Below are 41,067 nucleotides of genomic sequence, written 5' to 3'. Positions count from 1 at the left end.
CCGGATCCGCTACCAAGCGGGCACTCGTGACTATGTCGCCCGTCGCACCACCGAGGGCAAGACCACCCGAGACATCAAACGCTGCCTCAAGCGCTACGTCGCCCGAGACCTCTACCGACTCCTCGAGCACAGGCCCGCCCAGGCAACGCTTGACAGACCATAGGAGCGTCCTGCCCGTTCTCATCGGCGGTGAGGTCGACCATGCCGGTCAGCTCCTTGGGTCCGCGGCCGCCCTCCTCGGGCGCCTTGGTGGACACGTGGTGCCACACGTGCTCGTCCACCCCCAGGGTGGACACCCCGGCGAAGCGGGTCTCGTCTTCGGCCGCGGCGGCCAGGATCGGCTTGATCGCCGACCACACGGTGCGCCACCGCACGCCGAGCTGGCGGGCGGTGCCCTGCACCGAGGCGTGCTCGCGCCGGATCTGCGTGATGGCCCACCGCGCGGCCCTGGTGGTGAGCAGTCCACGAGGGCGGACCAGGTCCGGTTCCTGCTCGGTGAACGTGACCATCGCGCAGGCGTCCTCGCGGCACCGGTAGCGGCGCTTGCGCCACAGCAGCACGACCGGGGTGGTGAAGCACGGGGCGTCGACCAGGCGGACCGTCCGACGGCCCAGCGACTCGGCCACCACCCCGCAGGCCGGGCACCCGACCGGCCCCGGTGTCGACTCCACCGTGACGGTCAGCAGGTCCTCGCCGCGATCCACCGCGGTCACGTGCAGGCCCTCAAGGCCCAGAAGGAGGTCACAGCTGTGGCAGTACGCGCCGGCGGTGCCCAGGGCACGGCAGCACGACGTAGGCTCAGGCACGTCGAGGTCCTTGGCGATCGGGAGAGGTAGAAGTCCCCTGATCATCGGGGACCTCGACCCGTTCCGGCCTCACCCAGCCCGTCGGCGTGCCGCCCTCACCCCACCCTCAAAGACGAAGAGCCAGTTAACGGCGGAACACGCTTCCCAGATAGCCCAGTCAGTCTAGCTTGCGAACAAACTCGAGAATGCTAGCGCTACTCGATCCCCAGTTGAACCGGCCGCTGACATCCGGAGGCGCCGGCAATGCAGTCGTGCCAGAAACTACGGCCGCCAAAGCATCAGTGATCGAAACGCGGTCCAGAGGATCGAAGTAGACGGCCGAGTCTCCAGCTATCCACCGAAAAACGGAAATATCAGAGACTATGAGCGGGGTACCCACTGCGGCAGCCTCTACGAGCGGCAGTCCGAAGCCTTCATCAATACTTGGCATCACGAGTGCCACGGCCCGGCGGTACAGCGACCAGAGGTGCTCGTCCGTTACGTAATCGAGCAGCACGACACCGTTTCCACTTCTGATCGAACTCGCTCCGGCAAAGACACTAGAGTCGGCTCCACCCACGAGGACGAGTGAATAACTTTCGCGGATGTCCTTGGGCAGGGCCTCATAGGCTCGGATAAGCCTCGCAGTGTTCTTTCTTGGGTCTCTCGAGCCCACCCCCAGGAAGAACGGGTGACCCAGGTGTACCGGCGGCTCCGAGGACTCCACTAGTGGCGGGTTCACACCGTTGGGAGCAACCACAGAGGGCAGCCGATCCCCGAATAAGCTGTGATGTCGTTTTCGGGTACTGTCACTGACAAAAATGAGGCCCCTAGCACCAGATATCTGAGCCCTCAAGAGGGGTGCGTGTGTCGCTACATACCTGGGTGAGTACCATTCAGGGTTCGTCAAGACAAAATGATCGTGAATAGTCACGACATGCCTTGGATGCCACAATGGCCCTCGAGACGTCAGGGTGACGAGGCACTCACCCCAGGCCCGGGGGACCGCGAGTCCCTGGGCTGACATCCAGGCTCGTACACGCGAGGAGGGTACCGCGGAGGGGCGGGCGACGACTCCGGGAGCCGCGAGGAGGCGTCTAGATGTTTCTTGGGCGTACCGCTGCTGACCAGTGATGCGCTGCCCCTGCCAGCTCTGGTTGACGACGATGGTCATTCGCTGATCCGGTCCAGGATCTGCTCGAACGCGGCAACCCGCTCTTGCCAGTCCGGCACGTCGGAGGGCGTCACCGATGGAAGGTCGGCTGTAACGAGGTCCAAGACTCGTCCGGCGAAAGCTTGCCCTGAGGCCAAGTGCACGAGGCCAGAGGTATCGTCCCGGAACCCAGGAACCCGGGTAGCTACCACAGGCCGCCCAGAAGCCTTGTACTCATAGGCCTTAATGGGGTCGAGGCTCTCAGTGAAGGGGCTGATGACATGCGGGAGGATAAGCACGTCTGCATGTTGAAGGAACGCAGGGACACTGGCGCTGTGCACAGCCCCGAGGAGGTGAACACCTGCATTCCGAAGAAACTGTCTGTCATGTTCCTCCAGTGCCACCGGTCCAAGGAGAACGACCGATGCCGTTCCCATCAGATGTGCGGCCGTCTGGACGGTCAGGTCCAGATCCAGCCGGTCACGGTGCAAGGTTCCGACGTACAGGGCCACTCGCCCACTCGGTAACTCGCCTGGTCTCGGCCACGACGTCCTGTAGGCCCCGACGTCGACCGCGTTGGGAACGAGGTGCGCCGGGTTGGACGGCAGTCCCTTTGCCAGCAGCCTCGGCGAACAGACCACGATCGCATCACAGCGCTCCAGAAGGTGGCTCTCCTGAGCGCGGATGCGTTCCTGCTCCCGCTCGGGGCGGTCGGCGACAAGCCAGTCATCCGTGATGTCGTACAAGCTGCGCCATCCGGTCTCACGGAGGACAACGTCCCCTCCTGGGTCGTTGATCCACAGGACAGGCTCTCGGAATCCGATCCTGAAGGCTACCTTCGCGATGGCCGAGGCGCGCCTGCGGTCCCCTTCGGGGTCCCAGCGACGAGGTAGCACCTTCAGTTGCCGCAGAGCTTGGAGCCGGCCACTCCGGACCCCCTCCAACGAAACTCTCCGTAACCCTGATTTCCGCAGCTGAGGGCGATGACCCTTGGTGATCTCGTGCAGATGGTCTACGGGAGGTTCTACGAAGAGGACGCGATCGACTGACTTGCGGCGGAGTAGTCCCGCGACCAGGTGCTGATTCCGTCTCCACACGTCGTCCCAAGGCTCAAGGGAGACGACCACGAGGTCAGTCATCGAAGGACTTCCTGGTAGACCCGATCGGTCTGAGCCACCTGGCTGTCGATCGAGAAGGTGGACCGTTGAATTGTCTGCAGCTCAGCACCGTAGGATACGCGCTTCTCCTCATCCAGGCACAACTGCGACAACAAGTCACCGGCCTGCCGCCAATCCCCTGGGGCAAACAGGGAAGAACGTGAACTGAGGCCGACCGTCTCGGGATGCGCGCCGGAGTCACTGGCGACCACGGGCAGCCCGTGCGACATCGCCTCCAGCACCGCCATCCCGAGTCCTTCCACTCTGCAGGGAGACAGAAAGACACCTGCGCGTCTCATGAGGTCGTTCACGTCTGCTCGTTGTCCGAGGAAATCGACGGAGTCCGCAACTCCGAGGTCTATAGCCAAAGTTCGGAGTCTTTCGGCTTCGCCTCCCTCACCCGCGATCTGCAGCCGCCACCCCGGCGGCAAGGAGTGGGCAAAGGCCCTCAACGCAACCTCAGTCTCCTTCTCGGGCTGGAGTCGTTGCGCGACCAAAATGGTGCTATTCCGGGCTTCGCTGCTTCTTGGCTGGTCCGGCACGCCTGAATGCACCACAGTTGATCGTTCGCCCACGGCGCCGGCGACATAGTGGCTGATGGCGATCTGCGCCGCGATGCGACGGCTGATGAACCTCCCCGCCAGCCGACCTGGCGCGGTAGAGCCACGCGGTCGCGCAAAGTGCCTTGTGACTACCATCGGTGTACCCAGAGATGCGATGGAGGCTGCGAACTCGGCGGCCGTCATATGGGCATGAACGACCTCCGCTCCCCGGGCGTAACGACGTACGCGCCCCACCGTCTCGGGCAACGTAGCAGCGGATTCGAGCCGCACTGTGGTCTGAGCCAGTGCTCCCCGCATCCGTCGTGGGTCGCCACCTACGACAGCAACATCGTGCCCAAAGGCAGCCTGGCCACCGGCCAGTGTGGCGACGTGACGCTCAACACCGGCGAACCCGTCCGAACGGATTACGTGAAGGACTCTCATCGCGAGAGGTCATCCTTAGAATCCATCTGATCAAAGAGTTCAAGGTACTTCGCTGCTACGATGTCCCAGCTCATTGTCTCGGCGATCGACCTCGCCCGACGCCGCACCTCCTCTGGCGCCACATCTGCTGCCGCGAGCGCAGCCAACCCGCCGCAGACACCCTCCGACGTTCTCTCCACGATCTTCGAGACCTCGTCATTAGCCAGAAGCTCGGGCACGGAGCCCACCGGGGTCGCCACCACCTGGAGTCCAGCGGCGAGCGCTTCGAGAACGACCAGGGGGTTAGCTTCGTAGGCGCTTGGGAGAACCAGCACGTCGGAGGCTGACAAAGCCTGTCGAGGGTCGGGTAGCGTCCCAGCCAGTGCACACGGGACGCGAGGTGTGGTGCCAGCCCCTTGCGCCCACGTCGCACCTGCTCAGCTGTGCCGCCCACCACGACAGCGTGGTGATCGGGCAGGCCAGGAAGCGCCCCGAGCAGGAACTGCAGGCCCTTGCGGTCGTACTCGTGGCCCACAAAGACGGCCACCCACACACCCTCAGGTATGCCTAGCGCACGCCTGGCCTCCGCCCGCTCGGCAGGCGACGTTGGTGAGTAGCGGTCCAGATGCACACCGTTGGGGATAACGACCACCTCCTGGGGCGACAGTCCGTACTGGTGGATCAAGGATTGGCGGTCTGCCTCGCTCAAGTTGACGACGACGCGGTGGACACCTGCCCGGTATCGATACGCGTCCCTGACCGAAGTGAACAGATGCAAGGGGTTGCGCACCATACGCCAGAAGAAGCGCCCACGCGCCCTCATCGCTGTGGCCAACAAGCCGTGATTGATGTAGACATCGCCCGCGAGCGCGTCGTTATGGCACACCGTGACGGCCCCCGGTGGAAGGTCCCGAATCACGCGCCGTGCGCGGATTGTCCCCACGCTGCTGAACCACACCACACGGCTGGCGAGCCTGATGCGCCCACGTAGACCGGGGCCAAGAGATGACAAGGGGCCACACCCCGCCTCCTCGGGCCCGAACCTGCGGACGTCGTGCCCGAGCGCGAGCCATCTGTCTTCCAGGGCTTCCGCGACGCCACCGACGCCAGTGCCTGTGCCGAACTCAGGTGAAATTTGAAGGATGATCATCCCGACACCAACGCTCCGGACTCGTGGCCCGCCCGGCTCTGTCGCCTCTCAGCAGCCTCACTGGCTACCCCGAGACACACTCCTATGAGCAGGAAGGGCGCGGACACCCCGATACTCACCCAGAAGAGATCGAACTGAGCTTGTCCTAATCGAGACAAGGCCAGCGCGAGCGCGAGCGTGCCGTAGTCAGCGTTCATCCGAAGGAGAACGACGATGAGTCCCACCCACAGGGTTAGAAAGGCCGCTAGGCCCACAACGCCCGTCGAGGCCATGACCTCGAGGAAGGCGTTCGGCGGCTGGAACGCCGCCGGGGCTTCAGCTTGGGTCCAGTAGCGCAGACCGTGGCCCACCAAGGGTGCTTCACGCCAGATCCGGATCGAGTCGGCATACCAATCCAGTCGCTGAAACCAGGAGTTGTGGATGTTGCCTGAGGCGATCTGGTCGCGGGCCATGGTCAGGACGATGTAGACCATGGGGATCGCCGTGGCTAGGGCGAAAGTGGCCCGACGACGCTCGCCGTGTCTCCGCAACGAAACCACAAGAATGCCTACGGCGAGGCCGACGATCGCCTGACGGGCCTGAGACACGGCGAGTGCGCTGAGGAGCACCAGCAGCAACGGCAGGGCCCATCTCCGCGACAGTCCGGCCCACCGGGGTCTGGCGTAGACCAAGACGGCCGCGATGGCCATAAGATTACCGATGAAATTCTTGTGCATCGGCCACGGCCATTGAGGGTAGACCGCACCGAAGTCCCCTCGGGCGTACTGGAGGATCGCTTGGCCGATGGTCGGAAGCGCTAGAGCTAAGCAGGCTGCGAGGAACAAGCGCACTCCAAGACGGGCATGTCCGGAGGCGCCTACGTGCCACCCGACCAGGAGGGCACCAGACACCAGCAACCACGCATGCCCCCACTCCACCGTGTTAGCGAAATACGGGTTAGCAACGAGCGTGAACAGGGTTGCAGACTGGTAGATGGCGTTCAGCCAGAGGAGTTTCCGCATGGGGTCGCTGAGCGGACGCGGCGCGAAGAGCAGTGCTGGCCAGAAGGCCAGCCCCAGCATCCAGTCGGAAATGGTCATATCTACCGGGCCAGCACCAAAGCGGGCCACGACCACGATCAGAGGCATGGCCAGGAGGGGGAGCAGCACCGGCTGAGCGAGCGCGAAGGTGGCGACACACATCAGGACGACGCCGCCAACGACAAGTAACGGCTGCTGCGGTAGTGCGTAGCCCACCAGCAGGGCGAGCGCGACTGCGCTGACCGTAAGGGCAATGAGGGCCGGAAGCCTGAGGCGTTCATGCCATGGAGTCATGCGTGCACCCCTCGCGGGCCGGTCTGCCGAACTGTTCTCGCTCAATTCGCTTGGGCCCTCTACATAGGAGGGTCGCACGCATCCGGGCGTGCTCGGCGCGTCCACCGGGGAGAAGTGCGGAACGTAACGCTGCGCCCATGACCTGCGCCGACCGCGCGCTCTGCCAGCCAGCACCACCGAAATGCTTCCGGAAGTATCGCTCCTGCCCGGCGTGGAAGTGGACCTCCCGGCGCTGCGGGTCAGTCGAGGTGGCAGCCCCGAAGTGCACAGCAGTCACCTCGGGCACCAGCCGGTGGTGCCAGCCCATGAGCGAGGCCCGCTTGGCCCAGTCGGTCTCCTCTGCGTAGAGGAAGAAGTCGTCGTCGAAGCCACCGACCTGCTCCAGCGCCTCCGCACGAAGCAGCAGCACCGACCCGATGACGTAGTCCTCATGCCGGTCGTTGAGCCGGCCCAGGCCTTTGGCCTCGATCCAGGACCGCACGGGGGTGGGGAAGGGCCAGGCGACCCGTGCCGGCCGACCGTCTGCGTCAACCTGGGCCGGTGCGACGCTGGCCAGATCGGGGTCCGCACGCAGGGCTCGGTGGAGCTGGCGCACGCCGTCGACGTCGACGATCGCGTCAGGGTTGAGCAGGAGCACGTCGGAGCCGGGGGTCTGACGGTGGGCCAGAGCGTGGTTCACGCCGGCGGCGAAGCCGCCGTTCCATCCCGGGTCGAGGTAACGGACGCCCAGCTCGGCGCACAGGTCCCGGATCTCCGGCAAAGAGGAGTTGTCGACGACGGTGACCGTCAGCTCACGGACGGGCTCCAGTGCGGAGCGCAGCAGCTCGGGCGAGCCGTAGGCCACGACCACCGCCTCCGGGTCGGTCGTGTCCGCGACCTCGCTGCGGGTCGAGTGCGTCATCCGGCGGTAGACCTCGTCGTAACGCTGGGCCACCCGCTCCCAGGAGCATTCCTGGGCGCGCTCTAGACCAGCCTGATGCAACCGCTCCCAGAGTCCCGGCTCACGGCCTACGCGCAGCAGCGCCTCTCCCAGGGCGGCCGGGTCGCCTTCCGGCACCAGCAGTCCCGCCTCCCCGACGACATCCGGCAGCGCCCCGCTGTCGCTCGCCACGACCGGGACACCCGCCGCCATCGCCTCGACGACGACCCGGCCGAACTGCTCAACCCACCCCGGCGTGGTCAGCGACGGCACCGCCAGCACGTCCATCCCCTGCAGCAGCCCGGGGAGCTCCTCCTGGGTCGCGGCGCCGGCGAAGCGCACCCGCTCGCTCAGCCCGGGCTCGTCGGGGCGTTGCCGCAGCTCCTCCTCCTGGGGCCCGGCACCGACGACGGTCAGCTCCAGCTCGGGGTGGGCGGCCACGGCGTCCAGCAGCACGTCGACCCCCTTGTGGGGGGCGAGGCGACCGACATACCCGACCTGCACCGGGGCATCAGCCACCGGGGGGCGACGGTCGGCCGGGGAGAACCGCTCGACGTCGACCCCGAGCGGGATGACGTCGGGCACGCCGGGGAAGCCCTTGCGCCGGCAGATCTCACCCGCCTCGTTGTTGCAGACGATAAGGGCCCGCGCGTGCCGCAGCGTCCACCGCTCCCACCAGCGGAAGGGCACGGGGTAGCGCTTGTCGATGTTCTGCGCGGAGTAGAGGGCGTAGGGCGCCCGGTTGCGGCGGATCGTGCGCATCCCGAGGGACATGAACGTGCTGACGGCGAACGGCTCCTCGTGCAGGTCGAGCACGTCCCACCGCTCCCCCAGGGCCCGCCAGATCGGCCGCGGGTCGTACGCGAACAGGGCCGGATGATGTCCAACGGTGGCGACCGGCACCACGTCCCCGTCCTTCTCCCCGGGGTCGGGTCGGAGGGTGACGACGGCGCCCCCCTCGTCCCACCGACGGGCGGAGAGCAGACGGACGTCGTGCCCCAGCCGACGCAGCTCGCGCTCCCTGGCTCTCCAGGCTGTCATCACCCCGCTGTGGAAAAGGCGGAGGACGCGCATACGGGTAGGATACGGGTGATTTCGTCGACGGGAGGAGGGCCCCGTGACCGTCCGTGACTTCCTCACCACGCTGCGCCAGCGGTGGAGGTTGGTGCTGGCGACGATGCTGGTGGTGGTCGCGGCCACGGCCCTGGCGACCCTGCAGACCCGTCCCGTCTACGAGTCCTCCACGCGCGTCTACCTGCTGGCCAACAACCAGAGCGACTCGGCCAACGTCTACAACATGCCGGCGGCCGAGCTGGCCACGGTCATCCAGGTCGCCACCTCGCCGATCGTGCTGGACCCGGTCCGCGAGCAGCTCGGCGTCGCCCCCGGCACCATGCTGAACGTCTCGGCCGAGCGCTCCGGCGACACCCCCCTGCTGGACGTACGGGTCCGCGCGCACGACGCGCAGGTCGCCGCCGACGCGGCGACGGCGGTGCCGCAGCAGCTCGCGGCGGTCGCGCGCAACTTCTCGCCCATGCTCGCCACGAGCGGTCAGTCGGTTAGCGCCGAGACGATCGTCCCGGCGTCGGTGCCGAACCGTCCGATCGAGCCCGACCCGCTGCGCAACCTCGCCCTCGGCGCGCTCGCCGGCCTCCTCCTCGGGGTCGCCTTCGCCGTGGCCCGCCAGGCCCTTGACCAGCGGGTCCGGGAGGTGCGCGACATCGACGCGCTGTCCGACCGCCCGGTCCTCAGCAGCGTGCCCTTCCGCAAGGACGACGACCCCCACGCGCTCTACCTCGACATCGACCCGTTCGGTCCGCAGGCCGAGGCCGTCCGTCGCCTGCGGACCAACATGATGTTCGTCGACGTCACGACGGGCAAGCACTCCTTCGTCGTCAGCTCGACGCTGCCCGGGGAGGGGAAGACGACGACGGCGATCAACCTGGCCCTGGCGATGTCCGACGCCGGGACCAAGGTGCTGCTCATCGACGCCGACCTGCGCCACCCCTCGGTCGCCACCAACATGGGCCTGGAGGGGGCCGTCGGCCTGACCACCGTGCTCCTCGGCGACGCCGAGCTGGAGGACGTCGTCCAGCGGTGGGGCGGCACGAACCTGCACGTGCTGGCCTCCGGCGAGACCCCGCCCAACCCCAGCGAGCTGCTCGGGTCGACCAAGATGCAGGACCTCTTCGACCGGCTCAGCGAGGACTACGACTTCATCCTCGTCGACACCCCGCCCGTCCTGCCGGTGACCGACGCGATGGTCATCGAGAAGCTCACCGGCGGCATGCTGCTGGTCGTCGCCTCGGGCGAGACCCGCAAGCGGCACCTGTCCGAGGCGCTGCGCACCCTCGAGACGACCGAGACCCACATCGCCGGGTTCGTGCTGACCAAGTCGCCGCCGCAGCCGAGCGCCTACTACAACTACTACAACGGGGACGACGCCCCCACCCGCCCGGAGGGTGCCCGGAACCGGCGCCGTCGACCCAGCCGCCGCGACCGCCGGATGCAGGCGTCCCGTCCGCACGCCGAGGCGGCGGCCCGGGCCCGGGCCGACCGGGCACGGCTCACGGAGAGCAGCGAGGGGCTGGAGTTCCGTGCCCGCAGCCGGCGGCGGATCGACGAGCGGGCCGACCAGAGCTAGGCCGGCCGTCCGACGACGGCGCCCAGACGCTGGAGGTCGTCGAGCACCTCGACCAGGACCTCGTCGTCGACCTCCTGCGTGGTGACCTGCAGGGCGTCGGCCGTCCGGTCGCGGAGCTCGGGCAGATCGGTGCTCACCAGCGACGTCCGGGCGACCACCGCTGCCGCCCCGGTCACGACGTGGATCTCACCCGTGCGCACGGGAGCGAGGTAGAGCGTCCCCCCGTGCTCTCCGTCTTCGGGGCGGTCGACCATCCCCCATCCGTCAGCCAGGACCCACCGGGCCTGCCCGGGGCTCACCGTGCCCCGCCCGGTCGGGCGCGCCACAGCTCCAGACCGGCCCGCCGGCCACGGTCGAGGAACTCCACGGCGACCTCCCAGGCGGTGGGCTCGTGCCCACGGGTGTTCGCCAGGTGCTCGGTGTTGACCATCGGTGCCCGGACGACGAGGCCGACCTTGCCCAGGACCGTGGGCTGGGCCTTGACCCGGGCCCGCCACTCGGCCACCCGACTCCCGTCCCGCGCGACCGCGTGCCACAGGTCGTGCTCTCGGTGGCCCCGGACCCGGTCCAGCTCGTCCAGGGCGGCGGCCCAGCCCACCTCTGCACCCACCTGCGGGACGAGCGCCACGACCTCGCCGCCCAGCCGAGGGTCGTCGACCAGCTCGGCGAGCCTGGGCTGGGTGCGAACCGTGGCCCCGTTGCGGGCCTCGTTGAGCGCGAAGATCAAGGCCTGCCCGGCCTCGTCCGGCACGGGGCACGCGACCGCCGCCAGCTCCCGCCTCTGGCGCCGGGCCCAGAGGACGTCGAACGCGGTCTCGTCCGGCCTGGTGCCGGGGAAGAACCGGTGCACGTCGGCATACCCCAGGTGGTCGTGCCAGTAGGTCTGGGCGTGCCCGAAGGGCGACCCGGTGCGGAACCTCGAACGACGACGCCACCCGGTCGCCTCGACGGCGGAGACGAACCGCTCCACCTGGCTGGGCCGGACCAGCACGTCCGCGTCGCTGCCGCCCGACGCCCGCGAACGCCATCTGGGCTCGAACGCGATCCCCTTGATGTGCACCAGGTCGACCCCCTCCTGGTCGGCCAGGTGCTGCAGCGCGGCGTGGGCGAACTCGATGCGCACCTCCATCGGCACCTCGGCGGTCGGGACGTCCTGCACGCGCCCCATCGTGCCACCCCGGTGGTGCTCGATCTCGACAGGCGAGGACGACGCCGGCCGCATACCCTGGCGTGCATGCCCGCCCAGACCGAAGTCGTCGTCGTCGGGGCCGGTCTCGCCGGTCTCACCTGCGCCCTCACCCTCCAGGAGCACGGGATCTCCGTGCGCGTCCTCGAAGCCTCCGACGGTGTCGGCGGCCGGGTGCGCACCGACGTCGTCGACGGGTTCCGGCTGGACCGGGGCTTCCAGGTGCTCAACCCGGCCTACCCGATGGTCAGGGAGCTGGTCGACCTCAAGGCGCTGGACCTGCGGAAGATGACCGCCGGCGTCGCGATCCGCTCCGCCCGCACCGAGGAGCTGCTCGTCGTCGCCGACCCGCGCCGCGAGCCCCAGCTCCTCGCGCAGACCCTGCGCTCGGGCAAGCTGCACCCCGCCAGCGTGGCCTCGCTCGCCCGCTGGGCGGCACCGGCCCTGAGCACGAGCAACCTGCTGGCCAACGTCGAGGACGACGTGCCCCGCCGCCGGTCGATGGACGACGCCGGGTTCGTCGGTCCGCTGCGCAAGATCGTCGACGGCTTCCTCGCCGGCGTGCTGCTCGAGGACGACGGCAGCACCTCGACCGTCTTCACCCAGCTGCTCGTCCGCACCTTCGCCCTCGGCACCCCCGGACTGCCGGCGCAGGGCATGCAGGCGCTGCCCGAGCAGCTGGCCGCCCGGCTGACCACCCCGGTCGAGCTCGGCAAGGAGGTCGCCGAGGTCAGCTCCGGACGGGTCCGGACCGTCGACGGCGAGGACATCACCGCCGACCTGGTGGTCGTCGCCACCGACCCGACCACGGCCGGCCACCTGACCGGGCGGCCGGCCAAGCCCGGCAAGGGCTACACGACCCACTGGTATGCCGTCACCCACCCGCCCACCGACCTCAAGGCCGTCGTCATCGACCAGCGGGAGAACCCGGGGCCGGTGGTCGTCTCATCCGTCGTGACCAACGTGGCCCCCGGCTACGCCCCCGACGGGCGCGCCCTCGTCCAGGCGAGCAGCCTCTGGCGGGGCGGGCAGGACCCCGTTGTCGACGAGGACGTGCTGCGGCACGTGGGCGGGCTCTACGGCGTGGACACCACCGACTGGCAGCTGCTGCGCCGCGACGACATCCCCTACGCCCTGCCGGCCGAGCCGGCGCCGTTCCAGGAGCGGGCGGCGATGGAGGTCGCCGAGGGCCTCATCGTCGCCGGCGACCACATGGACATGGCCTCGATCGACGGGGCGATGACCAGCGGGCAGCGGGCGGCCGAGGGCTACCTGCACCGGCGGGGCCTGCTCGACCAGGCCGGTTGACGGCGGTCAGCCCACCAGCGGCTCGGGCATCTCCTCCGGTGCCGGCTCGTCGACCCGGCCGCCGCTGAGCTTGTCGACCACCATGGCGATCGCACCGTCACCGGTGACGTTCGTCGCGGTGCCGAAGCTGTCGATGGCGATGTAGGTCGCGATCATCAGGCCGACCTGCGGCTCGGTGAAGCCCAGCATCGAGGACAGCAGCCCCGACGCGGCGAAGATCGCGCCGCCCGGCACGCCCGGAGCGGCCACCATCGTGATGCCGAGCATGAGGATGAAGCCGATGAAGATCGGCGCGTTGATCTCGATGCCGGCCAGCACCATCACGGCCAGGGAGAACGACGCGATCTTCAGCGTCGACCCGGCCAGGTGGATGGTCGCGCACAGCGGCACGGTGAACGACGCCACCTGCGGCCGCACGCCGATCTCGATCGCCTGACGCAGCGTCACCGGGATCGTGGCCGCCGAGGACGAGGTGCCCAGCGCGGTCAGGTAGGCCGGCGACATCGTCTTCAGCGCCTTGAGCGGGTTGCGGCCGGTCATCGACCCGGCGATGACGTACTGCAGGAGCAGCAGCACGGCGGTCATCGCGAAGACGAGCACGATGACGCCGAGGAAGGTCGCGATCACCTCCGCGACCTGGCCGGCGACCGTCATGTTGAGGAAGATGCCGAAGATGTAGACCGGCAGCAGCGGGATGATGACCTTGGCGATGACCGTCTCGATGATCGTCCGCAGCTCGTTGAACCCGCGCTGCAGCCCGTCGGTCGGCAGCACCGTCAGCCCCAGGCCGACGACGAACGACAGCACGAGCGCGGTCATCACGCCGAACACCGGGGCCATCTCGACGGTGAAGTAGGGGCCGAGCAGCGCCTCCTCGGGGTTGGTCAGCTCGGTGAAGTCGCCTGCCTGCAGCATCCGCGGCAGCAGCGCCCAGCTGATGAGGAAGGCCATCAGCCCGGCGAACACCGTCGACCCGTAGGCGATCCCGGCGGTCACCCCCAGCCACTTCCCGGCCCCGCGCCCCAGCTCGCCGATCGCCGGGGTGATGAGCCCCACGATGATCAGCGGGATGATGAACCCCAGAAAGCTGGAGAACAGCCCGTTGAAGGTGACGAAGACCCGCACCACCGCCTCCGGCAGGAACAGGCCGAAGCCAATGCCCAGCACGATGGCGATCCCGATCCGGGGCAGCAGCCCGAGCTTCCTCATACCGTGATGGTCCCACCGCCACCGATCGGGGCAAGTATGGTGCGCCTACCGGCGGGTCACCTCACCGGTGCGGAAGACTGGGCGCATGACGGACACCAGCCGCACCCCGGCCAGCCCGCCCACGCTCGCGGTCATCGGCGCGGGATCGGTCGGCGCCACCATCGCCTACGCGGCGCTCGTCCGCGGCACCGCCCGCCACGTCGTCCTGCACGACGTCAACGCCGCCAAGGTCGAGGCCGAGGTCCTCGACCTCAACCACGGGCTGGCGTTCACCCCCATGGGGCAGGTCGAGGGCAGCGACGACATCGAGGTATGCCGTGGGGCCCGGGTCGTCGTCGTGACCGCCGGCGCCAAGCAGCAGCCCGGGCAGAGCCGGATGGAGCTGGCCGAGTCGACCCTCAACCTGACCCGCAAGCTCATGCCCCGCCTCGTCGAGGTCGCCCCGGACGCGACCTACGTCATGGTGACCAACCCGGTCGACGTCGTCACCACCGCCGCGCTGAGGGTCACCGGTCTGCCGGCCAACCAGCTCTTCGGCTCGGGCACCGTCCTCGACTCCTCCCGCCTGCGGCACGCGATCGCCACCCGGCTCGGGGTCGCCGTGACGAGCGTGCACGCCAACGTGGTCGGCGAGCACGGGGACACCGAGTTCCCGCTGTGGAGCTCGGCCAGCGTCGGGGGCGTCCCGCTGCTCGAGTGGGACGCCCTGCACGGCGGCCTGGACGAAGCCACCCGCGAGGAGATCGCCGAGGACGTCATGCGCTCGGCCTACCGGATCATCGCGGGCAAGGGCGCCACCAACTACGCCGTTGGCCTGGCGGTGTGCCGGATCGTCGAGTCCGTCCTGCGGGCCGAGCACGCCGTCCTGCCGGTCTCGACCTGGCTGGACGACTACCGCAGCCTCAGCGACGTGAGTCTCTCGGTGCCGACGGTCGTCGACCACCGCGGCGCCGGCGAGCGTCTCCTCGTGCCGATGACCGACGAGGAGGTCGCGCTGCTGCGACGCAGCGCGGACTCGATCAGGGCGACGGCGCAGCGGTTCGGGTTCTGACCTTCTCCGCCCGCGGCATACCCCTCAGGTGGTGACCGCGGAGGTGCCCTCCCGCGCCTGCTCGCGCTCCACCTTCGCCTTCGGCCCGTAGTAGAAGATGCCGGCGCCGAGGGCGACGAGGAAGGTGATGAGCATCGCGATGAACAGCGGCCAGATGCCGGTGAGGTAGATGATCGGCACCGCCAGGGCGGTCACCATGCCGCCGCCGAAGAACGGCTCGAAGATGAGCTGCTTGTAGCCGAACGCCTCGAACGCCGGGCTCTTGGCGTCGGGGTCGGTGATCCGCATGAGGATCAGACCGGTCGCCGTCACGCCCATCGACTGGCCGAAGTCGCCGATGCCGCGCTCGAACCAGTAGCGGCCGATGATGCGCGGCGCCAGCCACAGGAAGAGGGCGACGTTGACGCCGATCCCGGCCAGGGCCAGCAGGGTGAACGCCCCGATGTTGGCGCCGATCGCCATGAGGGACAGGGTGCCGATGGCCGCGACGATCAGGAAGTCCAACGCCCAGCCCTGGATGCGCAGCATCATCTGGTGGTCGATGAGGTGGTCCACGTTCAGCGCGGCGGCGATCGCCTGCAGGATGACCCCGCCGATGAGGGCGAGCGGGAACAGCGGGACGTAGGCGAAGACCTCCAGCGGGGTGGAGTCGTTGAGCATGACCGAGGAGTAGGTCTGTGCCTCGATCCAGCGCAGCGCCTCGAGGATCCCCCAGCCGATGAGGATGGCCACGGCGACGAGGGCCATGTGCAGCGACAGCGGCTCGACCGAGGCGGGGCGGGAGGTCATCGTGGCGGCGGGGTAGTACTCGTCCTTGCTGAACAGGCCCTTCTGCTCGTCGACGGACGCCTTGACGTCGCCCTTGAGCAGCTCGGTGCGGCCGGTGCGCACGCCCCAGTTGATGAGGGCGATCCCGATGACCACACCGCCGACGATGCCGACGGTCGCCAGGCCGACGGCCAGGTCGGCGCCCTCGGTGAAGCCGAGCTCCTCCATCACCCCGCGCATGCCGGCGGCGGTGCCGTGGCCGCCCTCGAAGCCGATCTCGATGAGCGCTCCGGTCATCGGGCTGGCGCTGAAGACGGGCACGAGGATCAGGGCGGCGATGAGGAGGCCGACGACGTACTGGCTCGAGCCCAGCGCGACGCCGAGCGAGAGCTGGGGCCCGACCAGGTTGGCGGCCCGCTTGGGGCTGGGCAGGTCCTGGCCGAGGAACATCGTGGCGAAGACGACGCTGATGAGCAGGCCGGGCAGGGCAACCCAGACGGTGCGCATCTCCTCGGTGAACACCCCGGCCTCGGAGAGCGCGGGGACGAGCTGGCCCAGGACCTGCGGGCCCAGCAGCAGGATGAGGAAGCCGCCGATGATCGAGCTGGGCAGGAAGAGCCGCTGCACCCAGCCGACCTTGACGCGGATGACCTTGCCCAGGAGCAGGAACAGTCCGAGGATCAGGAGTGCGAAACCGATCTGGTTGGGAGACATGCCGATCACCTTCGTCCGGGGTCAGTCCCGGCGAGTGTGGCACAGGGCGGGTCGGCGCGCTCGTCAGCCGGGAGAGACGACCAGGGCCGCGCCGGCCGCGCCCTCCCCGCACCCGTCCGGCAGCCCCTCGAACCGGTCCAGCGGGACGGCCACGGCGTCCAGCTGCAACGGCCCGCCCACCTCGATCGTCACGTCCCCCCACGTCACCGACGGCCGGTTGCCGGCGGACAGCTCGGTCCCCTCGGGGAGCACGAGCAGCGCGGGCGGGCCCTGACGGTCCAGGGCCAGGCAGCCGCCCGGGCCGGTGACGAGCTGGCCGGTGATGGGTGAGGACTCGCCGGACAGCACCACGCTCGTGGTGACCAGGACGATGCCGCGGTCGGACACCGTCTCGACCGGCAGCGGCCCGGTGTCGGCGGAGGTGGCCTCGGCCTCGTCGTCCGGGACGGCGTCCACGACCGGAGGCGGGTCCGGCTCCTCGACCTCCTGCTGGGCGCAGCCGGAGAGGGCCAGCGCCACGGCCGCGGCGGCCAGGGTGGCCCGCGCCGCCCGGGCGCGCGGCCGTGCGCCGGGGGTCACGAGGTCCGCAGCTCGCGCTTGAGGATCTTGCCGGTGGCGCCCTTGGGCAGCTCCTCGATGAGGTGGACGGTCCGCGGGTACTTGTACGGCGCCACCTGCGAGCGCACGTGCTCGACCAGTTCCCCCTCGGTCGCCTGCGCACCCGGCGCGAGCACGACATACGCGCTGACCTCCTCCCCCAGCTCAGGGTGGGGCACGCCGACGACAGCCGCCTCCGCGACCGCCGGGTGCTCGTAGAGCAGCTCCTCGATCTCGCGCGGGTAGACGTTGAGCCCGCCGCGGTTGATCATGTCCTTCTTGCGGTCGACGATGAAGTAGTAGCCGTCCTCGTCGAAGCGGGCCAGGTCGCCGGAGTGGAACCACCCGTCGGCGTCGATGGCCTCGGCGGTGGCCTCGGGCTTGCCCCAGTAGCCCTTCATGATGTTCTCGCCGCGGATGCAGATCTCCCCGATCCCGCCCTCGGGCTCCTCCCCCTCGCCCACGGTGCCGGCGAGCTTCATCTCCACCCCGCGGACGGGTATGCCGATCGAGCCCGCCTTGCGCTCCCGGTCGGGGTGGTTGAAGGAGGCGACCGGGCTGGTCTCGGACAGGCCGTAGCCCTCGAGGATCTGGCAGCCGAAGGTGTCCTCGAACCGGCGCATCAGCTCCACCGGCAGGCTGGCCCCGCCGGAGACGGCCGTCCGCAGCGTGGACAGGTCGGGGACCTGGCCGGCGACGCCGGTGGCGTGGGCCAGCATGGCGCCATACATCGTGGGGACGCCCTCGAAGACGGTGACCCGGTCGCGCTCCATGACCTCCAGGGCCTTGCCCGGCTCGAACCGCGGGATCATCGTCAGCGCCGCGCCGGCGGCCACCGCGGTGTTGAGCGCGCAGGTCATCCCGAAGACGTGGAACAGCGGCAGGCAGCCCATGACCACGTCCTCGGGGCCGAGGTGCAGCAGCGTCTCGGTCGTGGTGGCCTGGTTGGTCTGCAGGTTGTCGTGGGTCAGCTCGGCGCCCTTGGGCCGGCCGGTGGTGCCCGAGGTGTAGAGGATGACGGCGGTGTCGTCGCCGGCGCGCTCGACGACCTCCTCGACCGGGTCGGTGGCCTCCTCGCCGTGGACGTAGGAGCTCAGGCCCTCCGGGCCGACCGCGAGAACGGGGACGCCGGCGGCCTCGGCGGCGGCGCTGACCTCGTCGCCAGGCATGGCGACGAGGAGGCTGGCGCCGGAGTCCTCGAGGTAGTACTGGATCTCGCGCCGCTTGAACAGCGGGTTCATCGGCACGACGATCCCGCCCAGCCGCAGCGTGGCGTAGTAGATCACCGGGAAGGCCGGGACGTTGGGGAGCATGAGCGCGACCCGGTCGCCGACGCCGATGCCCCGGCTGCGCAGCCACCCGGCGAGCTGGCGGGCGGAGAGCTCCAGCTCGGCGTAGCTGAGCCGGACGTCGTCCAGGACGATCGCGGGGCGGTCGCCGTGCCGCTCGGCGGTGCGGGTGAGGTTGCTGGCGATGTTGGCGGTCATGGGTTCATCCTGCCCGCCGTGCCACGGCGGCCGCGGCCACCCCTGCCGCGACGAGGGTGGTGAGGCAGCCGATCGGCAGCGGCAGGCAGCAGCCGCCGACGGTGACGCGGGTGTTGCCCCGGCGCCAGGTGCGGCCGGGCAGCGGTCCCAGGCCGCCGGGCTCGGAGGTCCACCCCTCCGGCTGCTGGGCGCGCCGGCGCGCCTCGTCCTCGGCCCAGGGGTCGGCCGGTTCGGCCCCGGGCGGCTGGTCGGGATCGGGGAGGCCGTCGCGGGGACCGGGGCTGGGGAAGGTCATGGGCCGATCGTGGCACCGTCACCGCGGTTCGGCAGGTCGAGGACGTTCGGCAGGTCGAGGCCGCTCTGAGCTCACATCCGGTGGTCGGTGTGCTCCTTGACCGGCAGCATCGCCAGGGCGCCGGCCGCCAGGATGAGCACGATGCCGAGGATCCCCCAGTACTGCGTGTTCTCCTCGCCGGTGACACGGGCGCCCAGCCAGATGCCCAGGCCGAAGGCCGCCGGGGACAGGAACGAGACCACCCGGCCGGTCGTGGCGTAGAGCCCGAAGATCTCCCCACTCTTGCCCTCCGGGATGAGCCGGGCGAGGAACGACCGGGACGCCGCCTGGGCGGGCCCGACGAAGACGGTCAGCCCGAGGCCGAGCACCCAGAAGACGGTCTTGCCCCCGTCGTGGAGGAAGAAGATCAGCAGGCCGAGCATGACGAGGGAGAACAGGGACAGCAGGATGACCTTCTTGGGACCGAACCGGTCGTCGACCGCGCCGAACCCGATCGTGGCCACCCCCGCCACGATGTTGGCCGCGGCGCCGAAGATGATCACCTCGCCGGCGCTCATCCCGAAGGTCCCGGCAGCGAGGACGGCACCGAAGGCGAAGACCCCGGCCAGCCCGTCCCGGAACAGGGCCGAGGCCAGCAGGAACCAGACCGTGTGCCGGGAGGTGCCCCACAGCCGCCGCACCGTGCCGAAGAGCAGCCGGTAGGAGTCGACGATCCCCACCCGGGGCGCCCGCGGCACCGGGCGGTCCTTGAGGGCGGTGAGCGCCGGGATGGTGAAGAGGGCGATCCAGATGCCGCACATGAGCATCGAGACCCGGATGTCCAGGCCCTCGTCCCCGGTGACCCCGAACAGCCCCACCTCGGGGGAGATGAAGAGGAAGTACATCGCCAGCAGGGCCACGATGCCGCCCAGGTAGCCGAACCCCCAGCCGTAGCCGGAGACCCGCCCGACGGTCCGCGGGGTGGCCACCTGCTCGATGGTGGCGTTGTAGTTGACCCCGGCGATCTCGGAGACCACCGAGCCCACCCCGAGCAGCACGAGCCCCAGGGCCAGGTATGCCGGGTCAGGCTTGACGAGGAAGAGCGCCGCGGCGATCAGCGCCAGCAGCCAGGTCTGCCAGCGCAGGTTGCGCACGGTGCGCCCGGACCGGTCGGAGTTCTGCCCCAGGACCGGGGCCAGCGCAGCGACGAACAACCCGGCGACCCCGGTCGCCAGGGCGAGCATCTGGGAGGTGTAGTTCGTCGAGCCGAAGCTCTCGCCGGTGATGTAGACGGCGAAGACGAAGGTGGTGATGACGGTGTTCCAGGGCTGGCTGCCCCAGTCCCAGAACGCCCAGGCCGTGATCTTGCCAAGACCCGCTCCCCCGGACGCCTCGAGGGAGGTGGTGACCTTGGCGGGGTCGAGGGTCCCCGTCGGGGCGGGGTCGGCCGGCCGGCGCTCGCCCGGGCCGGTCACGGTGTCGTCGTCAGCGGTGGCCACGCGACCGACCGTAGAGGATCAGGCCCGCGCGGGGGGCTCGGCACGGCCGTAGCCGTCGAGGTCGGGCCGTCCGCGAGGGGATGGCTCAGGCCGACGGGACGACGACCGTCCCGGTGCCGCCCTCGACGGCCCTGGCGATCGACGGCAGCGAGGTCACCACGGCCCGTGGGCCGCCGCCCTCGACGAACCGGGTCACGGCGTCCACCTTGGGAAGCATCGAGCCGACGCCGAACTCGCCGGCCTCGATGTGGCGCCGCATCGTCGCGGCGTCGACCTCGCCGATCGGCCGGGCCTCCGGGGTTCCCCACCGCAGCACGGCGTGCTCCACGTCGGTGGCGATGACCAGCAGGTCTGCACCGACCTGGCGGCTGAGCAGGGTCGCGGTGAGGTCCTTGTCGATGACGGCCTCGATCCCCTCGTAGCCGCCGGCGGCCGACGCGACGACCGGGATCCCGCCGCCGCCGGAGGAGACGACGAGGAAGCCCTGCCCGACGAGCGCCTCCACCGCGGGGGCGTCGACGATCTCCCGCGGCTCGGGCGAGGGCACGAGCCGCCGCCACCCCTTGGTGCCCTCGTCCCGCCACGACTGCCCCTGCTCGGTCATCCGGGCGGCGTGCTCGGCGTCGTTGTAGGGGCCGACGGCCTTCGTCGGTTGGTCGAACGCGGGGTCGTCGGGGTCGACGAGCGTGCGGGAGACGAGGGTGGCGACCGGCCGGGGCGTGCCGACCGCGGCGAGGCGGCGCTCCAGGGCGTTCATCAGGGTGAAGCCGATCGTCCCCTGCGTCTGCGCGCCGCACCAGTCGAGGCTCACGGGCGTCAGCAGGTGGGCGGACAGCTCGTTCTTGAGCAGGATGTTGCCGACCTGGGGCCCGTTGCCGTGGGTGACGACGACCTCGTGACCGGCGGCGACGAGCGTGGCGATGTGCCCGGCAGCCTCCTCGATGGCGGCCCGCTGGTCGTCCGGGCTCGAGCTGCCGTCGGTGGCGGTCATGGCGTTGCCCCCGAGGGCGACGACGATCCTCATGCAGGTGTCCTTCGGTCGGTCCGGCGACGGTGCCGGAGGGTCATCGGGCGTGCCTGCGCAGCAGGTCGGTCCAGGTGGTGGGCGGGCGGTCGAGCAGTCGGGCCAGCGGCTGCGGGTCGGCGACGAAGCCGGTCTCGTCGTAGGCCCGGAACATCGCCTCCAGGTCGGCGGCCGCACCGGGGTCCAGCCCGGCCCCCGGGCCCGCCCGCCACTCCTCGACGGTCGTCGCGGCGGCGGTGACCGGCCGGCCCACGATGCGGGTGGCGGCCTCGGCCAGGTCGGCGACCGTGAGGTCCTCAGGCCCGGCGAGCACGTGCGTCGACCCGGGCTCGAGCTCGCCGGCGAGGGCGGCCGCGGCCACCTCGGCGACGTCGTCCAGGTCGACCAGGCTGAACGGCGCGTCCAGCCGGTAGGGCACCTCGATGCGCCCGTCCAGCGCCGGCGCCAGCAGGTTCTGCTGGTAGGCGCACGGCCGCAGCACGACCGCGTCGGGCCGCACCGCGCGCAGCTCGCGCTCGGCCCGCCCCTTGCGCACGTGGTGCGGCATCCGGGCGTCGTCGGGGTCGGCGACCGAGTGGTAGACGACCCGGGCCACGCCCACCTGCTCCGCCACCCGTGCGGCCCGGGCGACGACGTCCACCTCCGCGGGGTGCACGTTGGGCACGATCAGGTATGCCGCGTCCGCGCCGCGGAGGGCGTCCACCAGTCCCTCCCCGGTCAGCAGGTCGGCGAGGGACCGGTCGGCGCCGTCGGGCAGCTCGCCGGGTCCACCGGGGGAGGCCTCGTGCCGCGAGGTGCCCCGGACGTGCAGGCCCCGGCGCAGTGCCGCGCGGGCCACGGCACGACCGGTCTTGCCGGTCGCGCCGAGCACCGTGACGGTCGCCGCGTCCACGCCCGTGCTCAGAGCCAGTCGACGTCCGCCGCGGTGGCCCCGCCGGCCAGCTGGGCGTAGCCCGGGCCGCGGTCGAAGAACGGCTCCTCGCCGCGCCCGTCCCGCAGCTGCGCGCGCAGCTGCTCGGTGGCGGCCGCGTCGATCACGGGGTCCTCCTTGGTGCCGGAGGCGACCACGCCGTAGTCGCGGCGGGCGCCCTCGAAGGAGACCTTGCCCCAGCGCAGGTCGCGCTCGACCTCCTCGACCGGGCGCTCCAGCGGGTCGCCCCAGCCGCCGCCGCCGGTGGTCCGGATCCGGATCACCTGGCCGGCCTTGACGGGCTCGGCGTCGGCGAGCGCATCGACATACCTCTCCTCGGGACCGCCCGGGTCGATGCACACCTCGAAGGGGCGCCCCGCCTTGCCACCCTTGACGCCCCAGCAGGCCAGGATCGAGCGGTCGGCGATGGACATGAAGTTGGCGTCCTTGAGCATCCGGATGTGCTTCTCGTAGCCCAGGCCGCCGCGGTAGCGCCCGGGGCCGCCGGAGTCGACGGCCAGGCCGAGGCGCTCGACGAGGAACGGGAAGCGGGACTCGGTGAACTCGGTCGGCAGGTTGCGCGAGTCCGGGACGACGTGGATGGTGTCCTCGCCGTCGGCGTAGTAGCGCCCGCCGGCGCCGCCGCCGAGCACCTCGCGCATGAGGTAGTCCTTGCCGTCGCGGTCCTTGCCGTAGACGCCGGTGTAGCGGATCGTCTCCTGGTCGGCCGGCATCTTGCCGTCGACCGCCTTGGCGATGACGCCGGCGAGCACGCCGAGCAGGCGCAGGATGACGAAGGTGCGGGCGTTGGTCGGCGCCGGGAAGATCGGCGTGAGCAGGGTGCCCTTCTCCGGGAACTTCATCTCGATGAGCGGCACCACGCCCTCGTTGACGTCCAGCTCGCCCATCCGCTCGGGGGTGTCGGCCAGGTTGCGCAGGATCGGGGCCAGCCACTTCTTGAGGAAGTTGCCGTCGGCGTAGTCGCCGCAGTGGTTGATCGGGCCCTTGGCCTGGGGGGCGGTGCCGGTGAAGTCGATGGTGATCTTCGGGCCGTCGCCCGGGCCGCCGGTGCTGGTCTTGGTCAGGGTGATCCGCTGGGTGTGCAGCTTGGGCTCGTCGACGCCGTCGTGCTCGGCGTAGTCCTCCCAGACGTACTCCCCGTCGGGGATCTTGGAGAGGATCTCGCGCCGGTAGGTCTCGGTCGTCTTGTCCAGGATCGCCTGGAAGGCGCCCTCGACGGTCTGGCGGCCGTAGCGCTCGAACAGCTCGGTGAGCCGGGCCGCGCCCATGAGGCAGGCGGAGCACTCGGCGTCCAGGTCGGCGGCCAACGACTCCGGCATCCGGGAGTTGCGGGTCATGATCCGCAGCGCCGCCTCGTTGGGCACGCCCTGGTCCCACAGCTTGATCGGGGGGACCATGAGGCCCTCCTCGTAGACGCTCGTGGCCGCCGACGGCATCGAGCCGGGGGTGGCCCCGCCGATGTCGTCGTGGTGGCCGAACGCCTGGACGAAGCAGACGACCTCGCCCTCGTGGAAGACCGGCACGGTGACGCACAGGTCGGGCAGGTGGCCGATGCCGCCCTCGGACTCGTAGACGTCGTTGTGGAAGAACACGTCCCCGGGCTTCATCGTCTCCAGCGGGAAGTCGCGGGCGACGGGGTGCACCAGGGCGCTGTAGGACCGGCCGGTCAGCTTGCGCAGCTGGCGGTCGTGGATGCCGGCGCGGAAGTCGTGCGCGTCGCGGATCATCGGGCTGCGCGAGGTGCGGGCGATGGCGGTCTCGACCTCCATCTCGACCGAGGCCAGGGTGCCCTGGACGATCTCGACGACGATCGGTCGACGGCCGGGGCGGTGGTGGGGGTGCTCATGCCTGCTCCTCCTGCTGCTGCGCGCCGGCGACGACCCCGCCGCCGGGCTTGGTGATGACGAGGTTGCCCCAGGCGTCGACCCGGACCTGGAAGCCGGGGTGGACGGGGACGGTGGAGCCGAACTCCTCGATGACGGCCGGGCCCTGGACCTGGTCGCCGTCCCGCAGGTCGGGGCGCCAGTAGACCGGGGTGTCGACGTAGCCGTCGGCCGCGTCGAAGCAGACCGGGCGGGTCGAGGTGCGGGCGCGCTCGGCGTCCCCCTCGCCGGTGCCGATCTGCGGGATGGACGGCCGGGTGATCGGGCCGACGCCGGTGACGCGCAGGTTGACCCACTCGACCTCCTGGCGGTCGTCGCCGCGGAAGTCGTAGCCGTAGAGCGCCTTGTGGGCGTCGTGGAAGGCCTCGGCGACCTGGTCGGCGGCGGCCTCGCCGAGCTCCTCGACCGGCACCGGCACCCGCACCTCGAAGGCCTGGCCCACGTAGCGCAGGTCGGCGGTCCGCTGGAACTGGTGGTCGGCACGGTCGAAGCCCTCGAGGTCCAGCGCGTGGGTGGCGCGGGCGGTGAGGTCGTCGAAGGCCCGGTTGAGCTGGCCCAGGTCGAGGTGGACGTGCTTGGCGACCATCGTCTGCACGTAGTCGTTCTTGACGTCCACGGTGAGCAGGCCGAAGGCCGAGACGTTGCCCGGGTTGAGCGGGACGATGACGCCGGCCAGGTCGAGGATGTCGACGAGGCGGCAGGCCAGCAGCGAGCCGGAGCCGCCGAAGGTGGCGAGCATGAAGTCACGGACGTCCAGGCCGCGCTTGACCGAGATCTGGCGCAGCGCGTTGGCCTGGTTCCAGGCGCTGATCTCCAGGATGCCGGTGGCCGCGTGCTCGACGTCGAGGCCGAGCCGGCCGGCGATCTCCTGCAGACCGGTCCGGGCCGCGTCCACGTCGAGCGGGATCTCGCCGCCGAGCAGGTGCGGGGGGATCCGGCCGAGCAGCAGGTGGGCGTCGGTGATCGTGGGGGCGCCGTCGGCACCGCCCCTGCCGTAGCAGAGCGGGCCGGGGTCGGCGCCGGCCGAGTGCGGGCCGACCTTGAGCGAGCCGTCCGGTGAGATCCAGGCGATGGAGCCACCACCGGCGCCGACGGTGACGACGTCGATCATCGGGATCTTGGAGGGGTAGGCCCCGACCGAGCCCTCCGTGGTCAGCGTCGGCTCGCCGCCGAGCACGACCGAGACGTCGGTGGACGTGCCGCCGCCGTCGCAGGTGAGGACCTTGTCGAAGCCGGCCAGGCCGGAGACCATCGCCGCGCCGAGCGCGCCGGCCGCGGGGCCGGAGAGCACGGTGGTGATCGGCTGGTGGACGACCTCCTCGGCGGAGAGGACGCCGCCGTTGGACTTCATGATGTAGAAGGGCATCGCGCGGGGGGCGTCGCCCCCCGTGGACCCCCCGGAGCCCTCGGCGCCCTTGACGTCCGTGCCGGTGTAGGACCGCAGGCGCTCGGAGATGTTGGCCACGTAGGCGCTGACCTTGGGCTTGACCGCGGCGTCGACGAGGGTGGTCATCGACCGCTCGTACTCGCGGTACTCCCGCAGCACCTCGCTGGAGAGGGAGACGACGGCCTGCGGGTGCTCCTCGGCGAGGATCTCGCGCATCCGCGTCTCGTGGGCGGGGTTGGCGTAGGCATGCAGGAAGTTCACGCCGAGGGTGTTGATGCCCTTCTCCTTGAACCAGCGGGCGACCGCGCGGGCGCCTCCTCGTCGAAGGGGCGGACCTCGTTGCCCTCGAAGTCCATCCGGCCGCCGACGGTCTTGACGAGATCGGCCGGGACGATGCGCTCGGGCTTGACCCAGAAGTAGGAGTTGCCGTAGCCGTCCGGCACGGCCTGGCGGGCGATCTCCAGGACGAACTCGTAGCCCTTGGTGGTGATGAAGCCCAACGGGTCGAGCTTGGCCTCGAGCAGCTGGTTGGTCGCCACCGTGGTGCCGTGGGAGACGGCGGTGACGTCCTCGCCGGTGGCGCCGAGGATCTCGAGCACCTTGTCGACGCCGTTGATGAAGCCGTCGGCCGGGTTGCTCGGCGTGGACGGGGTCTTGGTCGTGGTGATCGTCCCGGCGTCCTCGTCGAAGGCGACGACGTCGGTGAACGTCCCTCCGGTGTCGATGCCGATCCTGATCCGGCGGTGCGTCGCGGTGCTCATCCAGCGTCCCTTCGGGTGGAGGTGGCCGGTCGGTCGGAGGTCCGTGCCGGCGCGTGCGTCTGGGTCGAAGTCAACCCTCCCCAGGCCGCGTCATCCCCGGCAAGATGTGACGACGAGTCGACGGCGGTTCGGCAACAGTTGCGCGGAGGTTACGGACAGGCCGGAACGACCGCCGTCCGGGCGACCGGTGTCAGGCGTCGGCGGTGCCGGTCAGCAGCTCCCAGATCCCCTCGGCCTCGGTGAGGTCGTCGTCGAGGTTCACCACCAGCTCGGTACGACCCAGCGTGAACGCGCGACCGGTGATGGTGGACGTGGTGGCGTCCCGGCCGTGCAGGCCGGTACGCGCGACGATCTGGCCTCCCATCGTGGACCCGGAGGGAGAGATGCTCGTCACCCGGTCGCCCACGCCCAGCACGCCGTCGTCGGCCAGCAGCGCCAGCTGGGCCGCCGTGCCGGTGCCGGTGGGGCAGCGGCACACCACCCCGGGGTGGACGTAGGTGGCGCTGGTCATCTGCAGCCCGTCGGCACCCTCGGTCACGGGGCTCGCGAGGTTGACGAACGCGAGCGGACCGGTGTCGCCGTGGTCGGGGTGCACGAGCTGCAGGTCGGCGGAGGCGACGAGGCACAGCGCCAGGCCGAAGTCGGCCAGCACCGGTCGCTCGGGCTCGGTGAGGGCGAAGCCGTGGGCCGCGGCGTCGACGACGGCGTAGAAGCAGCCGGACCAGACCAGGTCGTAGGTGACCTCGCCGAACTCGGGCAGCTCGGCGGTGCGGCCGCGTTCGAGCACCCACGCCGGGTCGCAGGTGAGCGTCACCGAGTGCACGCGCCACCCGTCGTGATCGACCTCCGCGCGGATGAGACCCGCCGGGGCCTGGAGGTGCACGACCTGGCGCCCGGGCGGTCCCATCGGCAGGTACCCGCTCTCCAGCAGTGCCGTGGCGACGCAGATCGAGTTGGAGCCCGAGAAGTACGGGTAGCCCATCGCCTCCATGACCACGTAGCCGGCCTGGGCCTGCGGCAGGTCGGCGTCCACGACGACGTTGGCGCACATCGACGGATCGCCGTAGGGCGGGGAGAGCAGCAGCCGGCGCAGGGCGTCGCCCTGCGACTGGAGCCAGGCCCGTTTGGCCGGCACGCTGTCACCCGGGACCTGGGGGATGCCGCCCACGACGACGCGGCTGACATCGCCGCCGTAGTGGGTGTCGATCAGCCGGAGGCGACGACGGTGCTCAGGCGGCATGGGGAGCCCCGACCTCGTCCCACCGGGCGTCGGGCACGACGACGAGGTTGCCGACGAAGCCTTGGCCATGAACGCCCGCTGGGCGTCGTGGAACTGGCTCAGCCGGTAGGTGCCGGCGAGCAGGGGGCGGACGGCGCCGGACTCGATGTAGCCGACGAGGCGCCGGAACGCGGCTCGCGTCCCCTGGGAGGAGCCGTGCAGCTCCAGGTGCTTGAGGTAGACGGTGCGCAGGTCCAGCTGCACGACCGGACCGCCGATGGCGCCCGCGGTGGTGTAGCGACCCTCGGGCCGCAGGACGCGGAGCAGGTCGTTGAACAGGTCGCCGGCGACAAGGTCGGCCACCACGTCGATGGCGGCCCCGCCGGCCGCCTCGGCCACCGCCTCCACGAGGTCGCCCTCGCCGCGCAGCACCACGCCCTCGGCGCCGATCGCGCGCACGGCGTCGGCCTTGCCGGCGCTGGTGACCGCGTAGGGGATGGCGCCCCGGGCCCGGCACAGCTGGACGAGCCCGGAACCGACGCCGCCGGAGGCTCCGGTGATGAGCACCCGTTCGCCCTCGGCCACCCGGGCCCGGTCGAGCATGTGCTCGCCGGTGAGGTAGGCGCAGGAGAACGTGGCCAGCTCGGCGTCGTCGATGTCGCGCCGGACCACGTGGGCGTGGTCGGCTGGCACCACCTGGTACTCCGCATAGCCGCCGTCTCGCCCGTGGCCCAGATAGTCGATGTCGGCGAGGCTGTCGTCGTCGCGGTTGTAGATGGAGAAGTCCACCATCACCCGCTCGCCGACGCGGGCCTCGTCCACGCCGGCGCCGACGGCCACGACGCGGCCGACGGTGTCGGTGCCCTGGATGCGGGGGAACTGCAGCGTCGAGCGGCCCCGGCGCCAGGTCGACACCGCCACGGGGTCCTCCTCGAGGCCGTAGGCCCCCTCGCGCACCCACACGTCGGTGTTGTTCATCCCGCAGGCGCTGACCTCGAGCAGGACCTCACCGGGACCGGGCTCGGGCACGGGCACGTCGGTCCGGTGCTCGAGCCGGTCGAGGCCGCCGTGGCCGGTGAGCACCACGGCCTGCATCGTGGCCGGGATCATGCGGTCATTGAAGCAGACCGGGCCGGTGCCCGGGGCGGATCGGACGGCCCCCGGTCGGCCGGACGGCGCGACCGGTCGTGGCCCCGGGGAGGGCCACATCTGGTCGCGCCAGGCGGTAGTTGGCTCAGCGGCGGCGCAGGCGGGCGCCCAGGGCCACCCCAACGAGGGCGATGGCGGCGCCGGTGACCATCGGCACGAGCTGGCCGGACGCGCCGGCCGGACCGACGGCACCGGCCGACGACCCTCCCGACGACGCGCTGCCTGCGACGAGCGGACGGGTAGGAGTGACGGCGTGCGTGTCCGGCCCCTCGGCCTCGGCCTGCCCGGTCTCCTCCGCCGCGGCCGAGCCGCCGCGCGCGAGGTCCTTGTCGATGTTGGTGAAGAACTGCGTGGCCAGCCGCTTGGCGACCGAGGAGAGCATCCGCTGGCCGACCCCGCCGACCGGGCCGCCGACGGTGGCGTCGGCGGTCCAGGCCAGGTCGGTGCCGCCGTCGTCGGCCTGGCTCAGCCTGACCTCGACGTCGGCGTTGACCGTCCCGGGGCCGCCGGCGCCGGACAGCGAGAGCACGAAGCTCTCCGGCTCGGTCTCCTGCGAGAACACCGCCTCCCCGTCGTAGGTGCCCTTGATGGCGGCCACCCCGGCGGTCACGGTCATCGCGAACCTCCCGGGCCCGACCTCCCGCAGGCTCTGCGCCCCGGGCAGGCTGCGCTCCAGGACGCCCGCGTCGTGGAAGCCTCCCAGGCGGTGGCCGGGTCGACGGACAGGTGGTTGGTGCCGGTGATCTGCATCGGGGTCTCCTCGAAGGTCAGTCGTGGGGGGTGGCGGCCGCGCCGTCGTCGGCCGCGGGCTCGTCGGCGTGCCGGCGGCGCAGCTCCCACAGGTCGTGCGGCGAGATGGGCATGCGGGTGATCGGGATGCCCTCGGCGTCCTCGATCGCCGAGGCGATGGCGGCCGAGGCGGGGATGGTGCCCGCCTCGCCGGCTCCCTTGATGCCCAGCGGGTTCAGCGGCGAGGGCGTCTCGAGGTGGTCGGTCTCGATGTGCGGCACCTCGGTGGCGAACGGCATGAGGAAGTCCATGAACGAGGCGTTCATCAGCTGCCCGTCCTCGCCGTAGGCCAGCTTCTCGTAGAGCGCCCCGCCGATGCCCTGGGCGACGCCGCCGTGGACCTGGCCCTCGACGATCATCGGGTTGAGCATCGGGCCGCAGTCGTGCACCACGCAGTAGCGCAGGACGGTGATGTCCGCGGTGTCCGGGTCGGTCTCGACGACGGCGGCGTGCATGCCGTTGGCGAAGGTCGTGCGCACCGGGGAGAAGAAGTCGCTCTCCTCCAGCCCGGGGTGCTCCTCGTCGGCGATCGGCGGCTTGCTCTCGTCCGCCTTGCCCCCGAACTGGGTGGCCGCCCGCGCGGTCTCGTCGAAGGCATACCGCAGCGGGTTGGCCAGCACCGCGACCATGGGGAGCGGGATCTGCGCGTCGGGCGCGCCCTTGACCTGCACGATCCCGTCGACGATCTCCAGGTCGTCGGGGTTGGCCTCGAGGCGTCGGCGGCGATCTGCAGCGCGCGCTCCTTGACCTTGCGGGCGGTGAGCAGCAGCGCGTTGCCGCTCATCACCGCGCCGCGCGAGCCCCACGTGCCGACCGAGTAGCTCATCCGCCGGGTGTCGCCGGTCGTGACGTGCACGTCCTCGACCTTGACGCCGAGCTCGTCGGCCACGATCTGGGCGAACACGGTCTGGTGGCCCTGGCCCTGGGTGGTCAGCCCGGTCGAGACGTTGACGCGGCCGTTGGTCTCGATCTCAATGTGCCCGCCCTCGTAGGGCCCGGCGCCCGTCCCCTCGACGTAGCAGGCCATCCCGATCCCGACCCGGCGACCCTCCGCCCGGGCCTGCTCCCGGTAGGCCTCGAAGTCGTCCCAGCCCACGAGCGCCTTGAGCTTGTCGAGGCTGGTCGGGAAGTCGCCGGAGTCGTAGATCCCCATCCGGCCGTCCTGCAGCACCATGCCCAGGTCCCAGGGGAACTCCTCGGGCTGGATGAAGTTGATCGAGCGCACCTGCGCACGGTCCTTGCCCAGGCTGCGCGCGACCGCGTCGACCGTGCGCTCCATGAGGTATGCCGCCTGCGGGCGCCCCGCGCCGCGGTAGGGGGTGACGATGACGGTGTTGGTGTAGAGCGAGGTGTAGGTCACCGAGAAGTTGCGCATCCGGTAGGGACCGGGGATGTGCGTGGCCGTGTTGAGCGGCACGATGACGCCGTAGGGCAGAAACGCCCCGTGGTCGTGCCACAGCTGCACCTCCATCCCCAGGATCTGGCCGTCGTCGTCGAAGCCGACGCGCACGTGCTGCAGCTGCTGGCGCTCGTGGGCCGAGGAGATGAAGTGCTCGCGGCGGTCCTCGACCCACTTGACCTGGGCCTGCAGGCGCATGGCCGCGGCGGCGACGGCGACGTCCTCCGGCCAGGGGTGGTTGATCTTGACGCCGAACCCGCCGCCCACGTCGGGGGCGACGACGTCGACCGAGGACAGCGGCAGGCCGAGCTTGGCGGCCAGCGCGGCCCGCAGGCCGGTCGAGGTCTGGGTGGAGGCGTGGACCTTCAGGCGGCCCTCCTCGGCGTCCCAGCGGGCCAGGATCCCCTTGCCCTCCATCGGCATGCAGGCGCTGCGCTCGATGTCGAGGTCCAGCTCGAGCACGTGCGGGGCCGCGGCGATCTGACCGGCGGCGTCGCCGAGGTGCTGCTCGTAGTAGGCGCCGACGTTGCCGGGGGCCTCCTCGTGGACGAGGCGCTCGGCCGCGCGGGCGGCGGCGACGCCCACGACGGCGGGACGCACGTCGTACTCCACCCGGACGCGCTGGGCGGCGTCCTCGGCGACGTAGCGGTCGGTGGCCACGATCATGACGATCGGCTGCCCGACGTGGTGGACGGCGTCGCGGGCCAGGGCGTAGCCGGTGACCGGGTGCTGGATGCTCGGGTGCGGGATGAGCATCGGCAGCGGGTCGGCCGCGGTGCCGGTCTCCTGCAGGTCCTCCCAGGTCCAGACCGCCACGACGCCGTCGACGTCGATGGCCCCGGTGACGTCGATGTCGACGATCCCGGCGTTGGCGTGCGGGCTGCGGACGAAGGAGGCGGCCAGGGCCTCGTGGCCGAGGTCGTCCAGGTAGCGGCCGTCGCCGCGGACGAGCCGGGGGTCCTCGCGGCGCTGGACGCGCGAGCCGACGGTGCGGGTGCTCATGCCTGCTCCTCCCGGTCGTCCGGCTGGCCGGTCGTGGTGTCGTTCGCGGTGCCGGCCGGGGCGTCCCCGCGCCGGATCTCGGCCGCGCGGCACACCGACTTCACGATGTTCTGGTAGCCGGTGCAGCGGCACAGGTTGCCGGCGACGGCCTCCCGCGCCTCCTCCGGCGTGGGGTCGGGGTTCTCGTCGAGGTAGGCGCTCACCGTCGTGATGAACCCCGGGGTGCAGAAGCCGCACTGCAGGCCGTGGCACTCCACGAATGCCTGCTGGACCGGGCCCAGCCCGCCGTCGGGGCCGCCGAGGCCCTCCACCGTGGTGATCTCCGAGCCCTGGGCGGTCGCGGCGAACATCAGGCACGCGCGGACCGGCTGCCCGTCGAGCAGGACGGTGCACGCCCCGCAGACGCCGTGCTCGCAGCCGACGTGGGTGCCGGTCAGGCCGAGGTCGTGGCGCAGCGCGTCCGACAGCAGCCGCCGGCCGGGGACACGGACGTGGTGCTCGGCGCCGTTGACCCGCAGGTAGACGTCGAGCAGCTCCTCGGGCCTCGCGTTGCCGCCGGCGGGGTCGAACGCCGCGCGGGGGACGGTGGTGACGACCCGGCCGCGGACCGAGTCGGAACGGTGCCGGGCCGGGGCGGTCGTGCCGGGCCCGTCGGTGGGGGTGCTCATGCGCTGACCTCCTGGTCGGGGGCGGCCGCGCCCGTCAGGGAGGACAGCAGCCGCTGGGTCTGGACGACGGCGAGGTGACGCCGGTAGTCGGCCGAGGCGTGGATGTCGTCGACCGGGTCGACGTGGGCGGCGACGGCTTCGGCGACGGCGTCGGCCAGCCGCTGGTCGCGGACGTCGTCGAGCGACGCGCCGCCGAGGACGGGGGTGAGGTCGAGGACGCCGGGGACCTCGCTGACCGAGACGTAGCCGGCGCGGGCCGAGCGGATGCGCCCCCCGCCGGTGGCGTCCGACGAGCCCGCGTCACCGGCCTCCTCGACCTGCACGGCCAGGGCCACGCCGGCGAGGGCGTAGTCGCCGTGCCGCCGGGCGATCTCGGTGAACCCGGTGCGCGTCCCCGTGGGGAACCGGCCGAAGCGGGCCTCGACGGCGATCTCGTCGTCGGCCACGCACGACTCCATGGGCCCGACGAAGAACTCCGACGCCGGCACGACCCGCTCCCCGCGGGCCGAGCGCAGCCGGACCGACCCGTCGGTCACGGCGAGGATCGCCGGCATCTCCCCGGAGGGGTCGGCGTGCACGATCGAGCCGACGGTCGTGCCGCGGTTGCGGATGGCGGGGTGGGCCACCCAGCGCAGCGCCTGCCGCAGCAGCGGCTGGGCGGTGCGGGCGGCCGAGTGCGACAGCAGCGCCGCGTGCCGCACGAGCGCCCCGACGACCACGGCGTCGTCCTCGACGGTGACGTGGTCCAGCCCGGGCACCCGGTTGAGGTCGACGAGGTGGGCCGGGTTGGCCAGCCGCATGTTGAGCACGGGGACCAGCGACTGCCCGCCGGCGAGCACCTTGGCGTCCGGGCCCAGCTCTGCCAGCAGGGCCAGGGCCTCGTCGAGGTCGGCCGGCGCGTGGTAGCCGAAGGGGGCCGGTTTCATCGGTCGATCACCTGTCCTGGGGTGCGGGGTCTGGGTCGGTGGTGCGCTGCTCGGGGTCGGTGCCGGGAGGAACGGAGGGTATGCGGTCGCGCCGGGCCGGGCGGGCGCACCCCCCGGGTCCCACGACCGGGCACGCCGCCGACCCGGTGGCGCGACCGCATACCCCGTCGGTGGCGCGGGCCGGGTGCCCCCGAGCAGGACACCCGGCCCGGGCGGGTCAGCGGCCCGAGGACTGGTCGCCGTCCAGCGGGTCGACCTCGGTCGTGGGCCGGTCCTCCACGATGAGGTGCCCCTCGGAGGTGCGGCCCAGGATGCGGTGGCCGTAGAGCCCGTAGTCGTCGGCCAGGCCGAGGTTCTCCAGGTTCTGGTTGCCGGGCGGGTCGGCGAAGGTCGCGGTGCCCAGCTGGTCGTCCCGCATCGAGGCTGGCATGAGGGCGCGGACGAGGTGGTAGGCCGCGATGGTCACGATGGTGCCGAAGGCGATGCCGGCCAGGGCGAACGAGTCGCCGATGCTCAGCGAGGTGTCGCCGATGGCGATGATGATGCCGGCCGCGACGGGGACCAGGTTGACCGGCTTGGAGAAGTCGACCCGGTTCTCCACCCAGATCTTCGCCCCGAGCAGGCCGATCATGCCGTAGAGGACCACGGTGATCCCGCCGAGCACGCCGCCGGGGACGGCCGAGACGAGCGCGCCGAACTTGGGCGAGAGGCCGAAGAGGATCGCGACCAGGGCCGCGACGTAGTAGGCCGCGGTCGAGTAGACCCGGGTGGAGGCCATGACGCCGATGTTCTCGGCGTAGGTGGTGGTCGGCGAGCCACCGACGGAGGTCGCCAGCATGGTGCCGATGCCGTCGGCGGCGACCGCCCGGCCCATGACCGGGTCGAGGTCGTGCCCGGTCATCTCGGCGACCGCCTTGACGTGGCCGACGTTCTCGGCGACGAGGGCGACGACGGCCGGGATCATCAGCAGCACGAAGGTCAGCTGGATGTCGGGCAGGTGCCAGCCGACGACGCCGGCGGCGTTGTCCGTGGCCGGCGGGAGGCCGAACCAGGGGGCGGAGACGACGCCGTCCCAGTTGACGCGGTCGTGCGTGTCGACCTCGCCGGTATTGGCGTTGTAGGCGGTGATCGGGCCGGTGAGGACGTCGGCCAGCCAGGAGGCGACGTAGCCGAAGATCAGCCCGAGCAGGACCGAGACGCGGCCCCAGAACCCGGGCAGCACGGTGGCCAGCAGGATGGTGACGACCATCGTCGCGAGCGCGATCCACTGGTCCTGCGGCCAGTAGATGTCGGCCACGACGGGCGCCAGGTTGAAGCCGATGAGCATGACGACCGCGCCGGTGACGACCGGTGGCAGGACCTTGGTCAGCGTGGCGGCGCCGACGAAGTGGATGAAGACACCGGTGATCGTCAGCACGACGCCGGCCACGAGGATGGCGCCGGTGACCTGCTGCGGCGTGCCGCCCTGGGCCATCACGGCCGCGACACCACCGACGAACGCCGCGGAGGTGCCCAGGTAGGAGGGCACCTTGCCCTGGACGATGAGCAGGAACGCGATGGTCGCGATGCCGCTCATCATGATCGCCAGCTGCGGGTTCAGGCCCATGATCAGCGGGAACACGAAGGTGGCGCCGAACATCGCCACCACGTGCTGGGCCCCGAGACCGATCGTCTTGGGCCAGCTCAACCGCTCGTCGGGGGCGACGACCGCCCCCGGCGCCGGGGTGCTGCCGTCCCCGTGAAGCTTCCAACCGAATGCCGACACTGCCACTCCTTCGTCCGTGAGGCGGGTCACGGGCCACCGGGCTCACCGGTGAGCACGCCTCTGTGACGCACGACACTAGGCCCGCTCGAGGTTCCGGTGAATCGGCACACTGTGACGTCTGCCTCGGGTCCCGTCGGGCACAGTCTGCCCGAGGGGGTATGCCGCGCCTGCCCGCCGCGCCGCGGGGTGGTGGCGTGGGGTGCTGCTGCACTCACCTGCGGGCCCGCCGACCGGCCGCCCGGCCTGGCCGTCCTCTCGCCTGACCGCTTCGAGCCCCTCCCGGGGCCACAACTCGTCGGGCGAACCGCCGGGCGGCCGCGCCGACACCTCCGGCCCGCTCCGCTCAGTGGTGGTCGAGCTGGCGGGCCTGCAGGGCCAGCATGATGGCGAACCGCAGCCGGGGGTCGGTGGTGAACGGGCCCAGCATCCGCTCCAGCTTGCCGATCCGGTAGCGCAGCGAGTTGTAGTGGAAGTGCAGCGCCCGGGCGGTCGAGGCGACGTTGAGGTTGTTGTCCAGGAGCACGGTCAGGGTCGTGCGCAGGTCCTCGGCGTCCTCGGACCGGTCGTCGGCCAGCGGACCGAGCGTCTCGGCGACGAAGCTGGCCAGCTCGGTCCGGTCCTCCACCTGCGACAGCAGCCGGAAGACACCGAGGGCGTCGAAGTGGGTGATCGCCCGGGCGCCGTGCAGCCGGCGGCCCACCTGGACGGCCTTGCGCGCCTCGGCGTAGGCCCGGGGCAGGTCGTCCAGGCCGGTGATCGTGCGCGAGACGCCGGTGGCGAACGCCCGGCGCCCGCCGCCGCCCCGGCCGTGGACCTGGGCGGCCATGAGCCGGACGCGTTCGGTGACGCCGGCGGGGTCCAGCTCCTCGGGCACCCCCAGGAGCACGACGACCTCCTGGCTGAAACCGGCCACGGCGGCCGTCTCGTCGTCGGCGCCGGCCACCCGCTCCCAGGCGGCCCGGAAGCGTTCGGGCAGCGTGCGTGAGACGGGGTCGTCGTCGGGCGCCTCCTCGGCCTCGGCGACGACGACGGCCAGGGGGCGGCGCAGGTCCCAGCCCAGCTCGGCGGCGTGGGCCGCGACCCGCTCGGCGTCCCCGGCCCGGCCGAGGAGCGCATCGCGCAGGAAGTCGGCGCGGTACTTGCCCTCCACGGCCGCGACGGCCTGCTGCTTGGTGATCGCCAGGGCGGCCGCGGTCGTGGCCTGCCCGACGACGTGGTTGTCCTCGGCGGTGAACGGGTCCTCGCGCAGCAGGACGAGCCGGCCCAGGTCGGCCCGGCCGCCGGTGACCCGGGCCACCAGCCGGTGGACCCCGTCGAAGTCGACCGAGACCCCCGGCACCTCGGTCTCGACGACGAAGCGGCCGGTCGGGTCGAACCCGGGCAGGTCGGCCCACCGGGCGGGCAGGTCGCCGGCGTGGGCGAGCACCCGGCCGTCCATCGTCGTCACCAGCGCCGTCCGGGCCAGGTGGCGCACGACCCCCTGGCAGACCTGGTCGAGGTCGCCGCCCTCGATGACGACGCCGACGAGGTCCTGCAGCACCTGCTCGGCCCGGGCGAGGGTGTCGGCCCGCCGGTTGATGACGATGGTGAGCACCTGGTTGATGACGTCGTCGAAGCCGAGGCCGTCGGGGATGGTCACCACCGGGAAGCTGCGCCGGTCGGCCTCCGCGAGCGCCTCGGCCGGCAGCTCGTCGACGTAGCGCGCCAGCTTGATCGCCAGCCCGGCCAGCCCGTGGTCGTCGAGGTCGCCGATCCACTGCGCCATGTCCGACTCGACGTGGGCCCGCAGCGGGTATCCGGTCGTCAGGAGCAGCTCCCGCTGCCGCACCCAGGGCAGCACGTCGGGGACCTCCATGACGTTGACGCTGCCGACGACCCGGTCGAGGCCGTCGCCACCGGCCAGCAGCTTCGCCCCCTGCATGACCGGCAGGGCGAGCACCTCGTGGACCGACATGCCCGAGGGCCCAGGGGACGGCGGCACGGGCGAGAGTTGACGATCCATGCCCGGATCGTTGTCATTTCTGACCGGCACCGCAAGTGCCGCCCGCTGAATACTGTGGCGCAATGCCGACCGCCAGCGCCGTCGCGCCCCTCGCCCGGCCGGGACGGACCGTCCGCTCGGCCGCTGCGGCGACCCTGCGCCCGGCCGCGGCATCGACCCTCGCGCCCGCCTGGCTGCACGGCACCCCCGGCCCGGCCCAAGTGGTCGCGGTCTTCGACGTGGCCGTCTACCTGCGGCGCGGCCAGGACGTCCTGCCGCTGCTGGCCCCCGAGGCGCTGGCGCTGCCGGGCGGCCTGCGGGTCGCCGACCGGGCCCATCTCGACGTCCTGGAGTTGACGGTCGGCGACGAGGTGAGCGTAGGGCACGGCCAGGTGGTGGCGCGCGCCGGCGGGCTCGTCGTCCGCCGGACCTGGCGCCCGCAGCGGGTGCCGTCGGCCGACCTGTCCCCCGACGCCCGCGCCACCGCCCTGGCCGCGATCGCCGGCCGCACGCGCATCGAGGACGACCTCGGGCCCGTGCTGGCCGACCTGGCCACCGGGCTCGTCGCCGACCTGGGCCGGGCGCCGACGACGGCCACCCAGCCGGTCGCCCCACGCCCAGCCCCTCCCCCGCCGGCCGCCTCGTCGGGCTCGGACCCGGCCTGACGCCAGCCGGCGACGACGTGCTCTGCGGGGTGCTGCTCGGCCTGCGCGCCACCGGCGGCGAGCAGGCCCGCGCCGCCCTCGACCGCGAGGTCACCCCCCTCCTGGGCCGCACCACCGCGCTGTCGGCGACCCTGCTGCGCCACGCCGCCGCCGGGTATGCCGTCCCGCCCCTCGTCGCGCTGCTGCGCACCTGGCACGCCGGGGCCGGCGAGCACGAGCAGGCCGCCCTGGCCGTCGAGGTGGCCGCCGTCGGCCACACCTCCGGCGCCGCCCTCCTGCTGGGGCTGGCCGCGGTGCTGGCCCCACGTCATACCCCCCTGCCCATCCCAGACCCGGCCGCCGCCCCGGCGGACGGACCTCCGAGAGGAACGTCGTGACTGATTCGGTCGAGATCCGTCGTGGTGTCTACCACGATCCGTGACCCTGATGCAGGTGTCCCAGCGGGTGCGCACGGCACCCGGCGTGCAGGACGCGCTCATCGGCATGGGCACCGAGCTCAACCTGGGGCTCATGCGCGACGTCGGCTTCGACGTCCCCGCCGAGGCCGGCCCGAACGACCTGGTCGTGGCCCTGCGCGGGGACGACGAGACCGCCGTCGCCGCAGGCCAGGACATGCTGACCGCCGTGCTGGCCGAGCTGCACGACCGCTCCCGCGCCCAGGGCTCGACCACCGAGGTCGCCCCGCGCACGGTCGGCTCGGCCGCCCGGCGCGGCTCGGCCGGGATCGCGCTGGTGAGCACGCCCGGGAAGTACGCCGCCCTCGACGCCATGGACGCGGTGAACGCCGGCCTGTCGGTGATGCTCTTCAGCGACAACGTGCCCCTCGAGGAAGAGATCGCGCTCAAGGACGCCGCGGCCGCCCGCGACGTGCTCGTCATGGGCCCCGACTGCGGCACGGCCGTCGTCAACGGGGCCGCGCTCGGCTTCGCCAACGTCGTGCGACCCGGGCGGATCGGCATGGTCGCCGCCTCCGGCACCGGGGCCCAGCAGGTCATGTCGCTGCTCGACCTCGCCGGCGAGGGGATCAGCCACTGCCTCGGCCTCGGCGGGCGCGACCTGTCGGCCGAGGTCGGCGGCCGGTCGGCCAGGCAGGCGCTGCGCGCGCTGGCGGGCGACGAGGCCACCGAGCACGTGGTCATCGTGTCCAAGCCGGCGGCCGAGGAGGCCGTCGGCGAGCTGGAGACGCTGGCCGGCGACCTGGGGGTTTCCGTCACCTGGGCCACGCTCGGGCGGGGCCGCCCGGACCTGACCGCGGCGACCGAGCAGACGCTGCGCGACGCGGGGGCGCAGGTGCCGGCGAGCTGGCCGTCGTGGGGGGCCGGGGAGGCCTCGGGCGCCTCGGGGTCGGCCGGCCACCTGCGCGGTCTCTTCTGCGGCGGGACCCTGGCCGACGAGGCGATGATCATCGCCGAGGACACCCTCGGCCCGATCGCCTCCAACATCCCGCTCGACGGGGCCCCGCACGTGTCCGGGCACGACACCCTCACCGGCCACGCGGTCGTCGACTTCGGCGAGGACGAGATGACCCAGGGCCGGGCCCACCCGATGATCGACCCCTCGCTGCGGCTGGAGAGCATCCGGGCCCAGGGCGCCGACCCCACCTGCGGGGTCCTGCTCCTCGACCTCGTGCTCGGCCACGGCTCCCACCCCGACCCGGCGGGCGACCTGGCCGCCGCGGTCGGGCAGGCCCGCTCCGCGGCCGAGGCCGACGGGCGGACGCTGCCGGTCGTCGTCTCCCTCGTCGGCACGGAGTCCGACCCGCAGGGGCTGCAGCGCTGCGCCGAGGCCCTCACCGCCGTCGGCGCCTCGATCTTCACGTCCACGCCGCCGCCACCCGCGCGGCCCTGGCCCACCTCGGAGGTACCCGATGACCACCCCGCACGACACCCCGCTGCGCGGCCTGCTGCAGACCGAGCCCGCCGTCGTCACCGCCGGCGCCGAGCTGTTCGCCCAGGAGCTGCGCGACCAGGCCGTCCCCGTGAGAGAGGTCGAGTGGCGGCCCCCGATGGACGGCACCGCCGAGGCCCTCGCCACCGTCCTGGCCGACCCGCGGCTGGCCGAGGCCAACGCCCGGGCGCTGGAGCGGATCACCTCCGCCGAGGCCGAGCTGGTGCGGGTGGCCCCGGCCAGCGAGGTGCTGGACCTCAAGCCCGGCGAGTTCCTGCACAGCGGTCCGCCGCTGACCTGGGACCGCGCCTCCGGCCCGATGCGGGGCGCCTCATCGGCGCGATGCTCTTCGAGGGGCTGGCCGCGACCCCCGAGGAGGCCGAGGAGAAGCTCGCCGGACCGGACATCACCCTCGCCCCGTGCCACAGCCGCGGCGCGGTCGGTCCGATGGCCGGGGTCATCTCCCCCTCCATGTGGCTCTTCGAGCTGCGGGACCCGGTGCACGGCAACGTCTCCCACTGCTCGCTCAACGAGGGCCTGGGCAAGGTGCTGCGCTACGGCGCCTACTCCGAGGAGGTCATCACCCGGCTGGAGTGGATGCGCGACGTGCTCGGGCCGGTGCTCGCCGAGGCGGTGGAGCGGCACGGGCCGGTCGACGTCAAGGCCTACCTGCCGCAGATGCTGCAGATGGGCGACGAGGGCCACAACCGCAACCGCAGCGCCACCCTGATGTTCCTGCGCGACCTGCTGCCGCACATCGTCGGCCAGGTCGGCGAGCGCAGCCAGGACGACGTCGCCGAGGTGTGCCGCTTCGTCGGCGCCAACGACCACTTCGCGCTCAACCTCGTCATGCCCGCCTGCAAGCTGGCGATGGCCGCGGCCAAGGACATCCCCGGCTCCTCGGTCGTGGTGACGATGGCCCGCAACGGCACCGACTTCGGCATCCAGCTGGCCGGCACCGGCGACGCCTGGTTCACCGCTCCGGCGGACACCCCCGAGGGGCTCTTCCTCGGGAGCTTTGGCCCGGAGGACGCCAACCCCGACATCGGCGACTCGGCGATCACCGAGACCGCCGGCATGGGCGGCTTCGTCATGGCGGCCGCCCCCGCGATCGTGCGGCTGGTCGGCGGCGACGTCGACTTCGCCCTGACGACGACCCGGACGATGTACGAGATCACCCTCGGCGAGCACCCCTCGCTGCAGATCCCGATCCTGGAGTTCCGCGGCGCCCCCATCGGCATCGACGCCGTCGCGGTCGCCCGCACCGGCGTCCTGCCGCAGATCAACACCGGCATGGCCGGCAAGGTCGCCGGCACCGGCCAGGTCGCGCCGGCCTGGTCAACCCTCCGGCCGACGTGTTCGTCCAGGCGCTGACCGCCCTGGCCGAGCAGGTGCCGGCCTCCGCCTGACCCCCCTCCGTCGCGCGCCGGGGGTCCCCCTGCCCGGCGCGCG

At 71.7% G+C, this 41,067-nt stretch carries 32 protein-coding genes and 2 pseudogenes; 6 read left to right on the top strand and 28 right to left on the bottom strand.

The window, feature by feature from the left end:
• Nucleotides 1–86 precede the first annotated feature (86 nt).
• From BJF81_RS08315 to BJF81_RS08275, 8 genes and pseudogenes are all read right to left on the bottom strand, one after another.
• Nucleotides 87–704 carry a helix-turn-helix domain-containing protein gene (locus BJF81_RS08315; protein WP_158068644.1) on the bottom strand — a complete coding sequence of 206 codons (618 nt, stop codon included), beginning with the start codon at nt 702–704 and terminating at the stop codon, nt 87–89.
• Between the two features lie 259 nt (nt 705–963).
• The gene (locus BJF81_RS08310) at nt 964–1,812 is read right to left on the bottom strand and encodes a glycosyltransferase family 4 protein (protein WP_342447105.1); all 849 of its coding nucleotides are present in this window, start codon (nt 1,810–1,812) and stop codon (nt 964–966) included.
• A gap of 143 nt (nt 1,813–1,955) precedes the next feature.
• The gene (locus BJF81_RS08305) at nt 1,956–3,077 is read right to left on the bottom strand and encodes a glycosyltransferase (RefSeq protein ID WP_075957945.1); all 1,122 of its coding nucleotides are present in this window, start codon (nt 3,075–3,077) and stop codon (nt 1,956–1,958) included.
• Nucleotides 3,074–4,081, bottom strand: coding sequence for a glycosyltransferase family 4 protein (locus BJF81_RS08300; RefSeq protein WP_075957944.1), 1,008 nt, complete (start codon nt 4,079–4,081; stop codon nt 3,074–3,076). The genes BJF81_RS08305 and BJF81_RS08300 overlap by 4 nt, the downstream gene beginning before the upstream one ends.
• Complete coding sequence (locus BJF81_RS17975) at nt 4,078–4,443, bottom strand: glycosyltransferase (protein ID WP_083664092.1); 366 nt, start codon at nt 4,441–4,443, stop codon at nt 4,078–4,080. Before BJF81_RS17975 ends, BJF81_RS08300 begins: the two co-directional genes overlap by 4 nt.
• Nucleotides 4,444–4,688: 245 nt before the next feature.
• Nucleotides 4,689–5,210, bottom strand: a pseudogene (locus BJF81_RS21470) (glycosyltransferase); the annotation flags it as partial.
• Nucleotides 5,207–6,523, bottom strand: a complete 1,317-nt coding sequence (locus BJF81_RS08280) for an O-antigen ligase family protein (protein WP_075957941.1) — start codon at nt 6,521–6,523, stop codon at nt 5,207–5,209. The pseudogene BJF81_RS21470 and the gene BJF81_RS08280, both read right to left, overlap by 4 nt.
• Nucleotides 6,507–8,483 carry a glycosyltransferase gene (locus tag BJF81_RS08275; RefSeq protein WP_237770117.1) on the bottom strand — a complete coding sequence of 659 codons (1,977 nt, stop codon included), beginning with the start codon at nt 8,481–8,483 and terminating at the stop codon, nt 6,507–6,509. The genes BJF81_RS08280 and BJF81_RS08275 overlap by 17 nt, the downstream gene beginning before the upstream one ends.
• A 76-nt stretch (nt 8,484–8,559) precedes the next feature.
• On the opposite strand from BJF81_RS08275, the gene BJF81_RS08270 reads away from it, so the two are divergent.
• A complete protein-coding gene (locus BJF81_RS08270) occupies nt 8,560–10,086 on the top strand; it encodes a polysaccharide biosynthesis tyrosine autokinase (protein ID WP_075957939.1) in 1,527 nt (508 codons plus the stop codon).
• Here BJF81_RS08270 and BJF81_RS17405 read toward each other — a convergent pair.
• Together BJF81_RS17405 and BJF81_RS08260 are read right to left on the bottom strand one after the other, a co-directional pair.
• Nucleotides 10,083–10,286: a hypothetical protein gene (locus tag BJF81_RS17405; RefSeq protein ID WP_143780740.1), complete on the bottom strand. Its 204-nt coding sequence runs from the start codon at nt 10,284–10,286 to the stop codon at nt 10,083–10,085. The two genes, BJF81_RS08270 and BJF81_RS17405, sit on opposite strands and share 4 nt — an antisense overlap.
• Nucleotides 10,287–10,381: 95 nt before the next feature.
• Complete coding sequence (locus tag BJF81_RS08260; protein ID WP_143780739.1) at nt 10,382–11,254, bottom strand: nucleotidyltransferase family protein; 873 nt, start codon at nt 11,252–11,254, stop codon at nt 10,382–10,384.
• A 66-nt stretch (nt 11,255–11,320) separates the two neighbouring features.
• Here BJF81_RS08260 and BJF81_RS08255 point away from each other — a divergent pair, with 66 nt between their 5' ends.
• Nucleotides 11,321–12,580, top strand: a complete 1,260-nt coding sequence (locus BJF81_RS08255) for an NAD(P)/FAD-dependent oxidoreductase (protein WP_075957936.1) — start codon at nt 11,321–11,323, stop codon at nt 12,578–12,580.
• Nucleotides 12,581–12,586: 6 nt separating this feature from the next.
• Here the strand turns inward: BJF81_RS08255 and BJF81_RS08250 are convergent, their stop codons facing one another.
• A complete protein-coding gene (locus tag BJF81_RS08250) occupies nt 12,587–13,789 on the bottom strand; it encodes a dicarboxylate/amino acid:cation symporter (protein ID WP_075957935.1) in 1,203 nt (400 codons plus the stop codon).
• 85 nt (nt 13,790–13,874) lie between these two features.
• On the opposite strand from BJF81_RS08250, the gene BJF81_RS08245 reads away from it, so the two are divergent.
• Nucleotides 13,875–14,840, top strand: coding sequence for an L-lactate dehydrogenase (locus BJF81_RS08245; RefSeq protein ID WP_075957934.1), 966 nt, complete (start codon nt 13,875–13,877; stop codon nt 14,838–14,840).
• Between the two features lie 24 nt (nt 14,841–14,864).
• Here the strand turns inward: BJF81_RS08245 and BJF81_RS08240 are convergent, their stop codons facing one another.
• From BJF81_RS08240 to BJF81_RS08160, 17 genes and pseudogenes are all read right to left on the bottom strand, one after another.
• Nucleotides 14,865–16,322, bottom strand: a complete 1,458-nt coding sequence (locus BJF81_RS08240) for a sodium/glutamate symporter (RefSeq protein WP_075957933.1) — start codon at nt 16,320–16,322, stop codon at nt 14,865–14,867.
• A 63-nt stretch (nt 16,323–16,385) separates the two neighbouring features.
• Entirely contained in the window at nt 16,386–16,901 is a 516-nt protein-coding gene (locus tag BJF81_RS08235; RefSeq protein ID WP_075957932.1) for a hypothetical protein, read from the bottom strand.
• On the bottom strand, nt 16,898–18,406 hold the full coding sequence (locus tag BJF81_RS08230) for a long-chain-fatty-acid--CoA ligase (protein ID WP_075957931.1): 1,509 nt from the start codon (nt 18,404–18,406) through the stop codon (nt 16,898–16,900). Before BJF81_RS08230 ends, BJF81_RS08235 begins: the two co-directional genes overlap by 4 nt.
• A 4-nt stretch (nt 18,407–18,410) precedes the next feature.
• Nucleotides 18,411–18,701: a hypothetical protein gene (locus tag BJF81_RS08225; RefSeq protein WP_075957930.1), complete on the bottom strand. Its 291-nt coding sequence runs from the start codon at nt 18,699–18,701 to the stop codon at nt 18,411–18,413.
• 71 nt (nt 18,702–18,772) lie between these two features.
• Nucleotides 18,773–20,179 carry an MFS transporter gene (locus BJF81_RS08220; protein WP_237770116.1) on the bottom strand — a complete coding sequence of 469 codons (1,407 nt, stop codon included), beginning with the start codon at nt 20,177–20,179 and terminating at the stop codon, nt 18,773–18,775.
• 85 nt (nt 20,180–20,264) lie between these two features.
• Nucleotides 20,265–21,203 carry a carbamate kinase gene (locus BJF81_RS08215; protein ID WP_075957929.1) on the bottom strand — a complete coding sequence of 313 codons (939 nt, stop codon included), beginning with the start codon at nt 21,201–21,203 and terminating at the stop codon, nt 20,265–20,267.
• Nucleotides 21,204–21,243: 40 nt separating this feature from the next.
• Nucleotides 21,244–22,095, bottom strand: coding sequence for an NmrA family NAD(P)-binding protein (locus tag BJF81_RS08210; protein WP_083664091.1), 852 nt, complete (start codon nt 22,093–22,095; stop codon nt 21,244–21,246).
• An 8-nt stretch (nt 22,096–22,103) separates the two neighbouring features.
• Complete coding sequence (locus tag BJF81_RS08205) at nt 22,104–23,945, bottom strand: hydantoinase B/oxoprolinase family protein (protein WP_075957950.1); 1,842 nt, start codon at nt 23,943–23,945, stop codon at nt 22,104–22,106.
• 31 nt (nt 23,946–23,976) lie between these two features.
• A complete protein-coding gene (locus BJF81_RS08200) occupies nt 23,977–25,665 on the bottom strand; it encodes a hydantoinase/oxoprolinase family protein (RefSeq protein WP_237770114.1) in 1,689 nt (562 codons plus the stop codon).
• Nucleotides 25,662–26,165: a hydantoinase/oxoprolinase N-terminal domain-containing protein gene (locus tag BJF81_RS19460; RefSeq protein ID WP_237770113.1), complete on the bottom strand. Its 504-nt coding sequence runs from the start codon at nt 26,163–26,165 to the stop codon at nt 25,662–25,664. Before BJF81_RS19460 ends, BJF81_RS08200 begins: the two co-directional genes overlap by 4 nt.
• 190 nt (nt 26,166–26,355) lie before the next feature.
• Nucleotides 26,356–28,494 carry a proline racemase family protein gene (locus BJF81_RS18600; RefSeq protein WP_202817459.1) on the bottom strand — a complete coding sequence of 713 codons (2,139 nt, stop codon included), beginning with the start codon at nt 28,492–28,494 and terminating at the stop codon, nt 26,356–26,358.
• A 124-nt stretch (nt 28,495–28,618) separates the two neighbouring features.
• The gene (locus tag BJF81_RS08185) at nt 28,619–29,179 is read right to left on the bottom strand and encodes an SRPBCC domain-containing protein (protein ID WP_237770121.1); all 561 of its coding nucleotides are present in this window, start codon (nt 29,177–29,179) and stop codon (nt 28,619–28,621) included.
• 121 nt (nt 29,180–29,300) lie between these two features.
• Nucleotides 29,301–31,723 (bottom strand): annotated as a pseudogene (cutA, locus tag BJF81_RS08180) (aerobic carbon-monoxide dehydrogenase large subunit).
• Complete coding sequence (locus BJF81_RS08175; protein ID WP_083664090.1) at nt 31,720–32,391, bottom strand: (2Fe-2S)-binding protein; 672 nt, start codon at nt 32,389–32,391, stop codon at nt 31,720–31,722. Before BJF81_RS08175 ends, cutA begins: the two are co-directional and overlap by 4 nt.
• A complete protein-coding gene (locus BJF81_RS08170; RefSeq protein WP_075957927.1) occupies nt 32,388–33,317 on the bottom strand; it encodes an FAD binding domain-containing protein in 930 nt (309 codons plus the stop codon). The genes BJF81_RS08175 and BJF81_RS08170 overlap by 4 nt, the downstream gene beginning before the upstream one ends.
• Before the next feature lie 217 nt (nt 33,318–33,534).
• Nucleotides 33,535–35,082 (bottom strand): uracil-xanthine permease family protein, encoded by a 1,548-nt coding sequence (locus tag BJF81_RS08165; protein ID WP_075957926.1) that lies wholly within the window; start codon nt 35,080–35,082, stop codon nt 33,535–33,537.
• Nucleotides 35,083–35,425: 343 nt separating this feature from the next.
• Nucleotides 35,426–37,036 carry a PucR family transcriptional regulator gene (locus BJF81_RS08160; protein WP_202817457.1) on the bottom strand — a complete coding sequence of 537 codons (1,611 nt, stop codon included), beginning with the start codon at nt 37,034–37,036 and terminating at the stop codon, nt 35,426–35,428.
• Nucleotides 37,037–37,146: 110 nt separating this feature from the next.
• Here BJF81_RS08160 and BJF81_RS19455 point away from each other — a divergent pair, with 110 nt between their 5' ends.
• The 3 genes from BJF81_RS19455 to BJF81_RS19445 are packed head-to-tail and all read left to right on the top strand — an operon-like array spanning nt 37,147 to nt 40,989.
• The gene (locus BJF81_RS19455) at nt 37,147–37,728 is read left to right on the top strand and encodes a hypothetical protein (protein ID WP_075957924.1); all 582 of its coding nucleotides are present in this window, start codon (nt 37,147–37,149) and stop codon (nt 37,726–37,728) included.
• A gap of 29 nt (nt 37,729–37,757) precedes the next feature.
• Nucleotides 37,758–38,105 carry an oxamate carbamoyltransferase subunit AllH family protein gene (locus tag BJF81_RS19450; RefSeq protein ID WP_237770112.1) on the top strand — a complete coding sequence of 116 codons (348 nt, stop codon included), beginning with the start codon at nt 37,758–37,760 and terminating at the stop codon, nt 38,103–38,105.
• Nucleotides 38,106–38,154: 49 nt separating this feature from the next.
• Nucleotides 38,155–40,989, top strand: coding sequence for a DUF1116 domain-containing protein (locus BJF81_RS19445; RefSeq protein WP_237770120.1), 2,835 nt, complete (start codon nt 38,155–38,157; stop codon nt 40,987–40,989).
• Nucleotides 40,990–41,067 lie beyond the last annotated feature (78 nt).

The sequence above is a fragment of the Ornithinimicrobium sp. CNJ-824 genome, assembly GCF_001942405.1.
In the GTDB taxonomy this organism is placed as follows: domain Bacteria; phylum Actinomycetota; class Actinomycetes; order Actinomycetales; family Dermatophilaceae; genus Ornithinicoccus; species Ornithinicoccus kibberensis.
The sequence above is the reverse complement of the archived record's forward strand: the minus strand, read 5'-3'. Positions and strand labels throughout refer to the sequence as shown.

What these genes read in the sequence shown, in the direction of transcription:
- BJF81_RS08305 (WP_075957945.1), bottom strand. Translation starts at nt 3,077, where the DNA reads ATGACTGACCTCGTGGTCGTCTCCCTTGAGCCTTGGGACGACGTGTGG.
- BJF81_RS08280 (WP_075957941.1), bottom strand. Translation starts at nt 6,523, where the DNA reads ATGACTCCATGGCATGAACGCCTCAGGCTTCCGGCCCTCATTGCCCTT.
- BJF81_RS19445 (WP_237770120.1), top strand. Translation starts at nt 38,155, where the DNA reads ATGCAGGTGTCCCAGCGGGTGCGCACGGCACCCGGCGTGCAGGACGCG.
- BJF81_RS08230 (WP_075957931.1), bottom strand. Translation starts at nt 18,406, where the DNA reads ATGACCGCCAACATCGCCAGCAACCTCACCCGCACCGCCGAGCGGCAC.
- BJF81_RS08240 (WP_075957933.1), bottom strand. Translation starts at nt 16,322, where the DNA reads ATGTCTCCCAACCAGATCGGTTTCGCACTCCTGATCCTCGGACTGTTC.
- BJF81_RS18600 (WP_202817459.1), bottom strand. Translation starts at nt 28,494, where the DNA reads ATGATCCCGGCCACGATGCAGGCCGTGGTGCTCACCGGCCACGGCGGC.
- BJF81_RS08310 (WP_342447105.1), bottom strand. Translation starts at nt 1,812, where the DNA reads ATGTCAGCCCAGGGACTCGCGGTCCCCCGGGCCTGGGGTGAGTGCCTC.
- BJF81_RS08300 (WP_075957944.1), bottom strand. Translation starts at nt 4,081, where the DNA reads ATGAGAGTCCTTCACGTAATCCGTTCGGACGGGTTCGCCGGTGTTGAG.
- BJF81_RS08160 (WP_202817457.1), bottom strand. Translation starts at nt 37,036, where the DNA reads ATGTCGGTCCACGAGGTGCTCGCCCTGCCGGTCATGCAGGGGGCGAAG.
- BJF81_RS08215 (WP_075957929.1), bottom strand. Translation starts at nt 21,203, where the DNA reads ATGAGGATCGTCGTCGCCCTCGGGGGCAACGCCATGACCGCCACCGAC.
- BJF81_RS19460 (WP_237770113.1), bottom strand. Translation starts at nt 26,165, where the DNA reads ATGAGCACCGCGACGCACCGCCGGATCAGGATCGGCATCGACACCGGA.
- BJF81_RS08275 (WP_237770117.1), bottom strand. Translation starts at nt 8,483, where the DNA reads ATGACAGCCTGGAGAGCCAGGGAGCGCGAGCTGCGTCGGCTGGGGCAC.
- BJF81_RS19455 (WP_075957924.1), top strand. Translation starts at nt 37,147, where the DNA reads ATGCCGACCGCCAGCGCCGTCGCGCCCCTCGCCCGGCCGGGACGGACC.
- BJF81_RS08170 (WP_075957927.1), bottom strand. Translation starts at nt 33,317, where the DNA reads ATGAAACCGGCCCCCTTCGGCTACCACGCGCCGGCCGACCTCGACGAG.
- BJF81_RS08175 (WP_083664090.1), bottom strand. Translation starts at nt 32,391, where the DNA reads ATGAGCACCCCCACCGACGGGCCCGGCACGACCGCCCCGGCCCGGCAC.
- BJF81_RS08250 (WP_075957935.1), bottom strand. Translation starts at nt 13,789, where the DNA reads ATGAGGAAGCTCGGGCTGCTGCCCCGGATCGGGATCGCCATCGTGCTG.
- BJF81_RS08255 (WP_075957936.1), top strand. Translation starts at nt 11,321, where the DNA reads ATGCCCGCCCAGACCGAAGTCGTCGTCGTCGGGGCCGGTCTCGCCGGT.
- BJF81_RS08245 (WP_075957934.1), top strand. Translation starts at nt 13,875, where the DNA reads ATGACGGACACCAGCCGCACCCCGGCCAGCCCGCCCACGCTCGCGGTC.
- BJF81_RS08225 (WP_075957930.1), bottom strand. Translation starts at nt 18,701, where the DNA reads ATGACCTTCCCCAGCCCCGGTCCCCGCGACGGCCTCCCCGATCCCGAC.
- BJF81_RS08260 (WP_143780739.1), bottom strand. Translation starts at nt 11,254, where the DNA reads ATGGGGCGCGTGCAGGACGTCCCGACCGCCGAGGTGCCGATGGAGGTG.